This is a genomic window from Streptomyces sp. NPDC005281, from assembly GCF_040607495.1.
Taxonomy (GTDB): Bacteria; Actinomycetota; Actinomycetes; order Streptomycetales; family Streptomycetaceae; genus Streptomyces.
This window is the reverse complement of record NZ_JBEXGX010000003.1, coordinates 285,606-342,292: the sequence shown is the minus strand read 5'-3', so window position 1 is coordinate 342,292 and position 56,687 is coordinate 285,606. Positions and strand designations below refer to the sequence as shown.

50 protein-coding genes and 4 tRNA genes (2 of these 54 cut by a window edge) are annotated in these 56,687 nt (G+C 71.8%); 24 read left to right on the top strand and 30 right to left on the bottom strand.

The features are described 5' to 3' along the window. The 3 genes from ABZV42_RS06705 to ABZV42_RS06695 form a co-directional block, all read right to left on the bottom strand. Positions 1-330, bottom strand: partial view of a copper resistance protein CopC gene (locus tag ABZV42_RS06705; protein WP_355984106.1) — the beginning only. It extends 1,596 nt beyond the left edge of the window; 330 of the gene's 1,926 nt are visible here — the first part of the coding sequence; its start codon is at positions 328-330; its stop codon lies beyond the left edge, outside the window. Positions 331-393: 63 nt separating this feature from the next. Next, on the bottom strand, positions 394-1,062 hold the full coding sequence (locus ABZV42_RS06700) for a GNAT family N-acetyltransferase (protein WP_356051027.1): 669 nt from the start codon (positions 1,060-1,062) through the stop codon (positions 394-396). Next, positions 1,052-3,121, bottom strand: a complete 2,070-nt coding sequence (locus ABZV42_RS06695) for a penicillin acylase family protein (RefSeq protein ID WP_356051026.1) — start codon at positions 3,119-3,121, stop codon at positions 1,052-1,054. The genes ABZV42_RS06700 and ABZV42_RS06695 overlap by 11 nt, the downstream gene beginning before the upstream one ends. 146 nt (positions 3,122-3,267) lie before the next feature. Between ABZV42_RS06695 and ABZV42_RS06690 the strand changes: the two genes are divergently transcribed. After that, the gene (locus ABZV42_RS06690) at positions 3,268-3,852 is read left to right on the top strand and encodes an HhH-GPD-type base excision DNA repair protein (protein WP_355984109.1); all 585 of its coding nucleotides are present in this window, start codon (positions 3,268-3,270) and stop codon (positions 3,850-3,852) included. 170 nt (positions 3,853-4,022) lie between these two features. Here the strand turns inward: ABZV42_RS06690 and ABZV42_RS06685 are convergent, their stop codons facing one another. Continuing rightward, a complete protein-coding gene (locus ABZV42_RS06685) occupies positions 4,023-5,651 on the bottom strand; it encodes a helicase HerA-like domain-containing protein (protein WP_356051025.1) in 1,629 nt (542 codons plus the stop codon). A gap of 105 nt (positions 5,652-5,756) precedes the next feature. Between ABZV42_RS06685 and ABZV42_RS06680 the strand changes: the two genes are divergently transcribed. After that, on the top strand, positions 5,757-6,053 hold the full coding sequence (locus tag ABZV42_RS06680; protein ID WP_003999914.1) for a type II toxin-antitoxin system VapB family antitoxin: 297 nt from the start codon (positions 5,757-5,759) through the stop codon (positions 6,051-6,053). Between the two features lie 90 nt (positions 6,054-6,143). Further along, positions 6,144-6,794 carry a LytR C-terminal domain-containing protein gene (locus ABZV42_RS06675; protein ID WP_355984111.1) on the top strand — a complete coding sequence of 217 codons (651 nt, stop codon included), beginning with the start codon at positions 6,144-6,146 and terminating at the stop codon, positions 6,792-6,794. A gap of 112 nt (positions 6,795-6,906) precedes the next feature. On the opposite strand, the gene upp is transcribed toward ABZV42_RS06675, so the two are convergent. Continuing rightward, positions 6,907-7,542 carry a uracil phosphoribosyltransferase gene (gene upp / locus ABZV42_RS06670; RefSeq protein WP_355984112.1) on the bottom strand — a complete coding sequence of 212 codons (636 nt, stop codon included), beginning with the start codon at positions 7,540-7,542 and terminating at the stop codon, positions 6,907-6,909. Positions 7,543-7,680: 138 nt separating this feature from the next. Between upp and ABZV42_RS06665 the strand changes: the two genes are divergently transcribed. The 9 genes from ABZV42_RS06665 (at position 7,681) to ABZV42_RS06625 (ending at position 14,692) form a co-directional block, all read left to right on the top strand. Then, positions 7,681-7,863, top strand: a complete 183-nt coding sequence (locus ABZV42_RS06665; protein WP_192582817.1) for a hypothetical protein — start codon at positions 7,681-7,683, stop codon at positions 7,861-7,863. 870 nt (positions 7,864-8,733) lie between these two features. Then, positions 8,734-9,273, top strand: a complete 540-nt coding sequence (locus tag ABZV42_RS06660; protein ID WP_355984135.1) for a hypothetical protein — start codon at positions 8,734-8,736, stop codon at positions 9,271-9,273. A gap of 352 nt (positions 9,274-9,625) precedes the next feature. Beyond that, a complete protein-coding gene (gene tadA / locus ABZV42_RS06655; RefSeq protein ID WP_355984136.1) occupies positions 9,626-10,057 on the top strand; it encodes a tRNA adenosine(34) deaminase TadA in 432 nt (143 codons plus the stop codon). 98 nt (positions 10,058-10,155) lie between these two features. Beyond that, a tRNA-Ser gene (locus ABZV42_RS06650) sits at positions 10,156-10,240 on the top strand. Between the two features lie 459 nt (positions 10,241-10,699). Then, the gene (locus ABZV42_RS06645; RefSeq protein WP_355984113.1) at positions 10,700-10,879 is read left to right on the top strand and encodes a hypothetical protein; all 180 of its coding nucleotides are present in this window, start codon (positions 10,700-10,702) and stop codon (positions 10,877-10,879) included. A gap of 127 nt (positions 10,880-11,006) precedes the next feature. Then, the gene (locus ABZV42_RS06640; RefSeq protein WP_355984114.1) at positions 11,007-11,300 is read left to right on the top strand and encodes a Dabb family protein; all 294 of its coding nucleotides are present in this window, start codon (positions 11,007-11,009) and stop codon (positions 11,298-11,300) included. Between the two features lie 324 nt (positions 11,301-11,624). Next, positions 11,625-12,638: an RNA polymerase sigma factor SigF gene (locus ABZV42_RS06635; protein ID WP_356051062.1), complete on the top strand. Its 1,014-nt coding sequence runs from the start codon at positions 11,625-11,627 to the stop codon at positions 12,636-12,638. Positions 12,639-12,882: 244 nt separating this feature from the next. Beyond that, the gene (locus ABZV42_RS06630) at positions 12,883-13,779 is read left to right on the top strand and encodes an RNA polymerase sigma factor SigF (RefSeq protein WP_356051024.1); all 897 of its coding nucleotides are present in this window, start codon (positions 12,883-12,885) and stop codon (positions 13,777-13,779) included. A gap of 622 nt (positions 13,780-14,401) precedes the next feature. After that, entirely contained in the window at positions 14,402-14,692 is a 291-nt protein-coding gene (locus ABZV42_RS06625; protein WP_356051023.1) for a hypothetical protein, read from the top strand. 189 nt (positions 14,693-14,881) lie between these two features. Here ABZV42_RS06625 and ABZV42_RS06620 read toward each other — a convergent pair whose 3' ends face one another. Beyond that, on the bottom strand, positions 14,882-15,079 hold the full coding sequence (locus tag ABZV42_RS06620; protein WP_261703852.1) for a hypothetical protein: 198 nt from the start codon (positions 15,077-15,079) through the stop codon (positions 14,882-14,884). 292 nt (positions 15,080-15,371) lie between these two features. Here ABZV42_RS06620 and ABZV42_RS06615 point away from each other — a divergent pair, with 292 nt between their 5' ends. From ABZV42_RS06615 to ABZV42_RS06605, 3 genes are all read left to right on the top strand, one after another. Next, complete coding sequence (locus ABZV42_RS06615; protein ID WP_355984117.1) at positions 15,372-15,878, top strand: MarR family transcriptional regulator; 507 nt, start codon at positions 15,372-15,374, stop codon at positions 15,876-15,878. A gap of 21 nt (positions 15,879-15,899) precedes the next feature. Further along, complete coding sequence (locus tag ABZV42_RS06610) at positions 15,900-18,437, top strand: MFS transporter (protein ID WP_356051022.1); 2,538 nt, start codon at positions 15,900-15,902, stop codon at positions 18,435-18,437. A gap of 99 nt (positions 18,438-18,536) precedes the next feature. Further along, positions 18,537-19,358: a YceI family protein gene (locus tag ABZV42_RS06605; RefSeq protein ID WP_356051021.1), complete on the top strand. Its 822-nt coding sequence runs from the start codon at positions 18,537-18,539 to the stop codon at positions 19,356-19,358. 7 nt (positions 19,359-19,365) lie between these two features. Here the strand turns inward: ABZV42_RS06605 and ABZV42_RS06600 are convergent, their stop codons facing one another. Next, positions 19,366-20,094, bottom strand: coding sequence for an ANTAR domain-containing protein (locus ABZV42_RS06600; RefSeq protein ID WP_356051060.1), 729 nt, complete (start codon positions 20,092-20,094; stop codon positions 19,366-19,368). A gap of 163 nt (positions 20,095-20,257) precedes the next feature. Between ABZV42_RS06600 and ABZV42_RS06595 the strand changes: the two genes are divergently transcribed. Further along, entirely contained in the window at positions 20,258-20,728 is a 471-nt protein-coding gene (locus ABZV42_RS06595; protein ID WP_355984120.1) for a PPOX class F420-dependent oxidoreductase, read from the top strand. 271 nt (positions 20,729-20,999) lie between these two features. Here ABZV42_RS06595 and ABZV42_RS06590 read toward each other — a convergent pair whose 3' ends face one another. From ABZV42_RS06590 to ABZV42_RS06550, 9 genes are all read right to left on the bottom strand, one after another. Next, entirely contained in the window at positions 21,000-21,773 is a 774-nt protein-coding gene (locus ABZV42_RS06590) for a TetR/AcrR family transcriptional regulator C-terminal domain-containing protein (protein ID WP_355984121.1), read from the bottom strand. 202 nt (positions 21,774-21,975) lie between these two features. Continuing rightward, positions 21,976-24,228 carry a glycosyltransferase family 39 protein gene (locus ABZV42_RS06585; RefSeq protein WP_355984122.1) on the bottom strand — a complete coding sequence of 751 codons (2,253 nt, stop codon included), beginning with the start codon at positions 24,226-24,228 and terminating at the stop codon, positions 21,976-21,978. A 56-nt stretch (positions 24,229-24,284) separates the two neighbouring features. Then, entirely contained in the window at positions 24,285-25,808 is a 1,524-nt protein-coding gene (locus ABZV42_RS06580; protein WP_355984123.1) for a bifunctional glycosyltransferase family 2/GtrA family protein, read from the bottom strand. 14 nt (positions 25,809-25,822) lie between these two features. Then, the gene (locus ABZV42_RS06575; RefSeq protein WP_356051020.1) at positions 25,823-27,430 is read right to left on the bottom strand and encodes a HAMP domain-containing sensor histidine kinase; all 1,608 of its coding nucleotides are present in this window, start codon (positions 27,428-27,430) and stop codon (positions 25,823-25,825) included. Continuing rightward, positions 27,427-28,167: a response regulator transcription factor gene (locus ABZV42_RS06570; RefSeq protein ID WP_355984125.1), complete on the bottom strand. Its 741-nt coding sequence runs from the start codon at positions 28,165-28,167 to the stop codon at positions 27,427-27,429. The genes ABZV42_RS06575 and ABZV42_RS06570 overlap by 4 nt, the downstream gene beginning before the upstream one ends. A gap of 78 nt (positions 28,168-28,245) precedes the next feature. Beyond that, complete coding sequence (locus ABZV42_RS06565) at positions 28,246-29,262, bottom strand: amidohydrolase family protein (protein ID WP_356051019.1); 1,017 nt, start codon at positions 29,260-29,262, stop codon at positions 28,246-28,248. Then, entirely contained in the window at positions 29,249-29,599 is a 351-nt protein-coding gene (locus ABZV42_RS06560) for an antibiotic biosynthesis monooxygenase (protein ID WP_355984127.1), read from the bottom strand. The genes ABZV42_RS06565 and ABZV42_RS06560 overlap by 14 nt, the downstream gene beginning before the upstream one ends. Positions 29,600-29,754: 155 nt before the next feature. Continuing rightward, a complete protein-coding gene (locus tag ABZV42_RS06555; RefSeq protein WP_356051018.1) occupies positions 29,755-30,651 on the bottom strand; it encodes a DUF2797 domain-containing protein in 897 nt (298 codons plus the stop codon). A 141-nt stretch (positions 30,652-30,792) separates the two neighbouring features. Beyond that, entirely contained in the window at positions 30,793-31,302 is a 510-nt protein-coding gene (locus tag ABZV42_RS06550; protein ID WP_356051017.1) for a hypothetical protein, read from the bottom strand. A 318-nt stretch (positions 31,303-31,620) separates the two neighbouring features. On the opposite strand from ABZV42_RS06550, the gene ABZV42_RS06545 reads away from it, so the two are divergent. After that, positions 31,621-33,105, top strand: a complete 1,485-nt coding sequence (locus ABZV42_RS06545) for a helix-turn-helix domain-containing protein (protein WP_356051016.1) — start codon at positions 31,621-31,623, stop codon at positions 33,103-33,105. Between the two features lie 112 nt (positions 33,106-33,217). Here ABZV42_RS06545 and ABZV42_RS06540 read toward each other — a convergent pair. Together ABZV42_RS06540 and ABZV42_RS06535 are read right to left on the bottom strand one after the other, a co-directional pair. Further along, positions 33,218-33,290, bottom strand: a tRNA-Arg gene (locus ABZV42_RS06540). A 240-nt stretch (positions 33,291-33,530) separates the two neighbouring features. Beyond that, positions 33,531-33,621: transfer RNA gene (locus tag ABZV42_RS06535), tRNA-Ser, on the bottom strand. Between the two features lie 157 nt (positions 33,622-33,778). On the opposite strand from ABZV42_RS06535, the gene ABZV42_RS06530 reads away from it, so the two are divergent. Together ABZV42_RS06530 and ABZV42_RS06525 are read left to right on the top strand one after the other, a co-directional pair. Further along, on the top strand, positions 33,779-34,393 hold the full coding sequence (locus tag ABZV42_RS06530; protein ID WP_356051015.1) for an SSI family serine proteinase inhibitor: 615 nt from the start codon (positions 33,779-33,781) through the stop codon (positions 34,391-34,393). Positions 34,394-34,638: 245 nt separating this feature from the next. Then, positions 34,639-38,790 (top strand): PAS domain-containing protein, encoded by a 4,152-nt coding sequence (locus tag ABZV42_RS06525; protein WP_356051014.1) that lies wholly within the window; start codon positions 34,639-34,641, stop codon positions 38,788-38,790. A 298-nt stretch (positions 38,791-39,088) separates the two neighbouring features. On the opposite strand, the gene ABZV42_RS06520 is transcribed toward ABZV42_RS06525, so the two are convergent. The 8 genes from ABZV42_RS06520 to ABZV42_RS06485 all read right to left on the bottom strand — a co-directional run bounded on the left by ABZV42_RS06520 (position 39,089) and on the right by ABZV42_RS06485 (position 47,849). Beyond that, positions 39,089-40,732, bottom strand: a complete 1,644-nt coding sequence (locus ABZV42_RS06520; RefSeq protein WP_356051058.1) for a long-chain fatty acid--CoA ligase — start codon at positions 40,730-40,732, stop codon at positions 39,089-39,091. A 112-nt stretch (positions 40,733-40,844) separates the two neighbouring features. After that, positions 40,845-41,438: a SigE family RNA polymerase sigma factor gene (locus tag ABZV42_RS06515; RefSeq protein ID WP_355984133.1), complete on the bottom strand. Its 594-nt coding sequence runs from the start codon at positions 41,436-41,438 to the stop codon at positions 40,845-40,847. Positions 41,439-41,757: 319 nt separating this feature from the next. Further along, complete coding sequence (locus ABZV42_RS06510) at positions 41,758-42,924, bottom strand: lipid-transfer protein (RefSeq protein WP_355983472.1); 1,167 nt, start codon at positions 42,922-42,924, stop codon at positions 41,758-41,760. Continuing rightward, positions 42,921-43,337, bottom strand: coding sequence for a MaoC family dehydratase (locus ABZV42_RS06505; RefSeq protein WP_355983473.1), 417 nt, complete (start codon positions 43,335-43,337; stop codon positions 42,921-42,923). Before ABZV42_RS06505 ends, ABZV42_RS06510 begins: the two co-directional genes overlap by 4 nt. Next, positions 43,334-44,482 (bottom strand): acyl-CoA dehydrogenase family protein, encoded by a 1,149-nt coding sequence (locus tag ABZV42_RS06500; RefSeq protein WP_355983474.1) that lies wholly within the window; start codon positions 44,480-44,482, stop codon positions 43,334-43,336. The genes ABZV42_RS06505 and ABZV42_RS06500 overlap by 4 nt, the downstream gene beginning before the upstream one ends. Positions 44,483-44,488: 6 nt before the next feature. Then, positions 44,489-45,637 carry an OB-fold domain-containing protein gene (locus tag ABZV42_RS06495; protein ID WP_356051013.1) on the bottom strand — a complete coding sequence of 383 codons (1,149 nt, stop codon included), beginning with the start codon at positions 45,635-45,637 and terminating at the stop codon, positions 44,489-44,491. A 179-nt stretch (positions 45,638-45,816) separates the two neighbouring features. Next, entirely contained in the window at positions 45,817-47,148 is a 1,332-nt protein-coding gene (locus ABZV42_RS06490) for an acyl-CoA dehydrogenase family protein (protein WP_355983477.1), read from the bottom strand. A 389-nt stretch (positions 47,149-47,537) separates the two neighbouring features. Beyond that, complete coding sequence (locus ABZV42_RS06485) at positions 47,538-47,849, bottom strand: hypothetical protein (RefSeq protein WP_355983478.1); 312 nt, start codon at positions 47,847-47,849, stop codon at positions 47,538-47,540. A gap of 371 nt (positions 47,850-48,220) precedes the next feature. Between ABZV42_RS06485 and ABZV42_RS06480 the strand changes: the two genes are divergently transcribed. After that, the gene (locus tag ABZV42_RS06480) at positions 48,221-49,105 is read left to right on the top strand and encodes a bifunctional DNA primase/polymerase (protein WP_355983479.1); all 885 of its coding nucleotides are present in this window, start codon (positions 48,221-48,223) and stop codon (positions 49,103-49,105) included. Positions 49,106-49,196: 91 nt separating this feature from the next. On the opposite strand, the gene ABZV42_RS06475 is transcribed toward ABZV42_RS06480, so the two are convergent. Beyond that, the gene (locus ABZV42_RS06475) at positions 49,197-49,508 is read right to left on the bottom strand and encodes a hypothetical protein (RefSeq protein WP_355983480.1); all 312 of its coding nucleotides are present in this window, start codon (positions 49,506-49,508) and stop codon (positions 49,197-49,199) included. A 160-nt stretch (positions 49,509-49,668) separates the two neighbouring features. Further along, positions 49,669-49,756, bottom strand: a tRNA-Ser gene (locus ABZV42_RS06470). 627 nt (positions 49,757-50,383) lie between these two features. Between ABZV42_RS06470 and ABZV42_RS06465 the strand changes: the two genes are divergently transcribed. Then, entirely contained in the window at positions 50,384-51,226 is an 843-nt protein-coding gene (locus tag ABZV42_RS06465) for a DUF2637 domain-containing protein (protein ID WP_355983513.1), read from the top strand. Between the two features lie 109 nt (positions 51,227-51,335). On the opposite strand, the gene ABZV42_RS06460 is transcribed toward ABZV42_RS06465, so the two are convergent. Continuing rightward, positions 51,336-52,826, bottom strand: coding sequence for a trypsin-like peptidase domain-containing protein (locus ABZV42_RS06460; RefSeq protein WP_355983514.1), 1,491 nt, complete (start codon positions 52,824-52,826; stop codon positions 51,336-51,338). A 257-nt stretch (positions 52,827-53,083) separates the two neighbouring features. Here ABZV42_RS06460 and ABZV42_RS06455 point away from each other — a divergent pair, with 257 nt between their 5' ends. From ABZV42_RS06455 to ABZV42_RS06445, 3 genes are all read left to right on the top strand, one after another. Continuing rightward, the gene (locus ABZV42_RS06455) at positions 53,084-53,893 is read left to right on the top strand and encodes a glycerophosphodiester phosphodiesterase (protein ID WP_355983515.1); all 810 of its coding nucleotides are present in this window, start codon (positions 53,084-53,086) and stop codon (positions 53,891-53,893) included. Between the two features lie 215 nt (positions 53,894-54,108). Further along, positions 54,109-54,651, top strand: a complete 543-nt coding sequence (locus ABZV42_RS06450; RefSeq protein WP_355983516.1) for an ATP-binding protein — start codon at positions 54,109-54,111, stop codon at positions 54,649-54,651. Between the two features lie 306 nt (positions 54,652-54,957). Beyond that, the gene (locus ABZV42_RS06445) at positions 54,958-55,923 is read left to right on the top strand and encodes a DUF5926 family protein (RefSeq protein WP_355983517.1); all 966 of its coding nucleotides are present in this window, start codon (positions 54,958-54,960) and stop codon (positions 55,921-55,923) included. A 241-nt stretch (positions 55,924-56,164) separates the two neighbouring features. Here the strand turns inward: ABZV42_RS06445 and ABZV42_RS06440 are convergent, their stop codons facing one another. Beyond that, positions 56,165-56,687: the 3' portion of a hypothetical protein gene (locus ABZV42_RS06440; protein ID WP_356051012.1), read on the bottom strand. Its footprint extends 65 nt past the window's final position; only the last 523 of its 588 coding nucleotides appear in the window; its start codon lies beyond the right edge, outside the window — the gene reads right to left on this strand; the stop codon is at positions 56,165-56,167.

Here is a 56,687-nt window from a genome sequence, read left to right as displayed (position 1 = left end):
CGTGCCGTCGCCCAGGCCTCGCGGCAGGGTGACCCCCGCGGTGTCGGAACGGCCGTCCGCGTGCTCCGCCTCGCCGGTGCGCACGCGCCGGTTCTCCGGGTCGAGCACGCGGAAGGAGTCGTCGAACAGGCCGATCGACTCACTGAACGTCAGGGTCACCCGGCGGGGCGCCGACTTCAGCACACTGCCGTCCTGCGGATCGGTGCCTGTCAGCGCGGCGTGCGCGGAAGCGCCGCTCACGCCGCCGAAGAGCACCAGGACCAGGACACCGCCCAGCAGGGCCAGGGCCCTGGCGCCGAGCCGCCGCTCTCGCTGCCGGTTTCCGTTCACACACCGTCTCCGTATCCGCATGTCCAGAGTCTCGGTCATGTACGGATACGGGCCGCGTCCGGCTCACCTCGGCGCCGTCCGGCCCCTCTCGAAGGCCTCGCGCGTCAGGAAGGCGAGCCGGGCGCGCTTCTCGGGCAGGTGGACCTCCGGCAGGTCGATCGCGGGGAGCACGATGTCCCCGGCGGCGACGAAGCCCTGCCGGGTCAGCCGGGCGATGGCCCTGGTGTTGCGGGCGTCGGGTTCGACCACGGCCCGCCGCCGGTCCAGGCCGGTGAGCGCGTACGCCAGGAACGCCGTCAGCAGCGTGGACGACCAGCCCGGCCGCGCGCCGGCGCCGGGTGCGGGGGGCCCGATGAGCAGGTGGACGCCGATGTCGCCGGGCCGGACCTCGTAGCACTCGGCGACCCGGTCGGCCTCGGGCTCGTAGGTCTGGAAGAGCGCGGCCGGTACGCCGTCCTTGACGGTGAGGAAGGCGTGGTGGGTGTCGAGCGAGTCGAGGTGCAGATAGGTCTCCAGCACCTGCTGCCTGGTGAACCCGGTCATCCCCCAGTACGCGGCCCGCTCGCCGGTGACCCAGCCGTGCACCACGTCGAGATCGGCGTGCGGGTCCAGGGGCAGCACGCGGACCGTGCCGAAGTCCTCGGTCCGCTGCTCGTGGACGGCCGCGCGGGCGTCGGCGTACGTCTCGGTCGTCTCGGTCGTCTCAGTCGTCTCAGTCGTCTCAGTCGTCATCGCTCTCCTTGGTCAGCGTGTTCCAGTCGGTGGTCACCCGGGCGAGATCTCCCTTGAGCCACAAGGGGAGTTGATCGCGGTGGTGGGCTTCGCCGGGAACGCCGTCCGCTCCGAAGGGGACCACCCACAGGCTGTTGTCGCGGTCGGCGAGGTCCCAGACGTACCGGGCCGCGGGTCCGCGGGCGCTCAGGTCGGTCAGCCCGGGGAGCGACGAGGTGGACAGGACGCAGTCGTTGTCGCCGGACAGGGCCGGTTCGTCGTCGTCGGCGCCGGTGAGCGCCCGCCAGGGGGCGAGGCGATGGGTGTCGCCCCAGGTGCCGGACACGGGACCCGCGGCCACTTCCTCGACGGCCGCCCGCACCAGCGCGTCACGGTCGATGCCGTACGGCTCCCCCGCCGTCAGCAGGTTCTCCAGGGCGAAGGCGACGCGCGGGGTGAGCGCGAGCCAGGGCAGGAACACGGCCGGGTGGGCGGGCGGTTCGGCCAGGACCGCGAGGGCCGGGTGCGCCACGAGCCGTCGTACGACCGCGTCGCGCACCCGTGCGTACAGCGCGGCCGTGCCGCTGCCGGCGTCCATGTGCCGGTTCCAGCGCAGGAGTTGGTCGCGCAGGTCGGCCGCGGGGCCGGAGAGCTCCAGTCCGGCCAGCGGGTCGAGCAGGGCCGCCGCGGAGGCGAGACGGGTGTCCATGTGGATGGCCGGCATGTCCGCGGCCGACAACGCCAGTCCTGTGTCGAGCAGTTGGCGGATGCGGTCGGCGCGGTGGGGCGGTGCGAACTCGACCCCGAGCGGGGCCGCGGGGCCGCGCTGGTTCGCCATCACGGCGAGTCCGTCCTCGACCTGGCCGTACGGCGTCTCGTGCCGGCCGGTCCATTCGTGGCCGGCCTCCCACGCGTTCACCACCCGGACCCGGTTGGCGGCGTCGCGCACCGGGACCCGGCCCGCGACGCGGTGCAGCACCCCGCCCTCGGTGTCGGCGGCCTGGACGACGTTCACCGGCTCCGCCCAGGCGTCGAAGGCCCGGTCCACGTCGGCGACCCGGCGGGCGCGCAGCAGTGGCAGGAGCGCGCCGAATCCGAGGTCCGCCGTCACACGGGGCGGGTAGCGCAGGCTGATGGACTCCTCGGCGCCGGGGCCCCCGATCACGACGGGTCCGCGCGCGGTCTCGGTCACCTCGACCTCGACGCTCTCGCCCCCGGCCACCTCGATCCGTTCCGTGTGCCGCTCCGCGGTCCGCCACACACCGTCGGGGCCGAGGGCTTCGACGCTCGCGCCGTTCCCCGCGTCCCCGAACCGCAGCCGCTCCCGGTAGAGGTCCTGGTAGTCGGCCATCGCGTTGGTGATCGCCCAGGCGACGGTTCCGGTGTGGGCGAAGTGCGCGATGCCCGGGACACCGGGGACGGCGAGGCCGACGACGTCGAACTCCGGGCAGGAGAGGCGGATCTGCTGGTAGACGCCGGGTTCCTCGATGAAGCGGTGCGGGTCACCGGCGATCAACGCCTTCCCGGTGGTGGTGCGTTCACCGCTCACCAGCCATCCGTTGCTGCCCGCCGTGCCCGGCCCGTCCATGGCGAACAGGCCGACCGCGTCCGCGCCGAGGTGCCGTGCGACCTCCTCGCGCCACAGCTTGGCGGGAAACCCGGCGAACAGGATGTGGGTACCGAGCCAGACACCCATCGGGCTCCAGGGCTCCCAGCGCCCCGGGACGAGCCCGCTCGCCGCGAACTCGGGTGCCCGCGCGGCGCCTTCGGCCAGTCCGGCGTTGACTCCTTCGACGTACGCGACGACCCACGCGGCGGTCTCGGGGTCGCGTTCCTCCAGGGAGGCGAAGCAGTGCCGGGCGGTGTCGTCGAGCCGGGCCTGCCGCGCGAACCGGTCCCAGCCGACGGACTCGGCGCCGAGGAACGCGGCCGAGGTGCCCTGGGAACGGTGCCGTTCGACCTCCAGCTGCCAGGCACGGTCCAGCGCGGTGACCCGGCCCTGGGCGTGGGCGAGTTCGAGGGCGCCGCCGGCGCGCAGGTGCGGGATGCCCCAGGTGTCACGGTGGATCTCGGCTGTCACGGTTCATCCCCAGTCACGTCAGGTTAAGTTAGGCTAACCTAATTCAACTCTCGGGGATCGTACGTCGCGGGTGAAGACCCGGTGAAGCGGGGCGGCACGACGGCCGCGACCGGGCGGCCCGCCGCCGTACGCGGGATCATCGGTCCATGGACGTCACGCTTCACCTCGCCCAGCAGCCCGAGGCCGACGAACTGCTCGGCCGCAGTCCGCTCGCTGCTCTGGTCGGCATGCTCCTTGACCAGCAGGTGCCGATGGAGTGGGCCTTCGCGGGCCCGTACACGATCGCCCGCCGGATGGAGGCCGACGATCTCGACGCACACGAGATCGCCTCGTACGACCCGGAGAAGTTCGCCGAGCTGCTCTCGGCCAAGCCCGCCGTGCACCGCTATCCCGGCTCGATGGGCAAGCGCATCCATCAGCTGTGCCAGTACCTCGTCGAGCACTACGACGGAGACGCCGCCGCCGTCTGGAAGGACGCCGGGACCGGCGCGGAGCTCCTGCGCCGCCTCAAGGAACTCCCCGGCTTCGGTCCGCAGAAGGCACAGATCTTCGTGGCCCTCCTCGGCAAGCAGCTCGGTGTCGCCCCCGAGGGCTGGCGCGAGGCGGCAGGCCCGTACGGCGAAGCCGGGTCCTTCCGCTCGGTCGCCGACATCACCGGCCCGGAGTCCCTCACCAAGGTCCGCACCCACAAGCAGGAGATGAAGGCGGCGGCGAAGGCCGCCCGCGGCTGACCCGGACCACGCGCCCCGCGTCCCGCTCCTGCGCCGCGTCCGCCCGCCGGCCGGTCCACCCGTCCGGGACCCGTCCACCCGCTGGTCCGCTGGTCCGTCCGTCCACCCGGCCGTCCACCTGTCCACCCGGCAGGCCGCCCCGCCGCCAGGCCGAGCGGCGGACAGCGGTGTCAGCGGCGCTTCCGGGCCGTTCCGAAGAGCGACCGGGTGACCTCCCGCCCGATCTGCGTACCCACCGACCGCGCCAGGGACTTGAACAGCCCGCTGCCGACGACCTGCTCGACGACGGAGGGCTCCTCCTTCGGCCGGCTCCGGCCGAAGGAGCGCTCCTCCTCGGCCCCGCCCCGCCGCCCCGAGGAGGGCGAGGAGGGCGAAGGCACCCCGGAGACCTGCGCCGCCGTCAGCTTCTCGTACGCCGACTCCCGGTCCACCGCCTGCGCGTACCGCCCGTACAGCGGCGACTCCCGCACCGCCCGGTCGAGCGCGCCCGCCTCCACGGGCCCCATCAGCGACCGCGGCGCGCGCAGCCGGGTCACCGCGACCGGCGTCGGAGCGCCCTTCTCGCTCAGCACGGTGACCACGGCCTCGCCGGTGCCGAGGCCCATGAGGACCTCCTCGAGGTCGTACGGGGATTCGGGGAACGTCTTCACGGTGGCCTTCAGCGCCTTCTGGTCGTCCGGGGTGAAGGCGCGCAGCGCGTGCTGGACCCGGTTGCCGAGCTGGGCGAGGACATCCGCGGGGACGTCCTTGGGTGTCTGCGTCACGAAGAAGACGCCGACCCCTTTCGAGCGAATGAGCCGGACGGTCTGCGTGATCGACTCCAGGAACGCCTTCGACGCGTCGGTGAAGAGCAGATGGGCCTCGTCGAAGAAGAAGACGAGCTTCGGCCGGTCGGCGTCGCCGACCTCCGGGAGGTCGTGGAAGAGATCGGCGAGCAGCCACATCAGGAACGTGGAGAAGAGCTGCGGCCTGTCCTGCACCGCGGGCAGTTCGAGGACCGAGACCACGCCCCGGCCGTCCGGCGCCAGGCGTGTCAGCTCGCTCGTGTCGAACTCCGGCTCCCCGAAGAAGGGACTCATGCCCTGCGCCTCGAAGGCTGTGAGCGAGCGCAGGATGACACCCGCGGTGGCGGTGGACAGTCCACCGATCCCCTTCAGTTCCTGCTTGCCCTCGTCCGAGGTCAGAAAGGCGACGACCGCGCGCAGGTCCTTGAGGTCGACCAGCTCCAGGCCCTTCTGGTCGGCGTAGTGGAAGATCAGGCCGAGCGACTGCTCCTGGGTCCGGTTGAGCTGGAGCACCTTGGACAGCAGCACCGGCCCGAAGCTGGTGACCGTGGCGCGTACGGGAATGCCGTGGCCGAGGCCGCCGAGCGCGTAGAACTCCGCCGGACAGCCGCCCGGTGTCCACTCCTGGGCGACCTCCCGGGCCCGCTCCTCGACCTTCTCCCCGGGCTCGCCGGGCGTCGAGATCCCGGAGACGTCACCCTTGATGTCGGCGAGGAAGACGGGCACACCCTGCGCCGACAACTGCTCGGCGATCAGCTGGAGCGTCTTGGTCTTGCCGGTGCCGGTGGCACCCGCCACCAGACCGTGCCGGTTGAGCATCGGCAGCGGGATGCGGATCTGCGCGTCGGGCAGGCACGTCCCGTCCCAGAGCAGCGCGCCGAGGTCCAGGGCGGGGCCCGCGAAGGCGTAACCGGCGGCGATCTCCAGCGCTTCCCGCGGGAGCGCGGGGGCACCGGGAGCCTGCTCGGGAGCGGTCGCAGCGGCAGCCGACGGCACGGTCTCGCTGTCACTCATATCAGACCCCTGTTCCCGTTTTGCAAGGATTTACGACATCTTTTCCAGCGTCGCACTCCGCCGCCATGGCTGCGCCCGGAACGTCTTGACCGGTAGGCTTTCCGTGTGATCTTCAAGCGCATCGGAAACGGCCGGCCGTACCCCGACCACGGCCGGGAAAGCACCCGGCAGTGGGCGGACGTCGCGCCGCGCCCGGTCCGCCTCGATCAGCTCGTGACGACCAAGGGCCAGCTGGACCTGGAGACCCTCCTCGCCGAGGACTCCACCTTCTACGGCGACCTGTTCGCGCACGTCGTCAAGTGGCAGGGCGATCTGTACCTGGAGGACGGCCTCCACCGCGCCGTCCGCGCCGCGCTCCAGCAGCGTCAGGTGCTGCACGCGCGCGTTCTTGAACTGGACTAATGGCCACGGCTTGACCCCAATGGGTTGAACTGAACGCCGGGCAATGATCATCTAGTAGGCATTGGCGCCCCGGCGCACTACGCTGCGCCCATGAGCATGCTTACTCCCCCTGGCATGGGTGGCCAGTATCGGATCACGGGGGACAAGTACCCGCGGATGCGCCGGCCCCGAGGGCGTCGCAAGTTCGTGTTCGTGAGCATCACCTCCGTCACCGTTCTCGGGCTGATCGGGTGGGGGTCCCTCCAGCTCATCGACATCTACACGGGCGGCAGCAAGGCCACGGCGGCGGACACCAAGTCGGACTGCGCGTCGAAGATCACGCCCGAGGCGAAGGCGGCCGCCGCCCTCGCCGCGACCCTGCCGAAGCCCGGTCAGATCACCGTGAACGTCCTCAACGCGACCCCGCGCAGCGGGCTCGCCAAGCAGACGGCGGACGAGCTGAAGAAGCGCGGCTTCAAGATCGGTGACGTGGGCAACGCGACGGCCACGTACGACAAGAAGGTCACGGGCGCCGGGATACTGCTCGGCGCCAAGGGTGCCGACCAGGCCGCGCTGCCCGTCCTCAACACCCAGCTCTCCGGCGCCCAGCTGAAGACCGACGGCCGCACCAAGGCCGCCACGGTCGACCTGATCATCGGAACCGATTTCAAGGCGCTGACGAAGAAGGAGGACGCCGACAAGGCGCTGACCGTTCTGGCTCAGCCCGAGCCTGCGCCCTCCGCCTCGAAGAAGCACTGCTGACCGCGGGACCTGTCTCGCGTAGAAACGACCGGCTCCGGAGCCTCGCTCGACCAGGAGCCGCCGGCTTCCGGGCCGGTGGCTCCTGTCCGAGCGCTCCGCGGTCGCCGGGGAGTTACTCGGCGGCCCCGTACATGCGGTCACCCGCGTCGCCCAGACCCGGCACGATGTAGCCGTGCTCGTTCAAGCGCTCGTCGACCGAGGCGGTGACGACGGTGACCGGCGCGCCCGCGAGGTCGCGCTCCATGAGCTCGACACCCTCCGGGGCGGCGAGAAGGACCACGGCGGTGACGTCGTCGGCGCCCCGCTTGATCAGCTCCTGGATCGCGGCGACCAGCGTGCCGCCGGTGGCCAGCATCGGGTCCAGGACGTACACCTGACGGCCGGAGAGGTCGTCCGGCATCCGGGTGGCGTACGTGGAGGCCTGGAGCGTCTCCTCGTCGCGCACCATGCCCAGGAAGCCCACCTCGGCGGTCGGCAGCAGCCGGACCATTCCGTCGAGCATGCCGAGGCCCGCGCGCAGGATCGGCACGACGAGCGGGCGCGGGTAGGAGAGCTTGACGCCCGTGGTCGGGGAGACCGGGGTCACGATGTCGACCTGCTCCGTGCGCACGTCGCGGGTGGCCTCGTAGGCGAGCAGGGTGACCAGCTCGTCGGCCAGCCGCCGGAAGGTCGCGGAGTCGGTGCGCTGGTCGCGCAGGGTGGTGAGCTTATGGGCGACCAGGGGGTGGTCGACGACGTGAAGACGCATGTCCACAACAGTAGCGGGGCCGCCGCCGCCCGCCACTGACCCGTCCGGCAAGGTCCGCCGCCCCGCGTCACCCGTCCGCTGGCATCAAACCATCCATCGGAGGGAAGGTGGGAGGGACGGACCTGGGGTGGTGTGCCAATGCGGAACCCGCAAGAGGAGTCGTCCGAACGGCTGGAGAGCGACGCCGAGCGCAGGAGGCGGCGGGCCCAGTTCCTACGCGACCTGGCCGAGGCTCGCGAGCTGCGCGACCGGGTCCAGCCCCGCCGCGCCAAGACCGCCCGCCTGCGCCACGCGATGCGCATGCGCACGTTCCGCTGGTAACGGCCCTCCGGCCTCCAGGGCGCCCTCCGTCCCGCGGCACACGCCCGCCGGACGAAGCCTGCCCGGCCCGTCACGCCGGGCCCCCGGCTGCTGCCCTGCGTGTCACACGTGGGGGGCTGCCGCTGCCCCACACCCCACGCCCGCCGGACGGAACCCGCCTCGCGCCCCGCCGGACGGAACCCGACCCGCGCCTCACACTCGCGGGAGGCCGCCGCCATGGGCGCCACACCCGCCGGACGCCCGCTGCCATGGGTGTCCACCCCCGGACGGAAGCCGCCCCACGCCTCACACCCGCCGGACACCCACGCCCGCCGCCCCACGCCCCGCGCCCCACGGCTCCCGGGCGGACCCCGTTCGGATGCCGGGCATGTGGTGGCCGCGAGGCCGGCGGCACGCCTGGGGGGAGGTGCGGGCCGGGCCCGTCGCCGTCGGGGCCGACACGCCCACGGGGGAAATTGAGGGCGTCCCGCCGAAGCGACGCCCCGGGCCCGCGGCAGGACCGGCGCGAGTGCCCGCGCCGGCGCCGGTGGCGGGCCCGCCGTGACAGGGGAACGCGCCCGCACGGCGCGCGGCGCGCGCCGGGGGAGACGCGGCCGCCCTGCCGCCGTGGAACCGGGACACGCCCGCGTCACGAGGGGCCGTGTGGCGGACGTGTCGGGCGGAGAGGTGCCTACGCGGCGCGGGCATCCGCGTACGATCCGCTGTTAGCGATCAAACTGGGCGGACACAGCAGGCCGAAGACGTCCCCTGAACGCTGTCTTTCTGCCACGATTCCGAGTGGGCGGGACTCGGAGCAGCAGCACTCCTCGCCCACAGCCTCCGCCGGGGGGAACCCCAACCGGCACACCTATGACCAGTGGGAGGGTCACGGTGTACTTCGCCGCACTGCTCGCGCGCACCGAAGACGGGTGGAAAGCGAGCGATACAGAGCTCGACGATGTGGAAACCCTGTCGGATCTGACCGATCTGGCCCGTGAAGTCTCGGACGAGGACACGGTGCTCGTGCTCATCGAGCAGGAGGACGCCTGGTTCGGCGTCGTCCGCGTGGACGGCGAGGAGGATCCCCGTATCTACGTCTCGGACGCCGCGGCGGCCGCCCGTAGCTCGTACGGCGAGATCCTGCTCACCGACGAACTACTAGGACGGGAGCCGGGCGACGACGACGCCGACCTGGACTCCCTCGATCTGGACGGCACGGAGGACGGTGAACCGGGGGACTCCGAGGACGACGAGGAGGACCAGGGGAGCGTGTCCGGCGATGCCGTCTCGCACAGCCCCGTCGGGGACCGCTACATCCTCGCGGACCTCGGAGTGAGCGAGAAGGAACTGCTGGCCCTGGACGAAGGCGACGCGCTCGGCACGATCGCCGAAGCCCTGGGAGCGGCAGACGTCCTGGAGACCGTCCGCTAGGGCCAGTCCGTCGGACAGGCCCCACTCCCAGGCTTCCAGGCCCCCGGAAACGGTGGCCCGGTCCCCTCGCCCGCGACCCTGCCCCATACCGGCGAACCGGCCCGATACGACGGGCCGGGTCCCCGCCTGCCGTCCGCCACTCGCCCTCTCCGGGACGGATGGGACGGCGGGGGACGACGGGAAGCGGCAGGGGACGGCCGTAGGACGGCTGGAGGACGGCCGGAGGGCGGCACGCGCCGGTCCCCGTCCGTGCCGTCGGCCCCGGCGGGATTCCGCTAGGTTCCCCCGGGTGAGCACCCCGCGTCAGGAAACCCCGCCGCCCGATCCCGTACGTGACCGGTGGCGGGCCCCGATGCGGCTCGCGCTGGACGAGGCACGGCTGGCCCTCCCGGGCGGGGACGTTCCCGTCGGCGCCGTCGTGCTGTCCCCGGACGGTACGACCGTGCTGGCGGCCGGACACAACGAACGCGAGGCCACCGGCGACCCGACGGCGCACGCCGAGGTCCTCGCGCTGCGCCGGGCCGCCGCCAGGCTCGGCGAGTGGCGGCTGTCCGGGTGCACGCTCGTCGTCACCCTGGAACCCTGCACGATGTGCGCGGGCGCGCTCGTCGCGTCCCGTGTCGACCGGGTGGTGTACGGCGCCCGGGACGAGAAGGCGGGCGCCACGGGCTCCGTCTGGGACGTCGTCCGGGACCGGCGGCTCAACCATCGGCCCGAGGTGATCGAGGGCGTCCTCACCACCGAATGCGCCACGCTGCTCACGGACTTCTTCCGCGACCGCTGAGGGCGTCGGCGGACGGCACCGAATCGGCTTCGGCGCGCCGGGACGGGGAGCCGAAACGGATTTCAGACCATGGCCCACCTTGGGGTAGGGTCTCCCTCGGTAGCGTGTCCGAGCGGCCGAAGGAGCTCGCCTCGAAAGCGAGTGTGGCGCAAGTCACCGAGGGTTCAAATCCCTCCGCTACCGCTTCTGAAGGGCCTCGTCGAAAGACGGGGCCCTTCTTGCGTTCCGGGGTTCCAGGAGGGGCCTGCAAGGCGCCAGGAGGGGCCGCGACGCGGACGGGCCCCGGCGCCGCTCGGCCGCCGGGGCCCGTCCGCACCCGAAAGGGTTCTCCGCTCCCACAGAGGAGGGGGAAGGGGCGCAATCGGGGGCGCCCGCCTCCCCCACGAAAAGACCCGCAAGTCCACGCCGCCGTCTTGGGGGAAAGTCGGGCGGCGAGAACCCCGCAGTGGGGTCCCTCCGGGCCCCGTGGACTCCTGTCGGTTCCCGCCGGGGCTCCCCTCCATCCTGGACCGGGAGGGCGCCCGCCAGGCCCGGCAAAGGACCTCTACCAGCGGGCCGTTGGTCCTTAAAGTCGGCGTGAAGGTTACACTCACCGCCGGCAGCAGGGGGCCGACGGGCGCAGGAGTCACAGGGGAGGCCGCCATGGCGGTGAATTCGAAGAAGATCGCCATCTACGTGCTCGTGGTCTTCGCGCTCTACGTGATCATCACGGATCCGGCCAAGGCCGCCGACTACGTCCAGATAGCGTTCGAGGGCATATCGAACGCCGCCGGGGCGATAGGCGACTTCATGACCTGGGTCGCCGACGGAGCGAAGAACTGACGTCGGGCACCGGCACCGGCGCGGCAGGGACTCCGCGCACCCGGCACCGAGCAGACTCCACGGAGCGAGGCGCGGCCGGACAAGGACGCGACCGAGCGAAGAACCACCTCACCACCAGGGAGTGTCCTTGATCCGCCATCTGGTCCTCTTCAAGCTCCACGACGGCGTCCGGCGCGACGAACCCCGCGTCGTCGAGGGCGTCGCCGCCTTCCGCGCGCTCGGCGGCCTGATCCCCGAGCTGCGGTTCTGGGAGTGCGACTGGAACATCAGCGACCGGCCCATCGCGTACGACTTCGCGATCAACTCCGCCGTCGAGGACGCCGACGCCCTCAAGGCTTACCTGGAGCACCCGGCTCACGTGGCCGGTGTCGCACTCTGGCGCGAGTTCGCCACTTGGGTGATCGCCGACTACCCGTTCTGATCATTTTTGATCGCACGCTTTTTCCGAGCCCTTGACCGCAACCGGTCAGGGGTTTTCTACACCCTGGACCCCAACCCACCTCCAACTCACCTGCAACTCAACCCCAACACGGCGTTATGCGGTGCTTGCACACAGTGCACATGTCTTGTGATGCTATGACCGCTTTTGACGGATGAGTTGACGGATACGTTGACGGATCGTTTGACGAACGAAGAGGTGGCGTTGACCGTGTCGGCCAGTACTGCGCCGCCCCAGGAGGAAGCCCCGGCCAAGACCCGGGCGACGGCCCTCCCGTCCGCCCCGCCGCCGTCCCCGGCACGGGCCATGGCGCAGAGCACGGCACCGAACCCCGCACCGGGCCCCCCAGGCCCCCCTCCGGGCACCCAGGGCCCCGCGGCGAGCCCCGTGGTCCCCCTCCCGCCCGCCCCCGCGTCCGGCCCCGCGACCAGCCCCACCACCACTCCGGATCCGACCACCGGCTCCACCTCCGCACCCGACCCCGCCGCCGGCCCCACCCCCGCACCTGACCCCGCGTCCGGTCCCGCGCCGGTCCAAGAGGTCACGCACGAACGGCGTCGCGGTGCCGACACCCGGGCCCTGACACAGGTGCTCTTCGGTGAGCTCAAGGTGCTGGAGCCGGGCACCCCCGAGCACAACCGGGTCCGCGGCGCCCTCATCGAGGCGAACCTGCCGCTCGTGCGGTACGCGGCGGCCCGCTTCCGTTCCCGCAACGAGCCGATGGAGGACGTGGTCCAGGTCGGCACCATCGGCCTGATCAACGCCATCGACCGCTTCGATCCCGACCGGGGCGTGCAGTTCCCCACCTTCGCGATGCCGACGGTCGTCGGCGAGATCAAGCGGTACTTCCGCGACAACGTCCGCACCGTCCACGTGCCGCGCCGGCTGCACGAGCTGTGGGTGCAGGTGAACAGCGCCACCGAGGACCTGACGACCGCCTTCGGCCGCTCGCCGACCACCGCGGAGATCGCCGAACGGCTGCGCATCACCGAGGAGGAGGTGCTCTCCTGCATCGAGGCGGGACGGTCGTACCACGCGACCTCGCTCGAAGCGGCCCAGGAGGGCGACGGACTGCCCGGACTGCTCGACCGGCTCGGCTACGAGGACCCCGCGCTCGACGGAGTCGAACACCGCGATCTCGTAAGGCATCTGCTCGTACAGCTGCCCGAACGCGAGCAGCGGATCCTGCTGCTCCGCTACTACAGCAACCTCACCCAGTCACAGATCAGCGCAGAACTGGGCGTTTCCCAGATGCATGTGTCAAGGCTCCTCGCCCGCAGCTTCGCGCGTCTTCGATCCGCAAACAGGATCGAGGCATAGCCGAAAAGAGCTAATCGCTCAAGGTCGATTTTTACGTCGGTTCAGCGCTGAAAATCCGTCAGACCCCCTTTTTCCAGGGCCGATCCACCCTCAACATGTCGACAAGTCTCTACAGCGTGTTGCCGACATGTGACATTCTTCCGGGAGCGCGTTTGCCGCGGCCTCGCCTCCGGTATTCAGGTGGAGGCTGCGTTCCTCCGACGGGAGCGACTGCCGCGACCGTCCGCGACCCAAAGGGGGTGGCATGTCCGCAGATCAGGGCAGCTCGAAGGTGCTCACGCTCACTAAGAGCGACGCAGTGCCCGAGGCGCACGCCGCGCTTCACGATGTCCCTGCCGCCGAGGCCCCGGAAGCCGTTCTGGTCCCCGAGTCCTCGGGAGCCATCGACACCCGGACCCTGTCCCGCTCCCTCTTCCGGCGGCTCGCCGCACTCGCCGAGAACAGCCCGGAGCACGCCTACGTCCGGGACACCCTCATCGAGCTCAACCTCCCGCTCGTCCGTTACGCGGCGGCCCGTTTCCGCTCCCGCAACGAGCCGATGGAGGACATCGTCCAGGTCGGCACCATCGGCCTGATCAAGGCGATCGACCGCTTCGACTGCGAACGCGGAGTCGAGTTCCCGACCTTCGCGATGCCGACGGTCGTCGGCGAGATCAAGCGGTTCTTCCGCGACACGTCCTGGTCGGTCCGCGTTCCGCGCCGCCTCCAGGAGCTGCGTCTCGCCCTCACCAAGACCAGCGACGAGCTGTCGCAGAAGCTCGACCGCTCTCCGACGGTCGCCGAACTCGCCACCGCTCTCGGGGTGTCCGAGGAGGACGTGGTCGACGGTCTCGCCGTCGGCAACGCGTACACGGCGTCGTCGCTCGACTCGCCGGCCCTCGAGGACGACGGCGGCGAGGGCTCCCTCGCGGACCGTCTCGGCTACGAGGACACCGCGCTGGAGGGCGTGGAGTACCGCGAGTCGCTCAAGCCCCTGCTCGCCAAGCTGCCGCCCCGCGAGCGCCGCATCATCATGCTCCGCTTCTTCGCGAACATGACCCAGTCCCAGATCGGCGAGGAGGTCGGCATCTCGCAGATGCACGTCTCCCGGCTCCTCACCCGCACCCTGGCCCAGCTGCGCGAAGGCCTCATCTCCGACTGACCGCCGCACGCGGGTTCATAATTGACGGATCGTCAGCCACACTGGCGCGATGCGTCACGAGCCGATGCGTCACGAGCCGACAGGCCGTCGCCGAGGTGCCCTGCTGGGCGCCTCGGCGGCCGTGCTGTGTCTGGGCGGGGCGCTGGCCGCGTGCGGGAGCGGCGGAAGCGGTGGCGGCTACGCCGCCGTCGGGGCCGCGGACGGCTCCCCACGAGCGTCGGGGATGGTGGTGGCACCTTCGGGCGAGGTGTCCCTCGTACCCCTGGACGGCGCGGCCACGGGAGGCTCCAACACTCCTGGGAACAAAGGGGGTTCCGGGAGCGGGACCTCGGCCGACGGCACGAGTGATACGGACGGCTCGACCGGTTCGGCCGCCGGTTCCACTGATTCCGCCGGTTCGAGAGGCCCTGGTTCCGGCGAGGGCGGTTCAGGGGCGGCCGGCTCGGGCGGCAAGGGAGCCGGCACCGGCGGCGGGCCCTCTACGCCCTCAGGATCATCGTCAGGCTCGTCGTCCGGTTCATCCTCCGGCGGCGACTCCGGTCGTACGGGCGGAAGTTCGGGGGGTTCCCCGGCGACGCCCGCGCCCGGCCCGACGACGAGTGCCGGGCCCGCCGTGCTCGCCGTGAGCGGTACCTCGCGCGCGGCCACCGATCAGCGGTGGTGCGAGAAGGTGACCGTGTCCTTCACCAACACCGGTGGTACGGCGGCGCGTTCGGGCACGGTGGCGTTCGGGACCCACATCATCGGGTCGCTCGGGATCGACTGGGCGACGATCCGGTCGACCGGGGCACTCCCGGCGCCGATCGCCCCCGGCACGAGGAAGAACGGGACCTGGACGGTGTGCGTCGACGCCTGGCGGGTGCCGCTGGGCATGCACGTGGAGACGCGGGACGTGTCCGTCCAGTGGAAGTAGGGGCGCGGCCCCATCGGGTCACGCCACCCCGCTCGCCAACTGTCCCGCCGCAGCCGGTCCGCTCGCCACCGGTCCCGTCGCGGCCGGTTCCACTGCAATCGGTCCCGTTGTGGCCGGTCCGGTTGCAGCCGGTTCCGCTGCAACCGGTCCCGTCGTCGCCTGGCCGCCCGGCCGCGCGGACCCGCTGGATCACATGAGGGCGAGCCAGGCCACCGCGGCGACGACCGCGACGGCGAGGACGACGCCGACGATCAGACCCACGCGCGGACCCGCGGGAGCGGCCGCCTGCTGCTGCCGGCCCTGGGGGGCCTCGTCGACGAACGCACGGAACATCTGAGTGCTGCCCGCGGGGTCGTAGTTGCCCTCGGGGCCCTGGGTGTTTGCCATAGGCCGGACCCTAGCGAATGCGCGGGTGCTGCCCAAGTGCCGGGTTCACCTTCACACCGATCGTGACGCGTTCGCACACGGTCCACGACCGGGACGCACACCGGCACACAAACACACGAGTACTCGAGCACACGACCGGGAGGCACGCCGCCCCCGCCCGACGCTCCCACCCGCGCATTCCCGTTCGCCAACGCTTGCCTTTGCCAACTTTTTAGCCCTGAAGCCCCGAACTCGTTTGCCTGCGGCAACCAACTTCTTTATGGTTGCCCTAAGCAACGAATGAGGAGGGGCGATGGCCGGGCAGGCGCAGTACGAGGAACTCGCTCGTCAGCTCAGCGCCATCGGTGCCGTGAAGCGGGGCATGGGCCGGATCCTGCCGCCCGACTGTCCCGCGGGGTCCGCCGCCGTGCTCACCCTGCTCGGCCGGTACGGCGAGATGCGGATGAGCAGGCTCGCGGAGCTCCTCTCCGTGGACATGTCGGTGACCAGCCGCCATGTCGCGCATGTCGCCGACCGGGGCTGGATCGAACGGTCCCCCGACCCGGCCGACAAGCGTTCACGCATCCTGCGCCTCACCGCCGCCGGGCACGCGCAGCTCGACGAGCTGTCCCTGCGGACCTCGCGGCTGCTCTCCGACCGGCTGAGCAACTGGTCCGACGACGAGGTCGGACTGCTCATCGAGCTGATGGGCCGGCTGCGCGAGAGCTTCGGCGACTGCCGCTCCCCGCAGTGGACGCCGGCGCACCCTCCCTCGTACGCGACAGACGTATCAGAACCGACCACCCGTACACCCGCGTAAACACGTAAGAAAAGGAAGCCCATGGCAACGACCACACCAGCCGGTGTGCGGGGCTCTCACGCCAAGCACGGAGGCGCCGACGGCGCTCCGATGTCCCACCGGCAGATCATGGAAGCGCTCTCCGGGCTGCTGCTCGGCATGTTCGTCGCGATCCTGTCGTCGACGATCGTCACCAACGCGCTCCCCGAGATCATCGGCGACCTGGGCGGCGGGCAGTCCGCCTACACCTGGGTCGTCACGGCCTCGCTGCTGGCCATGACCGCGACCACGCCCCTGTGGGGCAAGCTCTCCGACCTGTACAGCAAGAAGGCGCTCGTCCAGATAGCGCTCGTCATCTACGTGCTGGGTTCGGCCGCCGCCGGTCTGTCGCAGAACCCCGGCATGCTGATCGCCTGCCGTGTGGTGCAGGGCATCGGCGTCGGCGGTCTGTCCGCCCTCGCGCAGATCGTGATGGCCGCGATGATCTCCCCGCGTGAGCGCGGACGCTACTCCGGCTACCTGGGCGCGACGTTCGCCGTCGCAACCGTCGGCGGCCCGCTGCTCGGCGGTGTCATCACCGACACCAGCTGGCTCGGCTGGCGCTGGTGCTTCTACGTGGGTGTGCCGTTCGCGGTCATCGCGCTGATCGTGCTCCAGAAGACCCTGCACCTGCCCGTGGTGAAGCGGGACGTGAAGGTCGACTGGGCCGGCGCGTTCTTCATCTCCGCCGCGGTCTCGCTGCTGCTGCTCTGGGTCACCTTCGCCGGTGACAAGTACGACTGGATCTCGTGGCAGACGTACACGATGATCGCCGGCGCGATCGTCCTCGGCCTGCTGTTCGTGCTGGTCGAGTCCAGGGCGAGCGAGCCGATCATCCCGCTGCGGCTGTTCCGCAACCGCACGATCACCCTCTCCTCCCTCGCGTCGCTGTTCGTCGGTGTCGCGATGTTCACCGGCACGGTCTTCTTCAGCCAGTACTTCCAGCTGGCCCGGGACAAGTCCCCGACGATGTCGGGTGTCATGACGATCCCGATGATCGGCGGCCTGTTCATCTCCTCCACGGTCTCCGGCCAGGTCATCACCAAGACGGGCCGGTGGAAGTACTGGCTGGTCAGCGGCGGCTTCCTGGTCACCGCGGGCCTCGGCCTGCTCGGCACGATCCGCTACGACACGGCCTACTGGCACATCGCGATCTTCATGGCGCTGCTGGGCCTCGGCATCGGCATGATGATGCAGAACCTGGTGCTCTCCACGCAGAACCAGGTGGCGCCGGCGGACCTCGGCTCGGCGAGCTCCACGGTGACGTTCTTCCGGTCCCTCGGCGGTGCGATCGGTGTCTCCGCGCTCGGCGCGGTCATGGCCAACCGGATCACCCACTACGTGAAGGACGGGCTGACCGACCTCGGCCCCAAGTACGCGGCCCTGGGCTCCGGTTCGGACTCCAGCTCCAGCATCCCGAACATGGACAAGCTGCCCGCGCCGCTGCGCACCGTGATGGAGAGCGCGTACGGCCACGGCATCGCGGACGTCTTCCTGATCGCCTCCGCCATGGCGCTGGTCGCCTTCCTCATCGTGCTGTTCATCAAGGAGGTCCCGCTGCGGACGTCCGGCGCGATGGCCCAGGCCGCCGCCGAGAAGTCCGGTACGCCGGTGACGGAGGCCCCCGTCGCCGAGGCCGTCGAGGCCGCGGCCACCGCCGTCCTCGCCCCGGCCGTCCCCACCACCGAAGCAGCCCCCGAGACCGCCCCCGAGGGCACACAGCGGCTCGCCGCCGTCGCCACCGCGGTGAGGGAGAGCGACCCGCAGCCCGCCCCGTCCGGCGGCATCAGCGTGCACGGCCAGGTCCGTGGCGCCGAGAGCGCGCCCGTGCCGCAGGCCGCGGTCACGCTGATCTCACCGGCGGGACGCCAGCTCGGCCGCTCGGTCGCCCAGGCCGACGGTTCCTACGCGGTGGACGCGCCCGGCGTGGGCTCCTACGTCCTGATCGCCTCCGCCGACGGCTACCAGCCGCAGGCCTCGACGATCGTCGTGAACGAGGAACCGCTCGCGTACGACATCCTGCTGAGCGGCACGAGCGGGCTTAGCGGGATCGTCCGGGCCGCCGAGGGCGCGTCCCCGGTCAAGGACGCGATGGTCGTCGTGACCGACGTCCGCGGGGATGTGCTCGCCTCCGGAACCACCGGTGAGCAGGGCGAGTTCGCCTTCGCCGAGCTGGTGCCCGGCGCCGTGACGGTCGCGGTGAACGCCGCGGGCCACCGGCCGCGGGCGCTGCCCGTCGAGGTCGGCGGCACCGGGGTCACCCGGGTCGAGGTCGACCTCGACTCCGGAGCCCAGGTCCAGGGTGTCGTACGGGCACCGCAGGGCCCCCTGTCGGACGCCCGCGTGACGCTGGTGGACGCGGCCGGGAACGTGGTCGGCACGGCCAGGACCGGCGGCGACGGAGCGTACGCCTTCACCGATCTGGACGGCGGCGAGTACACGGTCATCGCGGCGGGCTACCCGCCGGTGGCGACCGCGCTGACCGTCGGCGGCCGTGGAGCGGACGACCACGACATCGAACTCGCCCACCCCGGCGAGTAGTCCGAAGCCCCGGCCCGTGGGGATGCGCGCACTCTGAGCGGAGGTGCGTCCCCCACGGGCCGGTTTTTTTTCATCGCTTCATCGCAAGGAGTAACTGCCATGGGACTGACCGCGAAGATCCGGACGCGGGACGGATGGGCCGTGTCGCACGCGGTCGTCACGCTGACCGACTCGACCGGCGCACAGGTGCTGCGGGCCGAGGCGGACACCGACGGGGCCGTGCACGACCCCACGGCTCTCACGCCCGGCGCCTACACGGTGATCGTGACCGCGCTCGGTTACGCGCCCGCCGCCTCCGGTGCCATCGTCACGGCGGCCGGCCGGGCCGAGGTCGGCCAGGTGACGCTGGCCCGCCGGGGCGGCACCGAACTGCCCCCGCCGGGACCGTGGACCGTCGACCCGGCACACTCCTCCGTCGGCGCGGTCGCCCAGCACCTGGGCATCTCCAGCGTGCACGGCCGTTTCACGGACTTCACGGGCCGCATCGAGATCGCCCCGGACGAAGTGGCCGCGTCCCGGGTGGAGGCGACGATCACGGCCGCCTCCATCGACACCGGCAACGGCATGCGCGACGGGCATCTGAGGTCGCCGGACTTCCTGGACGCCGAGAAGTACCCGCTGATCACCTACCGCTCGACGGGCCTGACACCGGCCGGCTCCGACCGGTGGACCGTGCACGGTGAGCTCACCCTGCACGGTGTCGTACGTCCCGTCGCCCTCGACCTCGCCTACCTCGGCACCGGCGCCGACCCCTGGGGCGGCACCCGCGCCGCGTTCCGGGCGACCGCCGAACTCCACCGCGAGGACTTCGCCCTGCACTACAACCAGATCGTCCAGGCGGGCATCTCCGCCATCGGTACGATCTTGAAGGTGGAGCTGGACATCCAGGCGGTGCAGGGGGAGTCGCTGCCGGCCGCCTGAGCCCGGCTCACTCGCCCTCGCCGGCGTCGACGATCCGTCGGGCCAGGTCACGGAGCTTGACGTTCTCCCGCTGGGAGGTGCGCACCAGACTGGCGAACGCCTCGGACGCGTCGATGTCGAGCCGCTCCATGAGGATGCCCGTGGCCTGCCCGATCAGATCCCGGGTGCGCATCGCCTCGGTGAGCTGCTCGCGCAGGGTCGCCGAGTCCAGCGCGATGCCGACGTGCGCGGTGAACAGCCGCCCTATCCGGGTGGCCGACTCGTCGAAGGCGCGGGGCTCCCGCGCGTACGCCGTCAGGACGGTCAGCCGGCGCCGGTCGGCCCGCAGCCGCAGCGACAGCACCGACCTCAGCCCGAGACCCGACAGCGCGCGGTCCCCGTCCCCGTCGGTCGCGGCGCTGTCCTCGATCCGGGCCACCGGCGCCGTCCACAGCCGGTTCCAGTACGGGTGATGCTCACGGCCCGCGTCCAGGGCGTCGGCGGAGCGGACGACCTCGTCCGTCCAGGCCAGTGTCTGCCGCTGGGCCTTGGGCTCGATGACGGAGATCCCGGCGTACTCGACGCCCGGAAGGATGCGCACGGCCAGCCGGACGGCGGTGCGCAGGGTGGCGTGGGGACTCGATGTCGCGTGCAGTTGCTGGGCCGCCGCCGTAAGGCCTTCGGCCAGCCCGAAATCCGTATCAGAACGGGACAATTCAGAAAACTCAGACGCAGCCACCACGAACCTCTTCGGCATGCACGGCCAAACGGCCATGCGCAGGAGAGCTCCGCAGCACATTCCCGACTGCGAGCACAGGACGAAGAGCACTTTAGCCGTTCCGATCAGCCGCAGTGGCGCCCCACCGGCACAGCCCCGCGGGTGACGAGGCGAATCGCCGGTCAGGACCTAGGCTGACCGCATGGCACCCAACATCGCGACGAACACCTCCGTCTCCCTGGACGAGTTGCTGGACTTCGTACGCCCCCGCCACCGGGCGATCCTGCTCACCCGCCGCGCTGACGGCGGCCCCCAGGGCTCCCCGCTGACCTGTGGTGTCGACGACGCGGGCCGCATCGTCGTCTCGACGTACCCCGAGCGTGCCAAGACCCGCAACGCCAGGCGGGACGAACGGGTCGGCCTGATCGTCCTCAGCGACGAGTGGAACGGACCCTGGGTCCAGATCGACGGCACCGCCGAGGTGATCGACTCTCCCGACTCCGTCGAGCCTCTCGTCGAGTACTACCGGAACATCGCCGGTGAGCACCCCGACTGGGACGAGTACCGCGAGGCCATGCGCAAGCAGGCCAAGTCGATCATCCGCGTCACCCCCACCCGCTGGGGCCCGGTGGCGACCGGCGGCTTCCCACCCCACCTGGCCCCCCAGGACTAGCCGACCCGGCCGACCGGCCCCACCCCCGTCCTTTCGCCCCTTCCGCCCCTACCCTTCCCACCCCTGGGGCTCCGCCCCAGCCCCCGCTCCTCAAACGCCGGAGGGGCCGAATCCTGCACCCGGGATCCGGCGGAAGGGGACGTGCCGGTACGTCGATGCCCGTCGCCACCGACGCTCACCCCTCACCCAACGGCGACGGGCTGATGCACCGGCACGGCCCCGACCCCCACGCACCCGCACCGGAACCAGCGAGGCCAGCGCCAGCGAACCTTCAGCCGCGCACCACCATCGCCTCGATCCCCGCGATCAACAGCGACAGCGCGAACCCGAAGTCCCGCTCCCGCATCTCGGACACGGTGTCCCCGCCCCGCGCCTCCATGAGCCCCGCCGCCCGCTCGAAATGCGCGGCGAACTGCGGCTCTTCGCTGAGGGTGCTCATGGCCTGCCGGAAGTACTCGTCCTGCGGCATCCCCGCCGCCGCGCACCGCTGCACGAAGTGGCCCTCGATGGTCCCGAACCCGTACACGAACTGGAACACCGCCGACATCGCCCCCATCTGCCCGTGCGGCGGCAGCCCGGTGTTCCGGATCACCTGCTGCACCCGCGACGAGAAGGCCATGGAACACGGCCCGATGTTCAGGAAGTTCCCGATCAGCGTCGACACCCACGGATGGCGCACCAGCAGCGCCCGGTACCCGACGGCCAGCGCCCGCAGCCGATCACGCCAGCCCTCCTCCGGCCCGGCGCCCGGCAGCTCCAGCTCACCGAACGCGGCGTCGAGCGCGAGCTCCAGCAGATCGTCCTTGGTGTCGACGTACCAGTACACGGACATCGCCGTGACGTTCAGCTCCGCCGCCAGCCGCCGCATGGAGAACTTCGCCAGCCCCTCCGCGTCCAGCAGCCGCACCGTGACGGCGGTGATCCGCTCCCGGTCGAGCCCGGAGGGCTGGCCCCCGCCCCGGACGCCCCCGCCGCGGGGAGCCCTGCCCTCCAGCCAGACACTGGTCCGCGCCGGTCGCTCCGCCCTGTCGGCTGCCCTCACCATGGCGCACCTTCCTAGGAACTCGAACCACGTCGCGGGCCGGAACTACCCGGACCACCCTCCTCAATGATGCTAGGCGGGCACTTCAGGGACATGCCCCGCACTCCGTCCGAAACCCGGCCCTCACGCCAAAGGGCGGTGGCCCGGAGCGAGTTCGCTCCGGGCCACCGCCCCTGTCTGCCGGGCCCGCGTCACACGCTTCCGGTCAGCTGCCGCTCTTCGGCTGAGTGAGGTCGTAGAAGGTGGCCGAACCAGCCGTCACCTTCTTGAAGTTGGCCGTGACCCACGAACTGATCTGCGAGGAGGTGGAGGTGGTGCCGGAGGCCGAACCGCCGCCCGTGCCGCCCCCCATGCCGCCGCCCGAGATGAAGTAGTGGATCTTCCCGTCCGTCACGTACTTCTTGAACTGGGCCAGGGTCGGGGACGGGTCGGTGCCGTTGAAGCCGCCGATCGCCATCACCGGCTTTCCGGTGGCCAGTTGGTAGCTCGCGGAGTTCTGGGAGCCGATCGCGGCGGCCGCCCAGGTGTAGTCCCCCGCGTTCTTCGACAGCAGCGCCTTGGCCGCGGAGCCGACGGACGCGCCGTTCAGCAGTCCTCCGGCACCTCCGCCACCGCCGGGCATACCGCCCTCACCCGTACCGCCGCCGGGCATGCCGCCCTGCTGTCCGTTCTGGGTGCCGCCGTTGCCCTGCTGGTTCTGGCCGGGGAAGCCACCGGTACCGCCGGTCGGCGGCTGGCCCGTGCCACCGCCGGGCATGCCGCCCTGCTGGTTCCCGCCCTGGGTACCGCCGTTGCCCTGCTGGTTCTGGCCGCCGCCGGGGAAACCGCCCCGCGTGCCTCCGCCGCCACCGGGACCGCCGCCCCGGCCGCCCATCATGCTCGCCCCGGCCGGACCGGCCGTCACGATGGAGCCGGTGTGCCCGGTGTCCACCGTGGAGAGCGTGTACGCCGTCGGACCCGCGAGCGCGGCCACGAAGCTCAGCCCGGCCGCCGCGAGGGCGAGCTGCCTGCCCAGCCTGGCCGCGAAGATCAGCCCGAGCGCGCCGGCCAGACCACCGACGAGGACCAGCCACTTGAGCCAGGGCAGATAGTCGGGCGTGCGGTTGAGGAGGACGTATCCCCAGGCCGCGGTGGCGGTGACCGAACCGGCGAGGGTGAGCGACGCCCACACCTTGCCACGCTCCTGCCACAGCGCCGTCGCGCCCATGCCGACCACGGCGGCGATGTAGGGGGCCAGTGCCACCGTGTAGTACTGGTGGAAGATGCCGGCCATGTAGCTGAAGACCAGCGCGGTCATGAGCAGCGCGCCGCCCCAGGCGAGGAACGAGGCACGGACCAGGTCGGTCCGCTTCGCCTTGCGGGTGAGGACGATGCCGGCCACCAGCAGGATCAGGGCCGCCGGGAGCAGCCAGGAGACCTGGCTGCCGATCTCGGAGTTGAACATCCGGTTCCAGCCGGTCTCACCCCACATCCCGGTGCCACCGCCGCCGCCCCCGCCGCCGACACTGCCGGTCTCGTCGCCGTTGATCCGCCCGAGGCCGTTGTAGCCGAAGGTCAGCTCCAGGAAGGAGTTGTTCTGCGAGCCGCCGATGTACGGGCGGGAGGACGCGGGCCACAGTTCGACGATCGCGACCCACCAGCCGCCCGCGACCACCATCGCGGCCGCCGAGAGGCCGAGCTGCGCGAACCGCTTGCGCACGGTCACCGGCGCGCAGACCGCGTAGAGCACGGCCAGCGGCGGCAGGATCAGGAAGGCCTGGAGCGTCTTGGCGAGGAAGGCGAGACCGACCGCGGCACCCGCCCACAGGAGCCACTTCGTGCGGCCGTCCTCCAGGCCGCGGATCACGCAGTAGACCGTGACGGTCATGAGCAGCGCGAGCATCGCGTCCGGGTTGTTGAACCGGAACATCAGCGCGGCGACCGGGGTGAGCGCGAGCACCGCGCCGGCGATCAGACCGGCCGAGGCGCTGAACCGGCGGCGTACGGCCGCGTACAGGACGCCGACCGTGGCCACGCCCATCAGCACCTCGGGGACGAGGATCGCCCAGGAGCTGAGCCCGAAGACGCGTACCGACAGGGCCATCGGCCACAGCGAGGCCGGGGGCTTGTCGACGGTGATGGCGTTGGCCGAGTCGAGCGAGCCGAAGAAGAAGGCCTTCCAGCTCTGGCTGCCGGCCTGCACGGCCGCGGAGTAGAAGGAGTTGGCGTACCCGGAGGCGCTCAGGCCGTACAGGTACAGCGCCGCGGTGGCGAGCAGCAGGCCGAGAAGGGCGGGGCGCGCCCAGCGCGGGTCCTCGGGCCGGCCTCTCCGGACGCGCCGGAGGAAGGGCCGCTCGGGCTCACCGGGCCCGGGGGCGGCCGTGGCGGGCGGGGCGTGTTCCGGGGGAGGCGTCGAGGCGGCCGGCCCCCAGGCAGGACCGCGACCGGCGCTCGTACCGGAACCGGTTCCCGTGCTCATGTCCGTGCTCTTACCGGCAGTGGTACCGGTACCGGCGCTCGTATCGGGCTGTGTCGTCATCGCGCGTTCCTCGGATCGTGGTCGTGCGGGCGCACCGCCTGCAACTGCATGGTCGAATCCCGCCAGGAGCGGTCCACGGCGTCGTCGGCGCGGTAGGGGTCTGTGTCGTACGAAGACGAAGAAGAAGGGGCCGAAGACGGGGACGGGGCCGGAGATGCCGGGCGCTGGGGCAGCGGCGGAAAGCCGTCCGCGCCCTGCCGTGCGGCCGCCGGGTGGAACTGCCGGTCCGGCCCGCCCTGCCGGCGCGAGGCCACCACCGGGGACGGCGTCGGCGTCCCGCCCCGCCGGTCGGGGAAGACCCAGGCGCGGAAGAGCAGGAAGCGCAGCACGGTCGCCGCGAGGTTGGCGGCGATGAGCACCGCCAGTTCGGTGGAGTGCGAGGGGTCGCTCGTCGCGGCGGTGAGGGCGGCGAGGGAGCCGCTGGTCAGGGCGAGGCCTATGCCGAAGACGACCAGGCCCTGCGCCTGGTGCCGGACGGCGCCGCCCCGGCCGCGTACGCCGAAGGTGAGCCGCCGGTTGGCCGCCGTGTTGGCGACGGCCGACACGAGCAGCGCGAGCGCGTTGGCGACCTGTGCTCCGGAGAAGGACCGGAAGCCGCTGTAGAGCAGCAGGTAGAAGAGGGTGGACAGGCCGCCCACGACACAGAATCCGACGAGCTGGCGGGCCAGGCCCTTGGGTACGTCGGTCAGTTCGCGGTCGCGCGGGTCGTCCCCGAAGGGCCGGGCGAGCCGGTCGAGCGACAGCGAGCCGGTGGCGAGGGCGCGGCCCACCCGCCACACGCCCTTGAGGTCGTCCGTCGCGGTCTTCACGATGTGGACGGTCGAGTCCGGATCGTCGACCCAGTCGACCGGAATCTCGTGGATGCGCAGTCCGGCCCGCTCGGCCAGCACCAGCATCTCGGTGTCGAAGAACCAGCCGGTGTCCTCGACCAGGGGCAGCAGCTCCTGGGCGACATCACGGCGGATCGCCTTGAAGCCGCACTGCGCGTCCGAGAAGCGGGCCTGGAGCGAACCGCGCAGGATCAGGTTGTACGTACGGCTGATGAACTCCCGCTTGGCGCCCCGCACCACCCGTGATGAGCGGGACAGCCGCGAGCCGATCGCGAGGTCCGAGTGACCGGAGATCAGCGGGGCCACCAGCGGGAGCAGCGCGTTCAGGTCGGTGGACAGATCCACGTCCATGTAGGCGAGGACCGGGGCGTCGGACGCCGACCACACGGTGCGCAGCGCCCTGCCGCGGCCCTTCTGCTCCAGCCGGAAGGACCTGACCTCCGGGATCTGCGCCGCCAGCCGCGCCGCCACCAGGGGGGTGGTGTCCGTGGACGCGTTGTCCGCCACCGTGATGCGGAACGCGTACGGGAACGTGCGCTTGAGGTGCTCGTGCAGTCTGAGCACACATGGCTGGAGGTCCTTCTCCTCGTTGTAGACGGGGATCACTACGTCCAGGACAGCCGTACCGGCGTCTGTGGCCGGGAGGTGCTCCCGCGCCGGCAGATTGCCGGGAGAAGAGTCGGTTCGCATGGGAACGACTCTCGTCAAGCCCCCTGTCGCACCCATGTGGTGGCGCTGTGCTGTGCCTGTGAGTGCGATTGCCAGGAGGTTTCGGGCGCGATCGCGGGGAGATGCAGGGTGAACACGGTCCTGCCGGGGACGCTGTCCACGGTCACGGCGCCCCCGTGCGCGGCCGCCACGGCCTGCACGATGGCGAGTCCGAGACCGGTCGATCCGGAGGATCGTGAGCGCGAGGAGTCGCCTCGCGCGAACCGTTCGAAGACGCGTGGCAGCAGAGCGGCCGGGATGCCGGGGCCGTCGTCCTGGACGTCCACGCACAGCCACGGTCCTTGCCGGTGCACCCGCGCGGTGACGGTCGTCCCCGGCGGGGTGTGCGTGCGGGCGTTGGCGAAGAGATTGACCATGACCTGTTGCAGGCGCGCGGCGTCCGCCGACACCAGCGCGGGCTCCTCGGGCAGTTCGAGCCGCCAGTTGTGGGTACGCCCGGCGGCCCGCGCGTCGCTCACGGCGTCGATCACGAGGGGTACGAGGTCGGTCTGCTCGTGCTGGAGCGGCCGGCCGGCGTCGAGCCGGGCGAGCAGCAGCAGATCCTCCACGAGCAGCGTCATCCGGCCGGCCTCGGACTCGATCCGCCCGAGCGCGTGCCGGGTGTCGGGCCCGGTCTCCTCACGGCCGCGTCTGGTCAGCTCGGCGTACCCGCGGATGGAGGCCAGCGGGGTGCGCAGTTCATGACTGGCGTCCGCGACGAACTGCCGTACGCGCATCTCGCTCTGCTGCCGTGCGTGCAGCGCGCCGTGGATGTGGTCGAGCATGCGGTTCAGAGCCGCCCCGACCTGCCCGACCTCGGTGTGCGGATCGGACTCCGACTCCGGAACCCGCTCGTAGAGGGTGACCTCCCCGGTGTGCAGAGGGAGTTCGGAAACCCGGGTGGCGGTCGCGGCGACCTTGCGCAGGGGGCGCAGGGCGAGCGTCACGATCGCCGCGCCGGCGAGGGAGGCCGCCACCAGACCGGCGCCGGTGACGCTGATCTCGACGTAGATCAGGGTGGTGAGGGTATTGGTGACGTCCTCGGTCGGGAGCGCCACGTAGAAGGCGCCGTTCCTGCCGTCCTGGTACTGCACGCGGTACTCACCCCGGCCGGGGATGTTCACGGTGTGCGGGCGCTCGTCCTTCGGGACGGAGGCGAGGGCGGCGAGCTCGCCGGTGTCGAGCTTGACCGGGGTGGGCTGCTTGACCCCGTGGGAGTCCTTCTTCCCCACGCTGACCGTGCCCTTGGTGACCTCGCCGTTCTTCACGACCGCGCCGATGGCACCCATGGCCTGCCCCCGGAGGACGAATTCCAGGGGATCCTTGCCGATGACGGCATCGCTCGGGGGGTGCGCGGACCCGCCGCCCGCGGGACCGCCCACCGGGCCGCCCGCGGGACCGCCCACCGCGCGCATCGCCACGTCGGCCACGCTGTTGTCCAGTTGGGTGTACAGATGCTCGCGCAACGCGATCGTGGTCACGGTGCCGATCACCGCGCACACGACGGCGATCAGCGTCACGGACCCGACGACGAGCCGCGTCCGCAGGGTCCGCGGCTGTCCCGCTCGTCTCTTCTGCGCTCGCGGCCGTCGTCGTCCGCTCATGACGTGGCGGGCTTGATCAGATATCCGGCCCCACGCCGGGTGTGGATCATCGGCTCGCGCCCTGCGTCGAGCTTGCGGCGCAGATACGAGATGTAGAGCTCGACCACATTGGCCTGGCCACCGAAGTCGTACGACCACACACGGTCGAGGATCTGCGCCTTGCTCAGCACCCGGCGCGGGTTGCGCATCAGGAAGCGCAGCAGCTCGAACTCGGTCGCGGTGAGGTGGATGTTGTCCCCGCCGCGCGACACCTCGTGGCTGTCCTCGTCCAGGGTGAGGTCCCCGACGACGAGCACGGATTCGGACCGCCGGTCCGCCGCGCCGGAACGCCGGATCAGACCGCGCAGCCGGGCCACGACCTCCTCCAGGCTGAACGGCTTGGTGACATAGTCGTCGCCGCCTGCGGTGAGGCCCGCGATCCGGTCCTCGACCGCGTCCTTCGCCGTCAGGAACAGGACCGGGACGTCGGGCAGCTCCCGGCGGAGCCGGCCGAGCACCGTCAGCCCGTCCATGTCGGGCAGCATCATGTCGAGCACCACGGCGTCGGGCCGGAACTCGCGCGCGGTCTGCACCGCACCCGTCCCGTCACCCGCGCTGCGGATCTGCCATCCTTCGTAGCGAAGGGCCATGGACAGCAGCTCGGTGATCGACAGTTCGTCGTCCACCACAAGCACCCGGACGGGGCTCCCGTCCGGCCTCAGCAGTTCGGTGCGCCCCTGGGGCGAGGTCGTGGTCATAGCGGACACCTTGGTGGGCCCCGCTGAGAGCACCCTTTCGGCAACCTGTGATTTTCCTGAGAAACGCACAGGCGCCTCTCAGGAAACTCCTGGGTACCCCCTTGCCGGTGCCGTCGGGAGCCCGAAGAGGCGGGCGCCGTTTCCGAAGCAGACCGCCCGGAGCCAGTCGTCGCCCAGACCGAGCCGTTCCAGCGCGCGCAGCTGATGGACGTACGGGTACGGGATGTTCGGGAAGTCGGTGCCGAGGAGCACCCGGTCCCCGAGGTCCGCGACGCGCGGCAGCAGTCCGGGCGGGAACGGCGCGAGCCGCTCGCTGAAGTCGGTGAACGCCATGGTCGTGTCGAGTCGCACCTCCTCGTACCGCTCGGCGAGGCCGAGGAAGTCCTCGTACTCGGGCATCCCCATGTGGGCGAAGACGAACCGCAGCCGGGGATGCCGGCGCAGGACGGCGGCGGCCGGTCCAGGGCCGGTGAACTTGCCGGGCGAGGGCCCCGAACCGCAGTGGATCACCACGGGGATGCCCGCCTCGGCGATCAACCCCCAGGCCCGGTCGAGGAGTTCGTCCCCCGGGTCGTACGCCCCCACCTGCACATGAGCCTTGAAGACACGCGTGCCCGCCTCCACCGCCTCGCGCACGTACCGCTCTGCGCCCGGCTCGGGGAACAGGGTCGAGGTGTGCAGGCAGTCCGGGGTCCGGCGGGCGAAGTCGACGGCCCAGGAGTTGAGCCACTCGGCCATGCCGGCCTTGTGCGGGTAGAGCATCGCCGTGAAGGCGCGCACCCCGAACTCGCGGATCAGTGCCAGCCGTTCGTCCTCGTCCGCGCGATAGGCGATCGGCCACTCGATGCCGCCGGTGAGCTCACCGAGTCCGTCGAAGTAGTCCCACACCTTGCGCAGCACCCGTTCGGGCATGAAGTGCGTGTGGACGTCGACGAGTCCGGGCAGCCCGAGCCCCTCCCAGAAGCCCCGCACCTCCCGCGCCTCGCCCCGCACCTCCGGCACGTCACCCCGCACTTCCGGCTCCGCGCCCCGCTGCTCCGGCTCCGCGCCCGGCCGCTCAAGGCCTCCCGCGCCCTCGCGCTCAACCGTCGGCATGCTCGAACCCGTGGCTCCGCTCGACCTTGGCGATGTGCAGCGTGTACCGCTCGTACCACTCGGCCCGGCCGCGCCGCTGTGCCGACCGGTGCTCGGCATGCGCGCCCCACTCCTTGATGGCGTCCTCGTCCCGGAAGTATCCGACGGTGATGGCCAGTCCGCCCGGTGTCCGGGCGTAGTCCATCCCCAGATAGCCCGGGATCTCCTTGACCAGCTCGTCCATGCGCTCGGCGGTCTCCCCGTACCCGCCGTCACCCTCCGTCCTCATGGAGGTGAACACGGCGGCGTAGTAGGGAGGCTCGAAGGCCGCGACGGGCGCGGGAGAGTGATCGCTCATGTCCGCCACTCTCCTGGCGGACGTCACCCGTCGTCCAGCACCTTTCCGAACGGGATCCGAAAGGGATCGAATTCTTTGCCCTCCCACCCGACGGCCCGCGCTTCCCCGCCCGCCCCCAACAGCCCCCTTCCTCTCCCCTCCCCTCTCCCCTCCTGTCAGAAGAGACCGTCCTGGACACCTGCGTCCGGGGCGGGCCCGGGCAACTCCTTTACGGGAAAGGTGATTCCGGAGCCCCCGACCGCGTCCGCGTCCCCGGCTCCGGTCAGGTCCCACCCCGTCATCAGCCGGGTGTCGAGGACGACGACTCCGAGCCCGGTGAGGAGATGGAGATCGGGACCCGCGGCACCGTACAGCTCACCGCTGACCGCCCCTCCGGCGGCAAGTTCGCGCACGACCCCCCGTGCGGGCGGGAGCCCCTCGAGTCCGAACAGGTCCGTGTGATCGACGGGCTCGAAGGGGGCGCGTCCGAGCGACTCCGGCCAGCCGTCGAGCTCCCCGGCCCGCGCGTGCAGCTCCCGGATCTCGGCGAGGCGTTCCCCGGCCCCCGGCAGCACCGCACGCACCGCCCGCTTGTCGGCGTACGGAATCCGGTCCGGCACTCCGAGCGCGGCCCGGAGCAGTTCCTCGGTCCGCCGCGCGGCCATCAACGGCCCCTGCCCCAGCCAGCTGAAGGTGACCGCGCCCTGCTCCAGGAGGCGCGCGGAACCCCGCTCCACCCGCGTGATCCCCACCTTGACCAGGCCGGGCCCGAACCACGCGAGATACACGCGGTACGGCCGCGGATCGTCGGCCAGCGTGTCGGCGGCCACGGAGTGCGCCCGGTCCAGCCGCGCGCACTCCTCGCACCGCGCCCCCGTACCGCGCGGCGACACGACGGCCCGCACGGGACACGCGTTCCCCCGAGCTCCCACGCAGGTCCGTACACCCCCGTCCACCACACCGAACGCGACCCGCCGCCCGGGAGACAGCGGGCTCGTCCGCCCCCCGCCCCACACGAGCACGGGCCCGTCCCCCGACCACCGCAACCCCGAACACGTCCACACCCGCCGCACACAACGACAGTAGAGGCTCCCGCTGACAGGCACCCTGACCAGCGGGAACACTCACGGACTCACGGACTGACGGACTCACGTCGTGGGAGTGGGCGGGGGCCGGTTCCCCTCGCCGCGTGTCCGCCCTACCGCACCCGTCGGCTACCTGGCGGGGCTGATGCGGACGATGCGGTGGACGGGGGTCATGACGACCGAGAGCTTGACGGGGGCGCCGTGTTCCCAGGTCAGGGTGACAACGGCCTCGACGGCGCCGCCCTTGCTCCGCGACTTCTCCGTCACCGTCCAGCGGGCGGGGATGCTCTGGGCGCGCAGGACACCGTCCGCGTGGTTCTCGCGCTCCCAGGCCACCAGCCGCCTGCTGAACGCGGGGTCCAGGTAGTGGGAGCGCAGGGTGTTCATCAGCTTGAGGCCGGGGTCGGCATCGGTCTGGGCGTCGATGTAGGCGCCGTAGAAGTCGGCGATGCCGGTCAGCGCGTCGCCGGTCCTACCGCTCACCGTCCGCGCCTGGGCCGCGGCCGCCAGCGGAGCGCGGTGCGGCGCGGCGGGCTGGGAGGCGTGCGCCGAGACCCCGAGGCCGAGGCCCAGCGTGAGGCCGGCGGTGATGGCCGCGATACGGCGGAGGCTGCGGCGTCCGGACGTGTTGCCGTGCATGGTGTGTCCCTCGTTCCTGATCGGTGGACGTCGTCGCACGGACCTTCCGAACGCCCCGTCGAGGGTGCGTCCGGGCAGGGATGTCCCCGTGGACGAGCCGGTGGTGTGGAGCCGCTCCCCTGAACGGGCCGGCCGGTGGGGCCGTACCGCTGGGGGCGACACCAAGAGCGTCAGGGGAACTGGGGGACCGCCGCAATCACCGCCGTCCGATCCGCAACGGTGGAACCGTCCCAGGGCTGTTGACGTGCAGAGAGATGGAGTACCTGGGATGCCGTTCCGGGACGGGACGGCGGAGCGCGAGCGGAGGGGGCACGGGCCATGACCGCGGCCGACGAGGACGTGACGAGGTTCGCGGAGCTGCTGGCGCGGCTCAAGGCCCGTACTGATCGCAGCTACGCGGGTCTCGCCCGGCGCCTGGACATGAACGCCTCCACGCTGCACCGCTATTGCGCGGGCGAGACGGTGCCGCTGGACTTCGCCGTGGTGGAGCGGTTCGCCGCGCTGTGCGGAGCCTCGCCGCGGGAGCGCGTGGAGTTGCACCGCCTGTGGATCCTGGCGGTCGCGGAGCGACGGCGGAACCGGCCGGCCGCCACCCCGCCTCGTCGGACGTCCACGGGTGAACCGGGCACCCCGGAACACGTGGCGAAGGAGCCCGACTCGTCCGCGAGCGAACCGGACCTCCCCGCACACGACGCGAAGGAACCCGGGTCGTCCGCGAGCGAACCGGACGTTCCTGCACACAGCGCGAAGGATCCCGGCGGGACTCCGGAACCGGGGAACACACCCGCGCCCCTCGCGGCACCGGCTCCCCCGGCATCGGCCATCCCCCTCGCGACACCCGCACGGGGCGCGTCACCCGCACCGAGCCCACCCGGTACACGGACCACGTCACCCGGACCGGACGCGGCGAACACGGCACCCGCACCTCTCACATCGCCCGGGACCTCCGGTGGGCGGGCGGCCTCCCGTGCCTGGTACCGGCGCCGTCCGACCGTCGTGGGCTCGGTGCTGGGCACCGTGTTCCTCCTGACCGCCGCGGGGCTCTCGGCGTTCTCGGCGTTGCCAGGGTTCCCGGACGCACTCTCCCAGGGCTCGTCCGGCGGCTCGGCCTCACCGCACCACGGCCCGTCGGCCTCACCCTCCGGCTCCCCGGGACGGCCGTCCGCGCCGGCCGTCCCGTTCACCTGGACCGTGAACTCCCATGTATGGGAAGGGGACTGCGGCCACGACTACATCATCGGCAAGCCCCCGAGGCAGGTCCCGCCGCCGCCGTCCGCCGAGGACGCCGAGGTGTGGGCGAACGCCCAGGACGCGGTGCACGGCGGGGAGACGATCGTGCGGCTGTCGGTGCAGGGGCGCACGTCGGCCGCCGTCGTCCTGGAGTCCCTGCACGTCCGGGTCGTGCGCCGCGCCGCGCCCCCGGACGGCGGAGCCTTCGTCTACGACACGTCCCTGGGCTGCGGCGGGGGCATCACGCCCCGGTCCTTCGCGGTGAATCTGGACAAGCACACCCCGGTGGCCCGGGCGATGCCCGGAAGCAGGGGCGACACGATCCTGCCGGCGCAGCATCTCCCGTACCGGGTCTCCGTGGAGGACCCGGAGGTCCTGATGGTCACGGCACGGACCGAGGGCTGCGCGTGCGACTGGTACCTCGACCTCGACTGGTCCTCACAGGGCAGCACCGGCACCATCAGGATCGACGACCACGGCCAGCCCTTCCGCACCGCCGGAATCGCCGGGCTCCCGCACTATCGGTACGCCGGTTCGCCCGGGCGCTGGGTCCCCGGGCCCCCACGAGACTGAGCCCGTCGGCCCCGGACACCGCCCCCGAACCGATCACGGTCCCGGAGGTGTTGATGTAACCCGCTCATGTCAAAGGCCCCGCCGGTTCAACCGGCGGGGCCTTTGATCTGTGTGCACTCGGCAGGATTCGAACCTGCAACCTTCTGATCCGTAGTCAGATGCTCTATCCGTTAAGCTACGAGTGCTTGTTCTGTTTTTTGCTGCTGTCTTCGCTCCCCGGGCTTTTGCCCCGCTCGCGGCGACAGGAAGAACATTACATGACTGCCGCCGCCATGTGAAATCCATTCGGCTCACCCCTTGTGAGCTGGGAAAATGTGTTTCTGGGCGCTCGGGGGCGGCGTCGACGCCGATGCGGTCGGCGGGTCTCGTGGACCTCGGGAACGCCGAAACCCCGGTCCAGTGGACCGGGGTTTCGGATCTTCGCGCGGAGGCGGAGGGATTTGAACCCTCGATGGGCTTGAAGGCCCAAACCGCATTAGCAGTGCGGCGCCATAGACCGGACTAGGCGACGCCTCCCGCACAACCGCTCGCACGAGCGCGAGTGGTGCGTGCAGATGATGACACAGTCGAGCGCCGTGTCACCAATCGCCCCCCACGGTACTAGGCGGATACACCGCACTGCAAAGCCCCGACGTGCGCGCAACCGGGTGGGTCGCCCGGCGTTAGGCAGGTCATGCTGCGCCGACTGCTCCTCACCGCCGCCGTGTCCGCCACCGCCGCGCTCTCCTGGGTGCCCGGCGCCACCGCCGGCACCGTCTCCGACGCCCCCGGGACCGCCCCCGTACCCATGGAGTCCCAATCCGGACCCTCCGGCCCGCTCACCGTGTTCACCGGCTTCGCCGGCGGACCGCCGTCGCTGTTCTCCGCCGGGCCGTCGAGGGCCGCGGCACGGGCCGCCGCCGTCGCGTACGGGCTCGCCCTGCCTGCCCTCATGCCTCCGCCGGCCCGTCCGGAGGACTCCTCCGACCGGCTGACCGTGACCGTCGACGGCGTGGGCGGCGGCGCGGACGGGACGTTCGAGCTGGAGTGCCACCCCGCGGGAGGCACGCATCCGCGCGCCGCGGAGGCCTGCGACCGCCTGGACCGGATGACCACCTGGGGCAAGGACACCTTCGCCCCGGTGCCGCCGGACGCCCTGTGCACGATGGAGTACGGAGGCCCGGCGACCGCGCACGTCACGGGAAACTGGGCGGGACGCCCCGTGGACGCGCGCTACGACCGCTCGAACGGGTGCGAGATCTCGCGCTGGAACGCGCTGATGCCCGTACTGCCGGGCACCCTCCTATAGCGCAGACGGGGCGAGGACACGGCGAAGTCACGGTGATCTCACGGTGCTCTCACGGTTCCGTACGGTGAAATGCGTGGTCACAGGTTCTCCGCCGGTTCTGCGTCTCATATGTGTGCGACCTCCCTCTCATCCGGCATCGCGAGCGCAACCTCTGCCCGTAGACTCCCTCGCGTGACACGCTGCGGGCCGGTTGGCAAGATGACCTCCGCGGTCGGCAAGGTGCGGTAACAGGGAGGAAGCGTCTCGTGAGCAGCAGGCCATCCCGAGGCGCTGCTCGCCTCGCAGCCATACTGGACGCGCTGCCCGATGCGCTGGTCCTGGTCAACGCCAACGGGACCGTCGTCAACGCCAACACGATCGCCCTGGAGGCCTTCGAGACCCCGGGCACGGCTCTGGTGGGCCGCGGGCTGCTCGACCTGCTTCCCGAGTTCGACTCCCGGCTGATCCCCGGCTCCATGCGGCGCCCCGACACGACCGACGAGCGCGGGCGCACCAAGCCGACCCGGATGATCGCGCGGCGGACCGACGGCACGGAGTTCCCGGTCGAGGTCACCAGCGCGAACCTGGAGAGCGGCCAGCAGGCCTACGACAACTACGGCCCGACCCCCGACGAGCTGCTCATGCTCGTCGTACGCGACCTCTCGGGCACCGTCGACACCGAGGCCGAGCTCGCGCGTTCGCAGCGCCAGACCGAGATGATCCTGCGCGCGGCGGCCGAGGGTGTCGTCGGGACGGACACCGAGGGGCGGGTCGTTCTCGTCAACCCCGCCGCGGCCCAGATCCTCGGATACCGGGCCAGCGATCTCGGCGGCAAGGACCTGCACGCCCTGATCCTGCACTCGCGGGCGGACGGCGAGGACTTCCCCTACGAGGAGTCCCCCCTCGCGGACACCCTGCGCTCCGGGCGCAAGCACCGGGTGCGCGGGCAGGTGCTGTGGTCGAAGTCCGGGGCCAAGGTGCCGGTCGACCTGACGACCTCTCCGGTGCGCGACGGGGAACAGCTCGTCGGCGCCGTCATGACCTTCACCGACCGGCGGCCCTACGACACCCTCGTCGAGGAGAAGGAAGCCGCCGCCACCCGGCACACCGAGGAGCTGGAGCGGCTCGACGAGGAGCACACCGCCGAGCTGGAGAAGCTGCGTGAGCGGCACACCGCCGAGCTCACCGGACTGACCGAGGGGCACGAGGAGGAACTCGCCGCCGGCGAGGACCGGTACGCGGCGCTCGGCGAACGGGAGAAGGACCGCTTCGAGGCGCTGGCCGCCCGGCACGAGCAGCTGCTCGCCGTCCTCGGCCACTCGCTGCGCGGCCCCCTCGACCAGCTGCGCGGTGAACTCGCCAAGCTCGCCGCCGACGACGCGGGGCAGCTGTGGCCGGAGGCCAACCAGGTTCTCCACCACCTCGCGGCCGGGTACTCGCGCATCACGACGCTCGTCGACAACGTCCTCGGCTACCAGCGCCTGGACGCGGGCGTCGAGACGATCTTCCGTACGAACGTCATGCTCGACGCCGTGGTCGCGGCCGGTGTCGAGGGGGCCATCGACCTGATCGGGCCCGGCCGCGTGCAGTTCGCCGTGCACGCGCCACCCATCGAGGCCGAGGTCGACCCGCAGCGTCTCGCGCGTGCCCTCGCCCATCTCGTCGCGGACGTCGCGGGAGTCGACGCGACCGGCAACGCGCCGGTGTCGGCGGGCGGTTACATGGACAACACGGTCGTCGTGGCGGCGGCACAGCGCGGCGAGGTCGTCCGTATCGAGGTGCGCGGGCCGTACGCCGGGGGAGACCCGGTGCACGAGCCGATCGTCCGCGGGATCGTGCGGGCGCACGGCGGTGTGCTCCAGACGCACGAGGTGCCGGGGATGAGCGGCAGCGCGTACGTCCTGGAGGTGCCCATCGGCGGCGGGGCGGGCGCGGTTCCGTTCGACGCCGTGGCGCCCGTCGGCGCCGAGATCGCCCTTCCCGAGCAGTCCCCGCAGCAGAGCGGTGGCCGGCGACGGGCCCGGCGGTCCTCCACGGACGCCTTCCTGGAGAGCGAGGAGTCGGGGGAGAGCGGTCCGCAGCCCGTCGAGGCGGCAGGCGCGAACCCTCCCACCGGGCGCCGTCGCAGGCGTGCCGCGGAGGACCCGTCGGCGGGCGAGCCGGCCCCCGGGCAGGAGCAGCAGGTCGAGGGTTCCGAGGACGGTTCCGGCGGCACCGGACGACGCCGGGGCCGGCCGAGTCCCGCCGACGGCACGGGTGACGCGGTCGCCGAGGGCGCGGTCGTGATGGCGGGCGAGCACGGCGCGGGAACCGCGGCCGTGGGATCCGGACTGGGTGGGACGGTGCCTCCGCAGGGGGTGCCGGTACCGGTGCCCTCCGGACGGCGCGCGCGGCGTGACGGCGAGCAGAACGCGCTGCCCGCGGCACTGCCGGCGGCGCCCGCCGCGACGGCGCAGGACGACGGTGCCGACGAGGACGACGGCACAACCGACGAGGCGGGCCGGCCGGGCGAGCGGCGCCACCGTGCGCTCGCGGCGGCGGCCGAACGCGCCGCCGAGCAGGAGACGGGCGCCCGTACGGTGTTCGCGCTGCCTCCGGCGGAGGCGGACCGCTCGCCGGAGTACATCCAGGCCGAGGCGCAGGTCCAGGCCGCACAGGCGCAGGCGGCGCAGGACCAGGCCGCACAGGTCCGGGCCGCACAGGCAGAGGCGGCCCAGGCGGCGCAGGCTCAGGTTCAGGCCCAGGTCGCGCTGGCCCAGCAGGCCGACGGCCGCCATGACGCGATGCGGCACGACCCCGACGACGATCACACCCCGCCGCAGCCGCACCCCGTCTCCGCCCCGACGGGCCGCCGACGCGCCCGTCAGCTCGCGGAACCGGTGCCCGCGGCGGCAGCCGGAATCCCCGCGCAGGCCCTCCCCGCACAGGGCGCTCCCGGACAGCCGGTACCCGCACAGGGTCTCCCCGGACGGCCGGTGCCCGCGCAAGGCCTGCCCGCACAGCCGGTACCCGCGCTCGGGCAGACGGTTCCGGCACAGGGGCTTCCGCAGGGGCTTCCCGCGCAGGTCGTCCCCGCCGCCGGCCAGCCGGCTCTCCCCGCTCTGCCCGCCGCCCCGGCGGCCCGGACCTGGCCCGACGCGAACACGACCACCGGTACGGGCACCGCGGTGCCCTCCGGCGCCGGTGCGCAGCCCGCGCTCCCGGCGGCCCGGCCGGCCCCCGCCGCGCTCCCCCCGGAGCGCCCGGCCGCGCGGGTCGCCCAGCCGCTGCCCGCCGAGGCGACGCCCTCGTCCGCGCAGGCCGATTCCAACTCGACGCAGGGCCGTGCCATAAGCGTGCGCACCCTCGGCCAGGGCGTCCCGTTCGCCCGTCAGGTCGCGGCGGCCCATCCGGGAAGCGGCGTCCAGGCCCAGACTCCTCCCCCGCACGGAACGAACGGCGGAGGCCGCCGCCGCAAGCTCGGCACTCCGCCCGAGCCCGCGGCCGAACGCCCGGAGACGGCCGCGCGCGCCCTCGTGGGGGGTGCCAAGACCGGTGCCGGAGCCAGGCGGCCCGGCACCACCGAAGGCGCCGGACGGTCCTACGCCATAGGAGCGCCGGACGAGAACGCCGCCGAGGGGCCCGAGCCGCTCGACGGTCCCGGCGGTGCCGTCGAGGTCGCCGACCAGCCTCAGCCCCGGCCCGTGGACGACGAACTGCCCCCGGAGCCGCTGGACAACCCGCGGCGGCTGCTCGTGTGGCCGGCGCCCGACGCCGGCACCCAGCAGGCGCTGAGCGACCGCGGCTACCGGCCGGTCATCGTGAACTCGCGCGAGGAGGTGGACGCGCAGATCGCCGCGTTCCCCGCCGCCCTGTTCGTCGACCCGCTGACCGGTCCGATCACCCGTACGGCGCTCCAGTCGCTGCGTCAGGCGGCCGTCGCGGCCGAGGTTCCCGTCCTGGTGACGGCCGGGCTCGGACAGGCGACGCGCGAGGAGGCGTACGGCGCCGACCCTGCCGTACTCCTGAAGGCGCTCGCGCCGCGCGACTCGGAGCAGCACCCGCCGCGCGTGCTGCTCATCGAGGAGCACGCGGAGATCGCGCTCGCGCTGACGGCGACGCTGGAGCGGCGCGGGATGCAGGTCGCGCGCGCCTCGACGGACGAGGACGCGGTCACCCTGGCCTCGCAGATGCGGCCGAACCTCGTGGTGATGGACCTGTTGCAGGTACGGCGCCGACGGGCCGGGATCGTCGACTGGCTGCGTGCGAACGGGCAGTTGAACCGCACACCGCTCGTCGTCTACACCGCCGCCGTCGACGCTGCCGGACTGCCGCGGCTGGCCGCGGGGGAGTCGGTCCTGTTCCTCGCCGAACGCTCGACGAGTGACGAGGTCCAGGAGCGGATCGTCGACCTCCTGGCCCGCATCGGCACCAACTAGAGCCTGTCCCAGGGCCGTACGCCGTCCGTCCCGCCAGGGCCGCACGCCGTCCGTCCCACGCTTCGTGGCGCCCCGCCCTTACGTCCGGCCCCGCGCGCCATGCGTCCGGGCCGTACGTCCGGTCGTACAACCTTGTCCGTACGCCCGTACGTCCGTGAAGCGCGCGCCCATGCGTCCGGGCCGTACGACCTTGTCCGTACGTCCGTGAAGCGCGCGTCCGTGAAGCGCGCGTGAGCCGGGCGGGGCGCTCTGGGGCACCCCGCCCGGCTCACATGTGATGTCCGCGCGCCGGAAGGCGTCAGAGCTTGGTCACGTCCAGGCCGCCCTCGGCGTACCGCCTGCGGATGACCTTCTTGTCGAACTTGCCGACGCTCGTCTTCGGGACGGCCTCCACGATCGACCAGCGCTCGGGAAGCTGCCACTTGGCGATCTTGCCCTCGGTGGCGAGGAAGGCGCGCAGCGACTCGAAGTCGGCGGCGGAGCCCTCCTTCAGGACGACGGTGGCCAGCGGGCGCTCGCCCCACTTCTCGTCCGGGACGGCCACGACCGCGGCCTCGGTCACGTCCGGGTGGGACATGAGCGCGTTCTCCAGGTCGACCGAGGAGATCCACTCGCCGCCCGACTTGATGACGTCCTTGGCACGGTCGGTGAGGGTCAGGAAGCCGTCGGGGCTGATCGTGCCGACGTCACCGGTCTTGAGCCAGCCGTCCTCGCTGAACTTGTCGGAGGGGCGCAGCGGTTCCCCGTCGTTGCCGCCGTAGTAGGCACCGGCGATCCACGGGCCCCTGACCTCCAGCTCGCCGGCGGACTCGCCGTCCCACGGGAGCCGTTCGCCGCCGGGACCGGTGAGGCGGGCCTCGACGCTCGCCGGGAAGCGGCCCTGGGTGAGGCGGTAGGCGAACTCCTCGTCCGTGCCGGACGCGTGGGCCGGCGGGCGGGCGATGGTGCCGAGCGGGGAGGTCTCGGTCATGCCCCAGGCGTGACAGACGCGCATGCCCAGGTCGTCGAAGGCGGTCATGAGCGAGGACGGGCAGGCCGAACCGCCGATCGTCACCTGGGTGAGGGAGGAGACGTCGCGGGGCCTGGCGGTCAGCTCGGTGAGCAGTCCCTGCCAGATCGTGGGGACGGCGGCGGCGTGCGTGGGCCGCTCGCTCTCGATCATCTCGGCGAGCGGCGCGGGCTGGAGGAAGCGGTCCGGCATCAGCATGCCGACGCCGGACATGAAGGTCGCGTGCGGCAGGCCCCAGGCGTTGACGTGGAACTGCGGGACCACGACGAGGGTCGTGTCATGGTCGGTGAGGCCCATCGACTGGGCCATGTTCACCTGCATGGAGTGCAGGTAGATCGAACGGTGGGAGTACACGACACCCTTGGGGTCCCCGGTGGTCCCGGAGGTGTAGCACATGGCCGCGGCCTGGCGTTCGTCGATCTCCGGCCAGTCGTAGGCGGCCGGCTTCCCGGCGATGAGCTCCTCGTACTCGTGGACCCGCACACCCGCGCCGTCGAGCAGCGCGCGGTCGCCGGGACCCGAGACGACCACGTGCTCGACCGTCGGCAGCTGGGGGAGGAGCGGGGCGAGCAGCGGAAGCAGCGAGCCGTTGGCGATGATCACGCGGTCGGCCGCGTGGTTGACGATGAAGACGAGCTGCTCGGCCGGGAGGCGGAGGTTCAGGGTGTGCAGCACGGCGCCCATGGAGGGGATCGCGTAGTACGCCTCGACGTGCTCGGCGTTGTTCCACATCAGGGTCGCGACCCGCTCGTCGCCCGTCACCCCGAGGTCGTCGCGCAGGGCGTGGGCCAGCTGGTTCGCGCGCACGCCCGCCTCACGGAAGCTGCGGCGGTGCGGTTCGCCCTCGCCCGTCCAGGTCGTGATCTGCGACTCTCCGTGCACCAGCGCCCCGTGCTCCAGAATGCGGGTCACAGTCAGCGGTACGTCCTGCATCGTGCTCAGCACGGCGTCCTCCCGGGGGCGACATTGCCTACGCGGTAGTAATGGGTTGCGCTGATTCTGCGCACATACCGCTTGGTATGTCACTAGGTCCCGGAATGATCGATCACCTCAGGGCACGCTCGGACGCCGGTCGGGGGCCCTCCCGGCGGACGGGGACCAGCTCGGGGTCCTCGCGCAGTTTGCCCAGCGCCCGGGAGACCGCGGACTTGACCGTGCCAACGGAGACCCCGAGGATCTCCGCCGTCTGCGCCTCGCTCAGATCCTCGTAGTAGCGCAGCACCACCATCGCCCGCTGCCGCGCCGGCAGTTTCGTGATCGCCCGCCACATCGCGTCGTGCAGTGCCTGCTGCTCGGCCGGGTCGGCGGCGGGTGTCCCCTCCGGCTCCGGCAGTTCCTCGCAGACGAACTCGTCGACCTTGCGCTTGCGCCACTGCGACGTCCGCGTGTTCAGCAGAGCGCGCCGCACATAGCCGTCCAGCGCCCGGTGGTCCTCGATCCGGTCCCAGGCGACGTACGTCTTCGTCAGTGCCGTCTGGAGCAGGTCCTCCGCGTCGCTCGGGTTCGCGGTGAGCGACCGGGCGGTACGCAGCAGCACCGGCTGGCGCGCCTTCACGTACGACGAGAACGACGGGTACGACAGGGTCCGTGCCGCCCCGGTGGCGGCGTCCGAGGCGCTCGTGCAGACGAGTGTGGTCATGGCTCCACGCTAGGTTCGCCCCCTCGTCCGGCGGATCGGCCGCAGGTCCCGAAGCCATGTCCGCCTCAGGTTGTAGAACCGGGGCCGGCCTCACCTCCTGAAGGTGGACACGCGGGTGACACCGTCTGAGGGTTCACCCCTGAGAGACGGCCTCCGGTCGCGGTTCCCGTCCGGTGGGTGGGTCGGGGCCGTGCCGGTGCATCAGCCCGTCGCCGTTGGGTGAGGGGTGAGCGTCGGTGGCGACGGGCATCGATGTACCGGCACGTCCCCTTCCGCCGGATCCCGGCTGCGGGTGGGTCCTGCCCCGGCGGCGGCAGTCTCAGGCGTCGGCCCCGAGGATCAGGCCGGATGTCGGGACCCCGGTTCCCGCGGTCACCAGGACGCGGGAGGCGCCCGGTATCTGGTTCACGGACGTGCCCCGCAGCTGCCGTACGCCCTCCGCTATCCCGTTCATCCCGTGCAGATACGCCTCCCCGAGCTGCCCCCCGTGCGTGTTCAGCGGCAGCCGCTCCTCGGCGACGAAGTCCGCGGCCTCCCCGGGCTTGCAGAAGCCGAACTCCTCCAGCTGCATCAGCACGAACGGCGTGAAGTGGTCGTAGAGGATCCCCACGTCGATGTCCGACGGGCTCATCCCCGCCGTCCGCCACAGCTGCCGGGCCACCACGCCCATCTCCGGGAGGCCGGTCAGGTCGTCCCGGTAGAAGCTGGTCATCTGCTCCTGCGCGCGGCCCGCGCCCTGGGCGGCGGCCGTGACCACCGCCGAAGGGTGCGGCAGATCGCGGGCCCGCTCCACGGAGGTGACCACGAGCGCCTGGCCGCCGTCGGTCTCCTGACAGCAGTCCAGCAGCCGCAGCGGCTCCACGATCCACCGCGACGCCGCGTGATCGGCGAGCGTGATCGGTCTGCCGTGGAAGTACGCGGCCGGGTTCGTCGCCGCGTACTTCCGGTCCACCACCGCGACATGGCCGAACGCCTCGGGCGTCAGTCCATGGGTGTGCAGATACCGCCGGGCCGCCATCGCCACCCAGGAGGCCGGGGTGAGCAGCCCGAACGGCAGGGCCCAGCCCAGCGCCACGCCCTCCGCCGACGGCTCACGGCGCTGCACGCCCGAGCCGAACCTGCGGCCCGACCGCTCGTTGAACGCCCGGTAGCAGACGACGACTTCGGCCACTCCGGTGGCGACGGCGAGCGCCGCCTGCTGGACGGTCGCACACGCCGCCCCGCCGCCGTAGTGGACACGCGAGAAGAACGACAGCTCCCCCATCCCGGCCGCCTGGGCGACGGTGATCTCCGGGCTCGTGTCCATCGTGAACGTCACCAGCCCGTCCACGTCGCCCGGCGTCAGCCCCGCGTCGTCGAGCGCGGCCCGCACCGCCTCCACCGCGAGCCGCAGCTCGCTGCGCCCGGAGTCCTTGGAGAACTCGGTGGCCCCGATGCCGACGATCGCCGCCCGTCCGCCGAGACCGTCCCGCCCGCGTACGCTCACGCGGCACCGCCCGTGGACGGCGCGCCGGCGACGGAGGGAACCGTCACCGTCACGGTGCCCATGACATGGCGGCCGATGCGGTTGGCGCCGAGAATCCGCACCGTCGCCGTGTCGCCGTCGACCTCCTCGACGGATCCGGTCAACACCATGGTGTCTCCGGGGTGGTTGGGGGCGCCCAGCCGGATCGCGACCCGCCGCAGCACCGCGGCCGGGCCGAAGTGGTCGGTCACATACCGTCCGACCAGGCCGTTGGTCGTCAGGATGTTCATGAAGATGTCCGGCGACCCCTTCGCCCGCGCCAGGTCCGCGTCGTGATGCACGTCCTGGTAGTCCCGCGACGCGATCGCCCCGGCCACGATCAGTGTGCGGGTGATCTCGATCTCCAGCGGCGCCAGCACCTCGCCCACCCTCATGTCCCCACCTTCCCGTCCGCGATCAACTCCCCCAGCTCCTGGAGCAGTTCACCCCCGCAGCCCAGATACGCCTCCAGCTGCCGGCCCCACAGGAAATGCCGGTGCACGGGATGCCCGAGGTCGGCGCCCGCCCCGCCGTGCAGATGCTGGCCGGTGTGCACCACCCGCCGACCCGCCTCGGACGCCCACCAGGCGGCCGTGAGGGCGTGCGTCGCGTACGGCAGCCCCTGGTCGCGCCGCCACGCCGCCTCGTAGGCCGTCACCCGTATCGCCTCGGTGTCCATGTACGCGTCGGCGGCCCGCAGTTGGACGCCCTGGCGGGTGGCGAGCGGCCGCCCGAACTGCTCGCGCGTGTTCGTGTGCTCCACCGCCCGCGCCAGCGACCCCGCGCACACCCCCACCTGGAGCCCGGCGAAGGCGGTACGGGCCGTCGCCACCAGGTCGTCGTACGCCCCGGCGCCGCCCAGGGCCTCGCCCGGCGTCGCGGCCAGCGTCAGCCGCCCCGCCGACCAGGGTGCCGTCAGCTCGACGGGCTCACTCGCGGCCGCCTCCACCGCGCGGACCAGCCAGAGCCGCCGCCGGTCGTCGGCGACGAGCACATGGGTGGCGTCCCGCAGCCATGGCACGACGGGCAGGACACCGGTCAACTCCCCGGAAACCGAGGGGGATACGGAGGCCGAAGGGGATACGGGAGCCCGTACGGAAGCAGAGGCTGAAGGGGATACGGGAGCAGGCACGGAAGCGGAGGCCGAAGGGGATACGGGAGCCGGCACGGAAGCGGATATCGCGTCCGGCGTCGCTATCGCGCCGGTCACCACCACCGTCCCTTCGGCGATCCCCGGCAGCAGCCGCTCGCGCTGCTCCGGCGAACCGTGTGCCGCGACCGCGAGCAGTCCGTACACACAGCTCGCGGCGAACGGCACCTGCGCCGTGACGCGGCCCTGCTCCTCCAGCAACAGGACGAGCCCGAGGAGCCCGGTGTCCGCGATCGCCCCCACCAGCCCCGCGGCACACAGTTCCTTCCACAGTCCGGCGTCGCTGCCCGTCCCGGCGGCGGTGAGCCGTTCGTGGGTGGAGAGGTCGCCGAAGATCCGCGCGGCGAGGTCCGCGGCCGCCGCCTGCTCCTCGGTGGGCTGGAAATCCATGTCAGCTCAGCTCCCTTCGCCCGAGCCGCCGACGCGCTCCGCGGCGCGGAAGACTGGCAGCTCCAACTCCTCGTCGTACCTGCGGAATTCGAGCCGTACCGGCATCCCGATCCGCACCTCGTCGTGCGGCACGCCCACCACGTTGCTCACGATCCGCACGCCCTCGGCGAGCTCGACCAGGGCGACGGCGTAGGGAGGGTCGAAGGCCGGGAACGGCGGATGGTGCATGACGGCGTACGAGTACACGGTCCCCTCGCCGCCCGACTCGACCGTGTCCCAGTCCGGGCAGCCGCACGCGCCGCACCCCGGCAGCCACGGGAATCTCAGCGCTCCGCAGTCCGTGCAGCGCTGGATCAGCAGCCGGTGCCGTCCGACGCCCTCCCAGAACCCGGCGTTGTCGCGGTTGATCACCGGACGCGGGCGCCTGCTCTTCGCCGCCGCGGGCTGCGGCTGCGTCTGCGCACTTTCCTTCTCCGAGTTCTTCGCCTCCGGGTTCTTCGCCTCCGGGGTCCTCGCCTCCGGGGTCCTCGTCTCCGGGTTCTTCGCCTCCGGGGTCCTCGTCTCCGGGGTCCTCGTCCGCGCACTCTTCGTCTCCGAAGTGCCCGACGGGCCCGGGGCCGGCACGGGTGCGGCGTTCGAACTTCGGTGCGCGGGAGCGTACTTGAGGATGCGGAAGCGATGCGTCCCGGCGAGTTCGCCGCCCGCCCGGATGTCCATCCGCGTGGTGACGAAGTACCCCGTGCCCAGCTTGGTCGTCTTGCGCCCGGACACGGACTCGATCATCGAGTCGAAGGTGATCTCGTCCCCGGGGCGCAGCGGCCGCAGGTACTCCTGTTCGCAGTCGGTGGCGACCACCGAGGTGAATCCGGCGCCGTCGAGCAGGCCGAACAGCTCGTCGTAGGTCCCGGAGCGGCCGGGGCGGTCGGTGTGCCCGGAGAGACCGCTCATCGTCCACGCCTGGAGCATGGTGGGCGGGGCCACGGCGTCCGGCCCCCGGTAGGCCGGGCTGGTGTCCCCCATGGCCTCGCACCAGTGCCGGATCATCGGCGCGTTCACCAGGTCCCTCCCGACGCCCCCCGCCGTGGCGGCACGCCCCTCGTACTCCTTCAGACGCTCCGAGAGGCCTTCCCCGCCGAACACGGCCGCGTCGGGCACGGCCCCGTCCGGTACGGCCGCGCCCCGTTTCCCTCCGCCGGGCACGGAGCCCTCACCCACCCCCCGGTCGGGCACAGCACCGTCACCCACCCGTGGGTCTGGCACGGCGCCGTCACCCACCCCTCCGTCGGACACAGCACCGCCACCCGCTGCGGGGGGCTCGCCCTCTCCTCGGCGGCTCACCGCCGCCCCCTCCTCATGCCGAGCCGCATCGTCGCGACGATCTCCCGCTGCACCTCGCTCACCCCGCCCCCGAACGTGTTGATCTGCGCCGCCCGGTTCATCCGCTCCAGTTCGCCGTCTCCGAACGCCGCCGGCGAACCGGTCCTGAGCAGTGCCTCCGGTCCCACGATGTGCTGGCACATCCGGTACACCGCGACCGCGGACTCGGTTCCCATGACCTTCACGCCGCTCGCGTCCCCGGGCGCCGGCCCGCCGGCTCCCACATCCCCCACCAGACGCCAGTTGAGCAGGCGGGACGCGGCCAGCCGGGCGTGCACCTCGGCGAGCTGGGACCGCACCCACGGCTCGTCCGCCCGGCGCCGCCCGGTCACCGGATCAGGGGTGCGGGCCGCCTCCAGCGCGGCCGCGTAGAAGTCCTCGGCCTGCATGCCGATCGCGGCGAGGGCCACCCGCTCGTGGTTGAGCTGGCTGGTGATGAGTCCCCAGCCGCCGTTCTCCTCGCCGACCAGGTTCCCGGCGGGGACGCGGATCCCGTCGTAGTAGGTCGCCGTGGTGGTCTGGCCGCCCACGGTCTCGATCGGTGTCCACGAGAAGCCGGGGGCGCCGGTGGGGACGAGCAGGATCGAGATGCCCTGATGCCTGGGCGCCTCCGGATCGGTCCGGCAGGCGAGCCAGATCCAGTCGGCGTTCTGGGCGTTGGACGTGAAGATCTTCTGCCCGTCGATCCGCCAGAACTCTTCCTCGGCACCGGCCCGGTCCCCGAACCGCGTCCCGCGTTCGGCACCGGCGCGACCGTCGGCGCCCGCCCCGCCCCCTTTGCCGGCTTCACCGTCGACGCGGGTCCCGCCCCCGGCACCGGCCGGTCCCGAGCTCCCCCCGGTCTCCCCGCTGCCCCTTCTTCCCCTGGTCTCCCGGACGGCGCGGGTGCTCAACGAGGCCAGGTCCGTACCGGCGGACGGTTCCGAGTACCCGATGGCGAAGACGAGCTCGCCCTTCAGGATCCGCGGCAGGAAGAACTCCTTCTGCTCCTCGCTGCCGTACTTCATGAGGGTCGGTCCGACGGTGTTCAGCGTGACCATCGAGACGGGAGCGCCGGCCCGGTAGGCCTCGTCGAAGAAGACGAACTGCTCGTCGGCCCCGCGCCCCTGCCCGCCGTACGCGACCGGCCAGCCGAGCCCGAGCAGACCGTCGGCGCCGATGCGGCGCAGCAGCGCCCTCCGGCGGGCGCCGGCGTCGGCCGGCGGCGGGCCGTCCGGCATCAGTTCCCGGAAGTACGCGCGGAGTTCGGCGCGCAGCCGCTGCTGGCGCTCGGTGGGGGCGAGGTGCACGGCGGCGGCCCTCCCGGACCTCGTACGAACAAGGTTTGCTGACTGTCCGTCAGATACCTTTGCCTGTCAAGGTCATGGGCACCGCCCGGGCCGGGAGCGCCCCGCCGGGTCGGGTCGCTCCCACGGCACGCGGAACATGTCTGCGCGAAGACGCCGACCGCAGCCTTGGAACCCACTGCGCCAGGGCGCCGAAGCGCAGCCGCAGAACCCATCCGGACTGCGGCGCCGAAGCGCAGCCTCGGAACACGTCTGCGCGACGGCACCGAAGTACCGCCGCGCAGACGTCGTGATCCCCCACCCTGCCCCACCCTGCCCCGCCCCGCCCCGCCCCACCGGGCACTACCCCGCCCCGAAGCCCCCCGGCCGACGGGAACCCGCCGGCCCCCGGCTCACCAGAGCTTGACGAAGTTGACGAGGACGTTCGAGTTGCCCTGATTGAGGGCCGTGGACGCGGAACCGTTCACCTGGGCGGTGTTGCTCTGATTCGAGGCTCCGGAGCCGACCGCCTGTTGTTGGGTGGTCCCGGAGTTGCCGCTGTTGTCGCGTCCGACCCCGCTGCCGGCCGCGGTCGCCACTCCGGCGTTCGATCCGGTGTCCGCGATGGAGCCGTTGTCGGCCGACGCGACCCCGCAGAAGAGAGCGGCCGTCAGCGGCAGGGCCGCGACGGCGGCGAGAACGCGAGCGGTACGGATGCTTGCCATGCGAGTTCCTCCAGAACCGGTTGTACGCACCGGCGGTGAGCCGGGATGTACGCGAAATACGGCTTGTTCCAGGGCGGTTGGCCGACCGCCCCGGCGTTGTCCTCGACGTCGCGAGTCCAGAGTTGCCCACCGCATCTCCGGCGAACCACACCGGAAGCCGTGATTCCCCCTGAAGCGTGAGGACATGTCGATAAACCACCTTCACGCAAACAAAGCCCCTGCTCAGGCGCCTGGCGACCGTTCAACCCAAGCCCCGCAACAGCTGAAGCGTTCCGGCAGGTTTTCGGCCGATCTCGCCTCTCACCCACCCGGGCTCTCCGCGAGCCCGGAGAACCCTTCCCTTTCTCGAACACTCGTACGATTATGGATGCATGGCCACCATCGACCGGCGGGCCACCACTCTGGCCCTGGCCCACGCCCTGTCCGCAGCCGAACGCGGGCTCGCGGTGATCCCGCTGTCCCGTACGAAGCTCCCGGCCCTGCCCTCCCCCCACCGCGACGACCCCGACCCCCGCCCGTGCCACGGCGACTGCGGCCGCTTCGGGCACGGCGTGTACGACGCCTCGACCGAGCCCCGGCGCATTCGTGAACTCTTCGCCGCCGCCCCCTGGGCCACCGGCTACGGCATCGCCTGCGGGCTGCACCCGCACCACCTCATCGGCGTCGACCTCGACACCAAGTCCGGCACCGACTCCTCGACCGCCCTGCGCGAACTGGCCCTGCGCCATCTCTTCACGATCCCGGACACGGTCGTCGTCCTGACCCCCAGCGGCGGCCGCCATCTGTGGCTGAGCGGACCGCCGGACGTCGTCGTCCCCAACTCGGCGAGCCGGCTCGCCCCCGGCATCGACATCCGCGGCGCCGGCGGCTACCTCGTCGGCCCCGGCTCACGCACCGAACACGGTGTGTACGGGACGGCCCCCGGCACCTCCCGGCTGGCACCCGCGCCCTGCCCGCCCGAACTCCTGCGGCTGCTCCTGCCTCCACCCCCGGCCGGCGCCCACCACACGACGGCCTCCGCGAGCGAACGGCAGGGCCGGGGACTGGTCGAGTTCGTCCTCGCCGCCCATGAGGGCCAGCGCAACACCCGCCTGTTCTGGGCCGCCTGCCGCGCCTACGAGAACGGCATCGGCCCCCAGCTGACCACCCCGCTCGTCCAGGCCGCCGTCCGCACGGGCCTGTCCGAACGAGAGGCCCGCTCGACCATCGCCTCCGCGGCCCGGATGACGGCTCCTTCGTCCCGGCGACAGCCCTGAAGGCACCACCGTCGACGGGGGACGCGGACACCGGCGGTGTCCGCGTCCCCCGCTGATGCCGGACCGGGAGCACGACGGCCGCCCGGGACTCCTACCGATGGGGGCAGAGCCTCGACACCACCGCGATGTTGATCATCCTGGACTCGATCTCCGTGACCTTGTGGCCCGGAGTGGAGAACCGGGTCACGGCGCTGCGCGCGGGGTCGTTGTCCGCCTTGATGTCGGAGCACTGGTTCCGGGCTTTGTCGACGGCCTTGTCCTCGTCGGCGACCAGGGCCGGGTCGACGGCCTTGAGGTCGGCGAGCAGAGCCTCGCGCTCGGCACCGGTGGGCGCGGCCGGGATGCCGGCGCCCTTCTTGGCGGCGCCGCTGTCCGCGGACTTGGTGGCCGCAGGCGTACCCACGGCCTTCGTGGCCGGGGATGTACCCGCGGCCTTCGTGACCGCGGACGCAGCGCTCTTCGCAGGCTCGGCCCTGCTGTCGCCGCTCCCTCCGCCACCGCCCGGTCCCCGGGACGGAAACGACGACGACCCCTGACCGTTTCTCCAGGTCAGGGGTCGTTCATGGCGGTGGGTGTGGGATTTGAACCCACGGTGACTCGCGCCACGACGGTTTTCAAGACCGTTCCCTTAGGCCGCTCGGGCAACCCACCTTCGCTCCGGCCCAGGCGGGTGGAGCGGGTACAGCGTACCCGGCTCGGAGGGTGCCGCGGAGGCATGGTCCGCACCGGATCGACCAGCACCGGACCGGCCCGCCGGCGTCACCTTCCGGGTGGCCGCGACACCACAGGCCGGGTGCCGCCGACGTCACCTTCCGGGTGCCCACGACGCCACAGACATGGTGCCCGCGACAGCCGTCCGTCAACGTGCTGAAAGGCATCGGCCCGCGTACACGAAAAGCCGCTTTGGTGAATACCTCCGCCGCCGCGCGCTCACTCGATTGCCGCACATCTGGAGGCGGGGGAGCCGCGTTAGCGGAATATGGCGAAAGCAAGATCTCTCGCTCCGGCCGGCTCCGGAGCGACGGCGGAGGGTCCGGCCCCGGCCCGTACGGTGCCGGCCGGGCGATGTGCCCGCCCGCCCGCCGCGCGCACCCCGACCGCCGCCCGAGGCACTTCGCACGCGGCCGGCGCGTATCGGACCGTGGGGAGCCGAGCCGCCGGCCGGTCTCCTCATGGCCCCGGACACGGTGAACCGGTTCGGGAGGAAATCGACCAGCGCTGGAACGGCCGGGGACATTCCGGCCGCCACGGCACTCATGTGACCCGGGGCGAATTTCCGTGAATGACGATTACCCGAATCTCTCCTTCGCCCGGTACGGACAGAATCCCGGATATCCCGCCGGGCCGGAGACCGGCCCGTACGGCGAACCCGTGGCCGTCCCCCTGCACGAACAGGACTGGGACCCGGTCGAGGAGCTCACCTACCTCCTCCAGGACGCGGCGGCGGAGCAGGAGGTCACCGTGCCTCCCCCGCGCAGCGAGCCGGAGTACACCGACGAGTACACCGACGAGTTCGCCGGTGACCCGTTGGACGACCCGATGGACAACCTGGTTCGGATCACTGCCGAGTTGCCGCCCATCCGGCGCTCCTCGTCCGGGCACCGCAAGGTACGGGTCCGCAATCCCCGCAACTGGATCCAGACCGTCAGCTTCGTGATCGCCGCGGTCGCCGCCGCCACCGTGTCGATGGTGAGCGTCTTCAGCGGCATGGTGGCCTACTCGCCCCTTCAGCGCATCGCGTCCAACGCCCAGAGCGGCACGGGCCCTTGGTGGCCCCTCCTGGTCTACGGCCCCTGGATGGTTGCCTCGCTCTCCATTCTGAGAGCGGCCCTGCACCAGCGCCGCGCCGTGCACTCGTGGTACGTCGTCCTGCTGTTCTCCTCCGTCGCGATGATGTTCTGTGTGGCCGATGCACATCAGACGATCACCGGGGTGGCCACGGCCGTCGTGCCCGCCCTCGCGTCACTGACCTGCTTCCAGCAGTTAATCCGTCAGATCACGCTGACCCGGCCGCCCCGTCAGAGCGTGTCCCGCCATCGGCAGCGCCCCTGCCCGCCGCCGTCCCCGGAGCGCGCCGGCGGCAAGAAGGGGCCGGCGGCCGCGAAGAAGACGCGCGCCTGATCCGTCCCGGCCGTCCTGGGGCTCCGCCCGGGACGGTTCGGGCGGGACGGCCCGCACGCGTAAGGGGTGCCTCTCGTGAGAGGCACCCCTTACGCGTGTGACCGAAGGATCAGCTGTCGCCTTCTCGCGAGCCGAGGGTGACGTCGACCGTGTGGGTCTTGCCGTCGCGCGTGTAGGTGAGCTTGACGGTGTCGCCGGGCTTGTGGGTCCAGATCGCGCCGATGAGGGTCGGGCCGCTGTCGACCACCATGTCGTCGAGCTTGGTGATGACGTCGCCGGGCTTGAGGCCCGCCTTGGCCGCGGGACCGCCGGACTCGACCGCGGCGGCGCCGCTCGCGCCCTGCTCGGTGATCTTCGCGCCGCCCGTGCCCTCGTCCAGGGAGACCGAGGCGCCGATCTTCGCGTACACCGGCTTGCCCGTCTGGATCAGCTGCTGGGCCACGTACTTGGCCTGGTTGACCGGGATCGCGAAGCCCAGGCCGATGGAACCGGACTGGCCGGAGCCGCCGAGGCCGCCGCTGCTCGACGACTGGATCGCCGAGTTGATGCCGATCACCGCGCCCGAGGCGTCGAGCAGGGGACCGCCGGAGTTGCCCGGGTTGATCGAGGCGTCCGTCTGAAGGGCGCTCATGTACGAGGACTTGCTGCTGGCGCTGCCGTCGCTGGAGGCGACCGGACGGTTCTTCGCGCTGATGATGCCCGTGGTCACCGTGTTGGAGAGACCGAAGGGCGCGCCGATCGCGATCGTGGTGTCACCGACGGCCACCTTGTCGGAGTCGCCGAGGACGAGCGGCTTCAGGTCCGAGGGCGCGTTCTTCAGCTTGATGACCGCGACGTCGTAGCCCTGCGCGTGACCGACCACCTCGGCGTCGTACTTCTTGCCGCTCGGGAAGGTCGCGGTGAGCTTCCCGCCGTCGACCGCGTCCGCCACCACGTGGTTGTTGGTGAGGATGTGGCCCTGCTTGTCGAAGACGAAGCCCGTGCCGGTGCCGCCCTCGCCGTTGGTGCTCTGGGCCTCGATGGTGACGGTGCTCGGCAGCGCGTTGGCGGCCACGTTCGCGACCGTGCCCGAGGCGCGCTTGACCGCGCCGCTGTTGCTCGGGGCGGAGACCGTCGTCGAGTCGGTGGTGCTGTCGTCGTTCTTGGCCAGCGAGTAGCCGATGCCGCCGCCGACACCGCCGGCGACCAGCGCGGCCACCAGAACCGCGGCGACGAGGCCGCCGCGGCCGTTCTTCGGCTTGGGGGCGGGCTGCTGGTAGGAGGCTCCCCAGCCGCCGGATCCCGAGTCGCCGCCGTCGGCGTACGAAGGGGTGGCGGGCGGCGGAGGCGGCCAGCCCGCTTCGGGCGCGGAGCCCTGGGCCGGAGCCTGTCCGTAGGGGTCGGCCCCCTGTCCCGCTCCGTTCGACGCGTACGCCGGCATGCCCGCGGGCGCCGACGCGTGCTCCGGTGCGCCGGGGTCGCCGGGCACCGCGGGGATCGGAGCGGTCGGCGCGCCCCCCGGGTGCGAGGCGCCCTGCGCGGAAGCAGCGGGAGTTTCCACCGGCACAGGAGGTGCGGACGGGGCCGGGGGTACTGCGTTGCCCTCGTTCTCGGTGCTCACAGCTCTTCTCCTCGATCCACGGCTGTTGTTCTCGGTCGCACTCGGTCACGCGCGCTCACACTTGTCGATGGCCCGGCGCGATTCAGCTGTGCATGTGCTTTTGTACGCCGTCAGCTTTTCCCACAGGGCGTCAGGGCACCATAAGCGGTGGCTGTGCGTCCGAGACCATCCTTTATAACGGACTTTTATTACCAAACGGAATGTTCTGGGAGATATCTCACGTCACACTCGCCCGGCGACGGTGACACCATGACGCGGTGACCCTCGCACGACAGCACCCGATTCAGGTCGTCGCCCACCGCGGAGCCTCCGAAGAGGCCCCCGAGCACACCCTGGCCGCGTACAAGAAGGCGATCGAGGACGGTGCGGACGCCCTGGAGTGCGACGTACGGCTGACCGCCGACGGCCATCTCGTCTGTGTCCACGACCGCCGCGTGAACCGTACGTCCAACGGGCGCGGAGCCGTCTCCGCCCTGGAACTCGCCGAACTCGCCGCGCTGGACTTCGGTTCGTGGAAGAACCGCGACGAGTCGCCCGACTGGGAGCACGCCCCCGGGAGCCTCACGGACACCTCCGTCCTCACCCTGGAGAAACTGCTCGAACTCGTCGCGGACGCCGGCCGCAGGGTGGAGCTGGCCATCGAGACCAAGCACCCGACCCGCTGGGCGGGCCAGGTCGAGGAACGGCTGCTCCACCTGCTGAAGCGCTTCGGCCTGGACGCCCCCGCCGTCCCGGCCGAGTCCGCGGTGCGTGTCATGAGCTTCTCGGCACGCTCGCTGCACCGCGTCCGGGCCGCGTCCCCCGCCTTGCCGACGGTCTATCTGCTCCAGTTCGTCTCCCCCCGGCTGCGGGACGGACGGCTGCCCGCCGGTGTCCGGATCGCAGGCCCCTCGATGCGGATCGTGAGAAGCCATCCCGCGTACATCGAACGGCTGAAACACGCCGGTCACCAGGTGCACGTCTGGACCGTGAACGAGCCCGAGGACGTCGATCTCTGCGTTGAGCTGGGCATCGACGCCATCATCACCAACCGTCCGCGCGCGGTACTGCGTCAACTGGGGCGCTGACCAGGCCCTGCCCCGAGGCACGCGGCAGGTCCGAAAAGTCCATGGCCGCCCCTCGGAAACCGTCGAGAACCGGCCAGTCGGTCACACGGAGTGCACCGGCGCGTTCGTTCCGCATTCGATCGTTACGAGTGCGTCAGCAGACGTCGATTGGCCGGTTTCCGGTTCAGTCCAAAGGGGCATCCACACCGTGGCGTGGGGTGAAGGAGGTCTCGGGGGTGGCGTTGGTGGTGGCACAGGAGGTGCCCACGTCGTCGAGCATGGCCGTACCCCATGGCCCTGCGGGCGTGGGGCAGGCAAGGCACCGGATGCGCGATCAACTGCGTTCGGGGGGTGTGGCGGAAGCGGTCATCGACGACGCCGTACTGATCCTTTCCGAACTGCTCAGCAATGCCTGCCGACATGGCAGGCCCTTGGGCGACGCCTTCGCGGGCGACGGCGATGTGCGCGCGGCCTGGCAGGTCGACCCCGCGGGCCGGCTGACGGTCGAGGTGACGGACGGCGGCGGCCCGACCCGCCCCGTGCCCGCCACACCGTCGGTCACCGCACGGGGCGGCCGGGGGCTGAACATCATCACGGCGCTGGCCAAGGACTGGGGTGTACGGGACGACACCCGGGGCGAGGTCACCGTGTGGGTGGTCGTCCAGGACAACGTGGAAGCGGCGCGCCGGCACGACGATTTCGCTACGCGCGTCGCGTCACCGAGGGTGTCCGGGATCTCCGGTCTGGACTTCGCGGACGTCTTCGACGACCTCGACTGACCCTGACCGGGAAGGGGCCGACGAACTGGACCACGCCCGACCGGGGCGAGCTCGACCACCCCGACCGCTCCGGACCGGGGCGAGCTCGACACCGTCGACCGAGCCGGACGGCGGGCGCGGCCGACGACCTCGCCCGAGCCGGATCGGAGCTCGGCCGACGACCTCGGCCGAGCTCGACCGGGGCGCGCGGACCGGCCGCCGGGCTCCGGACGACGCGGTGCGTTGTCCACAGGGTCCCGACGGTCTCCGTACGAACGGCTAGGCTCGCGCCAGTACGAGACGAGCCGTGATCGGGAGACAGCCACGATGGCCAAGAAGCGACCCCAGACGAAGGCCGAGCAGCCGCAGCTCAAGGACGGCGAGATCCCGGTCGTCGGCGCCCGCGAGCCCTGCCCCTGCGGCAGCGGCCGCCGCTACAAGGCCTGCCACGGCCGGGCCGCGGCCCACGCCGTGACCGAGCTGGTGCACCGCCCCTTCGAGGGCCTGCGGGGCGAGGGCGACTGGGTCGCGCTGCGCGAACTGGTGCCCGCCGCGACGGTCGAGCTGAAGCTCAAGGAGAGCCTGCCCGAGGGCGTTCCCTCGGTCACCCTCGCCACGGTCCTGCCTATGGCGTGGCCCGCGCTGCGCCGCGAGGACGGCTCGGTCCTGCTCGGCCTCCAGAACGACACGTCGTCCGGCGACATCAGCCGCGACCTGGCGGACACCCTCCAGCGCGCGCTGGTCGCGCCGCCCGGCACCCCGGTGGAGGGGCGGCGCGCCCCGGCCGGCGGGCCGCGGCTCCAGGACCTGCTCGACGCCGAAGGCGCCTTCGAGCCAGTTGTGCACAGCGGCTTCGAGTTCTGGGTCCCGGACGCGGACAACGCCACGCCCGAGGTGGCCGCCTCGCTGGAGCGGGCCAACGCCGCCGCCATTCCGACGGTGAAGCTCTCCGGTGTCGACGCCGCCTACTGGTGCGAGACGCCCGAGAAGAACCACCTGCGCTGGGTCATGCCGCACGCGGAGGAGCAGCTTCTGGACGCTCTCGCGCGGCTGCACGCCGAGGGCCGTTCGAGCCTCGGGGAGGGCACCCGGCTGGTCGGTTCCTTCCGTGCGCACGGGCTCACGGTGCCGGTCTGGGACCTTCCGAGCGGTGTCACGGCCGAGGACGTCGAGAAGCCGGCGACCGAGTTCGCCGAGCGCCTCGCCACCGCTCTGGCCACGGACGCGCCGCTGACGGCGGACGAGCGCCGTGCGCGCGGTGGACTCACCAACCGCCAGGTGACACTCAGCTGACCCACAGCGGACCCACAGGACGGGAAACTGACCGACCAGTCAGCTGGTCGGAGCCTCGAAACCGGGTGACTCCTGTCACAACTCCCCGTTGTGACAGGTAAATCCGTGTCCGAATAGCCGAGATCGAATTTGCGAACCGCCGATCTCTTGTTACCGTTCGAGTAGCCCGGTTGCTGGTGCATCCCCCGTCGCCAGCAACCGGGTCTTTCCATGTTCGGAATCCCGAACAATGTCAACCGCCTTACTCCTGGCCCGAGTTGCTGCCCGAGCGCAGCAGCAGCGGCCCGTCGGCGCCGGCGCTCCGCGCGAATTCCGCGATCGCCGAGTACGCCCCCGGACCCCCGGCCGTGCGTTGTCTGGGCGTGTCACAGGCTCCCGGATCGTCCTCCGTGTCCACCGCGCAGTTCATCTGCACCGTGCGACCGCCCGGACCCATCAGTGTCAGGTCCGAGCTCAGCGTGTCGCCGGTCGCGTTGCGGTAGTAGGTGCGCGCCCAGGTCTCCTCGCCCCGGGTCAGGACACATGTCTGGGCCTCGACGCCGTCGGCCGAGGAGAGTTCGGGACCGCAGCGGGCGGCGGTGGCCCGACCGAGGCCGAGCGGCAGCGGGGAGCGGCGGGGTGCGGGCACCCGCGGCCGGTCGTCCGCCGGCGACGTCCCGAGCACGGCCGCGGAGCCGCCGTCGCCCACCGGACCGGCCGAGGCGACGGTGAGCGGCAGCGCGAGCGTCAGGGCCACGACTCCCGTCAGCGCCGCAAGGCGGACC

What these genes read in the sequence shown, in the direction of transcription:
- ABZV42_RS06690 (WP_355984109.1), top strand. Translation starts at nt 3,268, where the DNA reads ATGGACGTCACGCTTCACCTCGCCCAGCAGCCCGAGGCCGACGAACTG.
- ABZV42_RS06480 (WP_355983479.1), top strand. Translation starts at nt 48,221, where the DNA reads ATGGCCACCATCGACCGGCGGGCCACCACTCTGGCCCTGGCCCACGCC.
- ABZV42_RS06700 (WP_356051027.1), bottom strand. Translation starts at nt 1,062, where the DNA reads ATGACGACTGAGACGACTGAGACGACTGAGACGACCGAGACGACCGAG.
- ABZV42_RS06565 (WP_356051019.1), bottom strand. Translation starts at nt 29,262, where the DNA reads ATGCCGACGGTTGAGCGCGAGGGCGCGGGAGGCCTTGAGCGGCCGGGC.
- ABZV42_RS06520 (WP_356051058.1), bottom strand. Translation starts at nt 40,732, where the DNA reads ATGCAGGACGTACCGCTGACTGTGACCCGCATTCTGGAGCACGGGGCG.
- ABZV42_RS06675 (WP_355984111.1), top strand. Translation starts at nt 6,144, where the DNA reads ATGAGCATGCTTACTCCCCCTGGCATGGGTGGCCAGTATCGGATCACG.
- ABZV42_RS06505 (WP_355983473.1), bottom strand. Translation starts at nt 43,337, where the DNA reads ATGAGGGTGGGCGAGGTGCTGGCGCCGCTGGAGATCGAGATCACCCGC.
- ABZV42_RS06575 (WP_356051020.1), bottom strand. Translation starts at nt 27,430, where the DNA reads ATGAGCGGACGACGACGGCCGCGAGCGCAGAAGAGACGAGCGGGACAG.
- ABZV42_RS06635 (WP_356051062.1), top strand. Translation starts at nt 11,625, where the DNA reads ATGGCGCAGAGCACGGCACCGAACCCCGCACCGGGCCCCCCAGGCCCC.
- ABZV42_RS06590 (WP_355984121.1), bottom strand. Translation starts at nt 21,773, where the DNA reads ATGGTGAGGGCAGCCGACAGGGCGGAGCGACCGGCGCGGACCAGTGTC.
- ABZV42_RS06665 (WP_192582817.1), top strand. Translation starts at nt 7,681, where the DNA reads ATGCGGAACCCGCAAGAGGAGTCGTCCGAACGGCTGGAGAGCGACGCC.
- ABZV42_RS06550 (WP_356051017.1), bottom strand. Translation starts at nt 31,302, where the DNA reads ATGCACGGCAACACGTCCGGACGCCGCAGCCTCCGCCGTATCGCGGCC.
- ABZV42_RS06445 (WP_355983517.1), top strand. Translation starts at nt 54,958, where the DNA reads ATGGCCAAGAAGCGACCCCAGACGAAGGCCGAGCAGCCGCAGCTCAAG.
- ABZV42_RS06645 (WP_355984113.1), top strand. Translation starts at nt 10,700, where the DNA reads ATGGCGGTGAATTCGAAGAAGATCGCCATCTACGTGCTCGTGGTCTTC.
- ABZV42_RS06620 (WP_261703852.1), bottom strand. Translation starts at nt 15,079, where the DNA reads ATGGCAAACACCCAGGGCCCCGAGGGCAACTACGACCCCGCGGGCAGC.
- ABZV42_RS06585 (WP_355984122.1), bottom strand. Translation starts at nt 24,228, where the DNA reads ATGAGCACGGGAACCGGTTCCGGTACGAGCGCCGGTCGCGGTCCTGCC.
- ABZV42_RS06545 (WP_356051016.1), top strand. Translation starts at nt 31,621, where the DNA reads ATGACCGCGGCCGACGAGGACGTGACGAGGTTCGCGGAGCTGCTGGCG.
- ABZV42_RS06485 (WP_355983478.1), bottom strand. Translation starts at nt 47,849, where the DNA reads ATGGCAAGCATCCGTACCGCTCGCGTTCTCGCCGCCGTCGCGGCCCTG.
- ABZV42_RS06600 (WP_356051060.1), bottom strand. Translation starts at nt 20,094, where the DNA reads ATGCCGAAGAGGTTCGTGGTGGCTGCGTCTGAGTTTTCTGAATTGTCC.
- ABZV42_RS06580 (WP_355984123.1), bottom strand. Translation starts at nt 25,808, where the DNA reads ATGCGAACCGACTCTTCTCCCGGCAATCTGCCGGCGCGGGAGCACCTC.
- ABZV42_RS06560 (WP_355984127.1), bottom strand. Translation starts at nt 29,599, where the DNA reads ATGAGCGATCACTCTCCCGCGCCCGTCGCGGCCTTCGAGCCTCCCTAC.
- ABZV42_RS06570 (WP_355984125.1), bottom strand. Translation starts at nt 28,167, where the DNA reads ATGACCACGACCTCGCCCCAGGGGCGCACCGAACTGCTGAGGCCGGAC.
- ABZV42_RS06605 (WP_356051021.1), top strand. Translation starts at nt 18,537, where the DNA reads ATGGGACTGACCGCGAAGATCCGGACGCGGGACGGATGGGCCGTGTCG.
- tadA (WP_355984136.1), top strand. Translation starts at nt 9,626, where the DNA reads ATGCGGCTCGCGCTGGACGAGGCACGGCTGGCCCTCCCGGGCGGGGAC.
- ABZV42_RS06685 (WP_356051025.1), bottom strand. Translation starts at nt 5,651, where the DNA reads ATGAGTGACAGCGAGACCGTGCCGTCGGCTGCCGCTGCGACCGCTCCC.
- ABZV42_RS06610 (WP_356051022.1), top strand. Translation starts at nt 15,900, where the DNA reads ATGGCAACGACCACACCAGCCGGTGTGCGGGGCTCTCACGCCAAGCAC.
- ABZV42_RS06630 (WP_356051024.1), top strand. Translation starts at nt 12,883, where the DNA reads ATGTCCGCAGATCAGGGCAGCTCGAAGGTGCTCACGCTCACTAAGAGC.
- ABZV42_RS06515 (WP_355984133.1), bottom strand. Translation starts at nt 41,438, where the DNA reads ATGACCACACTCGTCTGCACGAGCGCCTCGGACGCCGCCACCGGGGCG.
- upp (WP_355984112.1), bottom strand. Translation starts at nt 7,542, where the DNA reads ATGCGTCTTCACGTCGTCGACCACCCCCTGGTCGCCCATAAGCTCACC.
- ABZV42_RS06595 (WP_355984120.1), top strand. Translation starts at nt 20,258, where the DNA reads ATGGCACCCAACATCGCGACGAACACCTCCGTCTCCCTGGACGAGTTG.
- ABZV42_RS06615 (WP_355984117.1), top strand. Translation starts at nt 15,372, where the DNA reads ATGGCCGGGCAGGCGCAGTACGAGGAACTCGCTCGTCAGCTCAGCGCC.
- ABZV42_RS06500 (WP_355983474.1), bottom strand. Translation starts at nt 44,482, where the DNA reads ATGGATTTCCAGCCCACCGAGGAGCAGGCGGCGGCCGCGGACCTCGCC.
- ABZV42_RS06530 (WP_356051015.1), top strand. Translation starts at nt 33,779, where the DNA reads ATGCTGCGCCGACTGCTCCTCACCGCCGCCGTGTCCGCCACCGCCGCG.